Source organism: Sabulibacter ruber (genome assembly GCF_017355955.1).
GTDB lineage: Bacteria > Bacteroidota > Bacteroidia > Cytophagales > Hymenobacteraceae > Nibribacter > Nibribacter ruber_A.
Genome location: NZ_JAFFID010000001.1, coordinates 2303383 through 2361053, shown reverse-complemented (window position 1 = coordinate 2361053; position 57671 = coordinate 2303383). Strand labels below are relative to the sequence as shown.

44 protein-coding genes (2 of these 44 only partly in view) are annotated in these 57671 nt (G+C 51.0%); 19 read left to right on the top strand and 25 right to left on the bottom strand.

From position 1 onward, the window contains the following. Positions 1 to 896, top strand: partial view of a penicillin-binding protein 1A gene (locus JT719_RS09580; protein ID WP_207432763.1) — the final stretch only. The gene continues 1429 nt to the left of window position 1, outside the view; 896 of the gene's 2325 nt are visible here — the last part of the coding sequence; its start codon lies off the left edge, out of view; its stop codon occupies positions 894 to 896. Between the two features lie 1305 nt (positions 897 to 2201). Then, positions 2202 to 5885, top strand: coding sequence for a T9SS type A sorting domain-containing protein (locus JT719_RS09575; RefSeq protein WP_207432762.1), 3684 nt, complete (start codon positions 2202 to 2204; stop codon positions 5883 to 5885). Between the two features lie 177 nt (positions 5886 to 6062). On the opposite strand, the gene JT719_RS09570 is transcribed toward JT719_RS09575, so the two are convergent. The 3 genes from JT719_RS09570 to JT719_RS09560 all read right to left on the bottom strand — a co-directional run bounded on the left by JT719_RS09570 (position 6063) and on the right by JT719_RS09560 (position 8204). After that, a complete protein-coding gene (locus JT719_RS09570; protein ID WP_207432761.1) occupies positions 6063 to 6977 on the bottom strand; it encodes a TIGR01777 family oxidoreductase in 915 nt (304 codons plus the stop codon). A 161-nt stretch (positions 6978 to 7138) separates the two neighbouring features. Beyond that, positions 7139 to 7804 carry a GTP cyclohydrolase I FolE gene (gene folE / locus JT719_RS09565; RefSeq protein ID WP_207432759.1) on the bottom strand — a complete coding sequence of 222 codons (666 nt, stop codon included), beginning with the start codon at positions 7802 to 7804 and terminating at the stop codon, positions 7139 to 7141. Then, a complete protein-coding gene (locus JT719_RS09560) occupies positions 7797 to 8204 on the bottom strand; it encodes a 6-pyruvoyl trahydropterin synthase family protein (RefSeq protein WP_207432758.1) in 408 nt (135 codons plus the stop codon). Before JT719_RS09560 ends, folE begins: the two co-directional genes overlap by 8 nt. 144 nt (positions 8205 to 8348) lie before the next feature. Between JT719_RS09560 and JT719_RS09555 the strand changes: the two genes are divergently transcribed. Together JT719_RS09555 and JT719_RS09550 are read left to right on the top strand one after the other, a co-directional pair. After that, on the top strand, positions 8349 to 9107 hold the full coding sequence (locus JT719_RS09555) for a DNA repair ATPase (protein WP_207432756.1): 759 nt from the start codon (positions 8349 to 8351) through the stop codon (positions 9105 to 9107). 286 nt (positions 9108 to 9393) lie between these two features. Beyond that, positions 9394 to 10314: a bestrophin family protein gene (locus tag JT719_RS09550; protein ID WP_207432755.1), complete on the top strand. Its 921-nt coding sequence runs from the start codon at positions 9394 to 9396 to the stop codon at positions 10312 to 10314. Positions 10315 to 10425: 111 nt separating this feature from the next. On the opposite strand, the gene JT719_RS09545 is transcribed toward JT719_RS09550, so the two are convergent. From JT719_RS09545 to JT719_RS09515, 7 genes are all read right to left on the bottom strand, one after another. After that, positions 10426 to 11280: a pirin family protein gene (locus JT719_RS09545; protein ID WP_207432754.1), complete on the bottom strand. Its 855-nt coding sequence runs from the start codon at positions 11278 to 11280 to the stop codon at positions 10426 to 10428. An 88-nt stretch (positions 11281 to 11368) separates the two neighbouring features. Next, complete coding sequence (locus JT719_RS09540) at positions 11369 to 12193, bottom strand: Cof-type HAD-IIB family hydrolase (RefSeq protein ID WP_207432752.1); 825 nt, start codon at positions 12191 to 12193, stop codon at positions 11369 to 11371. A 357-nt stretch (positions 12194 to 12550) separates the two neighbouring features. Beyond that, on the bottom strand, positions 12551 to 13066 hold the full coding sequence (locus JT719_RS09535) for a YdeI/OmpD-associated family protein (protein WP_207432751.1): 516 nt from the start codon (positions 13064 to 13066) through the stop codon (positions 12551 to 12553). 93 nt (positions 13067 to 13159) lie between these two features. After that, entirely contained in the window at positions 13160 to 13942 is a 783-nt protein-coding gene (locus tag JT719_RS09530) for a hypothetical protein (RefSeq protein WP_207432750.1), read from the bottom strand. Between the two features lie 107 nt (positions 13943 to 14049). Continuing rightward, the gene (gene pgi, locus JT719_RS09525; protein WP_207432748.1) at positions 14050 to 15702 is read right to left on the bottom strand and encodes a glucose-6-phosphate isomerase; all 1653 of its coding nucleotides are present in this window, start codon (positions 15700 to 15702) and stop codon (positions 14050 to 14052) included. Positions 15703 to 15867: 165 nt separating this feature from the next. Then, positions 15868 to 16488 (bottom strand): inorganic diphosphatase, encoded by a 621-nt coding sequence (locus JT719_RS09520; RefSeq protein ID WP_242693118.1) that lies wholly within the window; start codon positions 16486 to 16488, stop codon positions 15868 to 15870. A gap of 135 nt (positions 16489 to 16623) precedes the next feature. Then, entirely contained in the window at positions 16624 to 19569 is a 2946-nt protein-coding gene (locus JT719_RS09515) for a M1 family metallopeptidase (RefSeq protein ID WP_207432746.1), read from the bottom strand. 390 nt (positions 19570 to 19959) lie between these two features. Here JT719_RS09515 and JT719_RS09510 point away from each other — a divergent pair, with 390 nt between their 5' ends. Both JT719_RS09510 and JT719_RS09505 read left to right on the top strand, forming a co-directional pair. Beyond that, positions 19960 to 21288 carry an amidohydrolase gene (locus JT719_RS09510; protein ID WP_207432745.1) on the top strand — a complete coding sequence of 443 codons (1329 nt, stop codon included), beginning with the start codon at positions 19960 to 19962 and terminating at the stop codon, positions 21286 to 21288. A 286-nt stretch (positions 21289 to 21574) separates the two neighbouring features. Next, the gene (locus tag JT719_RS09505; protein WP_207432743.1) at positions 21575 to 23365 is read left to right on the top strand and encodes a thiamine pyrophosphate-requiring protein; all 1791 of its coding nucleotides are present in this window, start codon (positions 21575 to 21577) and stop codon (positions 23363 to 23365) included. A gap of 72 nt (positions 23366 to 23437) precedes the next feature. On the opposite strand, the gene JT719_RS09500 is transcribed toward JT719_RS09505, so the two are convergent. Next, positions 23438 to 24385 (bottom strand): hypothetical protein, encoded by a 948-nt coding sequence (locus JT719_RS09500; RefSeq protein WP_207432742.1) that lies wholly within the window; start codon positions 24383 to 24385, stop codon positions 23438 to 23440. 402 nt (positions 24386 to 24787) lie between these two features. Between JT719_RS09500 and JT719_RS09495 the strand changes: the two genes are divergently transcribed. Together JT719_RS09495 and JT719_RS09490 are read left to right on the top strand one after the other, a co-directional pair. Further along, the gene (locus JT719_RS09495) at positions 24788 to 26146 is read left to right on the top strand and encodes an amidohydrolase (protein ID WP_207432739.1); all 1359 of its coding nucleotides are present in this window, start codon (positions 24788 to 24790) and stop codon (positions 26144 to 26146) included. A gap of 80 nt (positions 26147 to 26226) precedes the next feature. Further along, entirely contained in the window at positions 26227 to 27096 is an 870-nt protein-coding gene (locus JT719_RS09490) for an ATP-grasp domain-containing protein (protein ID WP_207432738.1), read from the top strand. A 102-nt stretch (positions 27097 to 27198) separates the two neighbouring features. Here JT719_RS09490 and JT719_RS09485 read toward each other — a convergent pair whose 3' ends face one another. From JT719_RS09485 to JT719_RS09460, 6 genes are all read right to left on the bottom strand, one after another. Continuing rightward, positions 27199 to 27972, bottom strand: coding sequence for an SDR family oxidoreductase (locus JT719_RS09485; protein WP_207432736.1), 774 nt, complete (start codon positions 27970 to 27972; stop codon positions 27199 to 27201). A 286-nt stretch (positions 27973 to 28258) separates the two neighbouring features. Beyond that, entirely contained in the window at positions 28259 to 28612 is a 354-nt protein-coding gene (gene rplS / locus JT719_RS09480; protein ID WP_207432735.1) for a 50S ribosomal protein L19, read from the bottom strand. 83 nt (positions 28613 to 28695) lie between these two features. Then, a complete protein-coding gene (gene trmD / locus JT719_RS09475; protein ID WP_207432733.1) occupies positions 28696 to 29385 on the bottom strand; it encodes a tRNA (guanosine(37)-N1)-methyltransferase TrmD in 690 nt (229 codons plus the stop codon). Beyond that, positions 29372 to 29965 carry a ribosome maturation factor RimM gene (rimM, locus tag JT719_RS09470; RefSeq protein WP_207432731.1) on the bottom strand — a complete coding sequence of 198 codons (594 nt, stop codon included), beginning with the start codon at positions 29963 to 29965 and terminating at the stop codon, positions 29372 to 29374. Before rimM ends, trmD begins: the two co-directional genes overlap by 14 nt. Before the next feature lie 11 nt (positions 29966 to 29976). Next, positions 29977 to 30525, bottom strand: a complete 549-nt coding sequence (locus tag JT719_RS09465) for a 30S ribosomal protein S16 (protein WP_207432729.1) — start codon at positions 30523 to 30525, stop codon at positions 29977 to 29979. A gap of 178 nt (positions 30526 to 30703) precedes the next feature. Then, the gene (locus tag JT719_RS09460; protein WP_207432728.1) at positions 30704 to 32059 is read right to left on the bottom strand and encodes a sulfatase-like hydrolase/transferase; all 1356 of its coding nucleotides are present in this window, start codon (positions 32057 to 32059) and stop codon (positions 30704 to 30706) included. A 345-nt stretch (positions 32060 to 32404) separates the two neighbouring features. On the opposite strand from JT719_RS09460, the gene JT719_RS09455 reads away from it, so the two are divergent. Further along, positions 32405 to 33550: a DUF418 domain-containing protein gene (locus JT719_RS09455; protein ID WP_207432726.1), complete on the top strand. Its 1146-nt coding sequence runs from the start codon at positions 32405 to 32407 to the stop codon at positions 33548 to 33550. Between the two features lie 120 nt (positions 33551 to 33670). Here the strand turns inward: JT719_RS09455 and JT719_RS09450 are convergent, their stop codons facing one another. From JT719_RS09450 to JT719_RS09435, 4 genes are all read right to left on the bottom strand, one after another. After that, positions 33671 to 34405, bottom strand: coding sequence for an acyl-CoA desaturase (locus tag JT719_RS09450; RefSeq protein WP_207432725.1), 735 nt, complete (start codon positions 34403 to 34405; stop codon positions 33671 to 33673). Between the two features lie 325 nt (positions 34406 to 34730). Beyond that, the gene (locus JT719_RS09445; protein ID WP_207432724.1) at positions 34731 to 35414 is read right to left on the bottom strand and encodes an RluA family pseudouridine synthase; all 684 of its coding nucleotides are present in this window, start codon (positions 35412 to 35414) and stop codon (positions 34731 to 34733) included. A gap of 130 nt (positions 35415 to 35544) precedes the next feature. Then, positions 35545 to 36363 carry a 3-methyl-2-oxobutanoate hydroxymethyltransferase gene (panB, locus tag JT719_RS09440; protein WP_207432723.1) on the bottom strand — a complete coding sequence of 273 codons (819 nt, stop codon included), beginning with the start codon at positions 36361 to 36363 and terminating at the stop codon, positions 35545 to 35547. Positions 36364 to 36572: 209 nt separating this feature from the next. After that, entirely contained in the window at positions 36573 to 39230 is a 2658-nt protein-coding gene (locus tag JT719_RS09435) for a putative LPS assembly protein LptD (protein WP_207432722.1), read from the bottom strand. A 115-nt stretch (positions 39231 to 39345) separates the two neighbouring features. Here JT719_RS09435 and JT719_RS09430 point away from each other — a divergent pair, with 115 nt between their 5' ends. From JT719_RS09430 to JT719_RS09405, 6 genes are all read left to right on the top strand, one after another. Beyond that, positions 39346 to 40122, top strand: a complete 777-nt coding sequence (locus tag JT719_RS09430; RefSeq protein ID WP_207432721.1) for an N-acetylmuramoyl-L-alanine amidase — start codon at positions 39346 to 39348, stop codon at positions 40120 to 40122. Positions 40123 to 40136: 14 nt separating this feature from the next. Then, a complete protein-coding gene (locus JT719_RS09425) occupies positions 40137 to 41144 on the top strand; it encodes an MlaD family protein (RefSeq protein ID WP_207432720.1) in 1008 nt (335 codons plus the stop codon). Positions 41145 to 41395: 251 nt separating this feature from the next. Beyond that, entirely contained in the window at positions 41396 to 43024 is a 1629-nt protein-coding gene (locus JT719_RS09420; RefSeq protein ID WP_207432718.1) for an acyl-CoA carboxylase subunit beta, read from the top strand. A 222-nt stretch (positions 43025 to 43246) separates the two neighbouring features. Continuing rightward, complete coding sequence (locus JT719_RS09415) at positions 43247 to 44179, top strand: transglutaminase-like domain-containing protein (RefSeq protein ID WP_207432717.1); 933 nt, start codon at positions 43247 to 43249, stop codon at positions 44177 to 44179. A gap of 194 nt (positions 44180 to 44373) precedes the next feature. Next, a complete protein-coding gene (locus tag JT719_RS09410) occupies positions 44374 to 45594 on the top strand; it encodes a pyridoxal phosphate-dependent aminotransferase (RefSeq protein ID WP_207432715.1) in 1221 nt (406 codons plus the stop codon). Positions 45595 to 45745: 151 nt separating this feature from the next. Next, on the top strand, positions 45746 to 48388 hold the full coding sequence (locus JT719_RS09405) for a S8 family serine peptidase (protein ID WP_207432714.1): 2643 nt from the start codon (positions 45746 to 45748) through the stop codon (positions 48386 to 48388). A gap of 177 nt (positions 48389 to 48565) precedes the next feature. On the opposite strand, the gene JT719_RS09400 is transcribed toward JT719_RS09405, so the two are convergent. The 3 genes from JT719_RS09400 to JT719_RS09390 all read right to left on the bottom strand — a co-directional run bounded on the left by JT719_RS09400 (position 48566) and on the right by JT719_RS09390 (position 52351). Next, positions 48566 to 49366: a M57 family metalloprotease gene (locus tag JT719_RS09400; RefSeq protein ID WP_207432713.1), complete on the bottom strand. Its 801-nt coding sequence runs from the start codon at positions 49364 to 49366 to the stop codon at positions 48566 to 48568. Between the two features lie 402 nt (positions 49367 to 49768). Next, positions 49769 to 50572 (bottom strand): M57 family metalloprotease, encoded by an 804-nt coding sequence (locus JT719_RS09395; RefSeq protein ID WP_207432712.1) that lies wholly within the window; start codon positions 50570 to 50572, stop codon positions 49769 to 49771. Between the two features lie 537 nt (positions 50573 to 51109). Further along, positions 51110 to 52351: a M16 family metallopeptidase gene (locus tag JT719_RS09390; protein ID WP_242693117.1), complete on the bottom strand. Its 1242-nt coding sequence runs from the start codon at positions 52349 to 52351 to the stop codon at positions 51110 to 51112. A gap of 317 nt (positions 52352 to 52668) precedes the next feature. Here JT719_RS09390 and JT719_RS09385 point away from each other — a divergent pair, with 317 nt between their 5' ends. Beyond that, on the top strand, positions 52669 to 53139 hold the full coding sequence (locus JT719_RS09385) for a GNAT family N-acetyltransferase (protein ID WP_207432711.1): 471 nt from the start codon (positions 52669 to 52671) through the stop codon (positions 53137 to 53139). Between the two features lie 28 nt (positions 53140 to 53167). On the opposite strand, the gene JT719_RS09380 is transcribed toward JT719_RS09385, so the two are convergent. After that, the gene (locus JT719_RS09380; RefSeq protein ID WP_207432710.1) at positions 53168 to 54295 is read right to left on the bottom strand and encodes a glycosyltransferase family 4 protein; all 1128 of its coding nucleotides are present in this window, start codon (positions 54293 to 54295) and stop codon (positions 53168 to 53170) included. Positions 54296 to 54584: 289 nt separating this feature from the next. On the opposite strand from JT719_RS09380, the gene JT719_RS09375 reads away from it, so the two are divergent. The 3 genes from JT719_RS09375 to JT719_RS09365 form a co-directional block, all read left to right on the top strand. After that, a complete protein-coding gene (locus tag JT719_RS09375) occupies positions 54585 to 56552 on the top strand; it encodes a TonB family protein (protein WP_207432709.1) in 1968 nt (655 codons plus the stop codon). Between the two features lie 286 nt (positions 56553 to 56838). Beyond that, positions 56839 to 57216, top strand: coding sequence for a BlaI/MecI/CopY family transcriptional regulator (locus JT719_RS09370; protein WP_207432708.1), 378 nt, complete (start codon positions 56839 to 56841; stop codon positions 57214 to 57216). Further along, a protein-coding gene (locus JT719_RS09365; protein ID WP_207432707.1) for a M56 family metallopeptidase crosses the window boundary here: on the top strand, positions 57209 to 57671 show its start. The gene runs 2252 nt beyond the window's last position; the window shows 463 of its 2715 coding nt (coding positions 1-463); its start codon is at positions 57209 to 57211; its stop codon lies off the right edge, out of view. Before JT719_RS09370 ends, JT719_RS09365 begins: the two co-directional genes overlap by 8 nt.

Genomic DNA, 57671 nt, shown 5'->3' with positions numbered 1-57671 from the left:
CTGCCATTGACGGCGGTTACTCACCCTGTGACAAGATCCAGGACCAGCGGGTAACCATCCGCTACGTAGAGAACGGAAAACCCATGGAGTGGTCGCCCCATAACGCAGATCATTCCATCTCTGGCCGGCAAATGACTTTGCGCCACGCCATGGGCCGCTCCATCAATACCGTAACCGCCCAGTTAACCGAGGCCATCGGTTGGGACACGGTGCGTAAGTTTGCCCGTAGGTTAGGAATCACCAGCCCCATTGAAGCGGTTCCTTCCATTGGTCTGGGGTCTTCTGATGTGAGTGTTTACGAGATGGTAAACGCCTACAGTACCTTCATTAACCACGGTTTCCTGAACAAACCCATGCTGGTGATGCGGATAGAAGACCGCAACGGCAATGTGGTAGACCAGTTCAATCCGCAGCAGAAAAGGGTGATCTCAGAAGAAACCGCTTTCCTGATGGTGCACATGCTCAAAGGAACCATGGAGGAACCAGGCGGTACCTCGCAGGCGCTTTGGGAATATGATCTCTGGAAGAAAGGAAACCAGATTGGCGGTAAAACCGGTACTACCTCTAACCATTCCGATGGCTGGTACATAGGCGTCACCAAAGACCTGGTAACCGGCGTTTGGGTGGGCGGCGAAGACCGCAGTATTCACTTCCGGACGTCCGGAACCGGTGAAGGCTCTAAAACGGCGCTTCCTATCTTTGGGCGGTTCATGGAGAAAGTGTACCGTGATCCTAATCTGGGCATCAAACTGGGGCCGTTCCCTAAGCCTACCGTGAAGATCAATAAACAGTATAACTGTATTACAGTAGTGCCGCGCAGAAGAAGAGAAGTTGACACCACTGCGGTGGATACGATGCTTGAGCAACTAAACGACAGCGTTTCGGCTCAATTCTAAGCGGTAATCTTACCCATTGCGAAAGCCCCGGGTAAACTCTTAATAATAGAGTTTACCCGGGGCTTTCGCTTTCTATCCTTTTCCAATCGGTTCTTTATCGTTCTTGGCCTGTTTTCCGGAAACCAGGCCAGAAACGGAGAGAACACCTTTCGCACCACCTATCATACAAAGACGCTTTCCCAAAAAAAGTTTAAAGAACTTCTGTAACGCAACTCCTTCAATCATGCAGGACTGTCAGGCGAGGGTAATGACACTGGGCAGGAAATTTATATAGCTGTAATTACAAGAATGTACCCTGCCTGGTAAGCGTGGCGGCTTGTGTCCGTCCTTCTTTCATGCTTCTGCTTTAAGCCACTGGGTGATTGACAAAGCAGGCCCAAGGTGAATTTGTTTCTGTTTCCCTGGTTTTTGGCTCTGATCAAAGGAAGTTAATGACAGGCAGCAGGTGCGCCTCTTTGCCAGCCTATCTAATAAGAGGAGCATGCTTATATATTGTCAATTCTATATTGATTGCCGAATATTTCAATTCATTATTGAAAAGAGTGTAGACTCTGAGGGTTAAAAGCTGCTGATTCTATAATTGTGCAATTTCCTAAGAAATGTCTATAAAGGTGGGTGATTAGAAATATTATATTTTTGAATATAGCTTTTTTATATATTATAAATTGCTTATCTGATTAAATGCCAAATAATTAATGATTAAAGTGGGATGATTAATTCCAAGGTTATTTCCCTTGAAATTTAAGTTTATAACGAAGGTGTATACGGATTAGCACAAAATTTCTTCAGATATAAATCTCTTTTTGTAGAAATAGTGCAAAACTGAGGGTTGCGGGTTTAGGTTTTGTACTGTAATTTTGAACCGTATTAATACACCGATCAATTGTACTCTTTGTATTTGTTCAAACCCTTAAACTTTCGGTTTATACGATAACTTCCTGATACAAATAACATTCAGACCCCGTCATAGTTTCAATTTAACAAGGTTATTGAAATTATAGCAGAAGTAAGGATGCTGGCTGTATTTCTCTAAATTGCATTATTTCTTTGCGGTATTAAGTCTGATGTGCAAAGTGCTTGAAAAAGAGCGCTTTGGTGGGATTATTTTGCCTGAAAAAAGTCAATTTGCGTTTTGCTGCCAATTTTCTTGCGACGCAGGTAATGCGAAGGCTCTCTCTTTACTTTAAATACCTGTTTAATTCTTTAAATAACTAGGAATTAGCGGTTTAAAGTCACTCCTCTGCCATTAAAAGCCTTAGGTCAACTCTTGATTTTAAGACTTAATTATCCATTTACTACGCGCCCATGAACCTACCCAAACCCATACTTTTAAGCTTATTTTTCTTATTTACCTTTTATACTCCATTTATATCATCTGCTCAGAACGCTTCTGAGGTAAACCTTAAAATCACGGCCATAAAGCCTGCCGTTAATACCGGACAGAACTATGCGCCCTGGCTGACCGATGATCTGAATGATTTAGTGCAGCCAAACTATCAGGCTACCAATAACCTATACTTTGATGTGGTGCTTCCTTTAGAGGGAAGAAGCAACGTAACCAGAGTTTCTTTATACGACCACGAGAAAACCTTCACAGACAAGCCCGCTTACATCTACGCCCTTAATGGCACGCAGAGAGTACTGTTGGGTAAGTTTACCGGAACATCGTACAAGAGCTGGGTTAATATTACCTTAAGTACACCGGTGACCGCAGACGCTATCATCGTTCATAAAATCTGGAATAATATTCCGCAGAAAGTAAGAGTATACGGCACTTCTGATGCTGACTTAAGCAATACCATTGCTCCGGCAATCACTCCGGCCGCCATCACCTTTGCCACTCTGCCTTCTAAAAAAGTGGGTGATCCTGCCTTCTTATTGCAGGCCACCAGCACCAACACCGTAACACCAATCAGCTTTTCATCTTCAAACACTGCGGTAGCCACCGTGGCAAAAACTACAGAAGGCTGGAAAGCCACCATTGTAGGAGCTGGTACTGCCAACATTACGGCTTCACAGCCCGCCGGCAATGGTTTTGCTGCCGCCACCAATGTAACCAGAGCGTTAACGGTTTCTGCTACCACTACTACTACTGCTCCTAAAGCGGTGATTACTTTCAACGGCTTGCCTAAAAAAGGTCTGGGAGATGCTCCGTTTCTTATCTCCGCCACCAGCACCAATACCGTAACGCCTATCACGTTCAAATCCTCTAACGCGGGGGTAGCATCTGTAACCAAGACCTCAGCGGGCTGGCAGGTCACCATCATAAAATCGGGGTCTGTGAACATCACGGCTTCTCAGGTGGCCGGCAATGGATTCACCGCCGCCACCAGCGTGACCAGAACCCTGGTGATTTCCACTACAGCTACCACAACCCCAACAACGCCTTCTACTCCGGCAGTGATCACGTTTGCGGCCCTGCCTTCCAAAACCGTAGGAGATGCCGCCTTCTTACTGCAGGCCACCAGTACCAACACCGTAACACCTATCACCTTCAGGTCTTCCAACACGGCCGTGGCTACTGTAGCCCAGACTACTTCTGGTTGGAAAGCTACCATTGTAGGTGCCGGAACCGCCAACATTACAGCCTCTCAGGCAGCTGGTAACGGGTATGCAGCAGCTACCAGCGTTACCAGAGCTCTGGTAGTGGCTTCTGGCAGCTCTAATAATACATTACCTGCTCCAACCCCGGCACCATCTACCGGTACGTTCGTGACAGGTCAGATCCCTTACAAACCGTACTGGGGCTATCACAAAGACAAAAGCAACCAGAACATTGCAGGTCTGTTTGACGGAATCATCCAGAAAACGGTGAACATGGGTACTTCTGAGATGATGCCAGAGTCAGACATTGTCCTGAACTTCCCGGACCAGATGGAAGTGGAGTTGCAGAAGATCAGTTTCTATGATGGCCAGGGATCCATCCCAGCCGGCTATGAAGTGAAAGTGATTTACGTAGAAAGAGGCACCGGCCGCGAGATCACTGGTCCGCAGTACAACGGCGACAAGTACCTCGCCTGGATTGACCATACCCTTACTACGCCTATCAAAGTAAGCGCCGTGATTCTGCGGAAAAGAAGAGGCGTTTCTCTGCCAGACGAGATCAAGTTCTACGGCAAGTACAAGCCTTATACCCCGCCAACCTTCACCAAGCCGGCTTATCCTCTCAAGAGAATGCTGGGGATTAACACGTACCCTTCAGACAACGCCAGCACAGATCCTGAGAGATTGAAATGGAAGATTGCCGCTATTGCCCCTTACCACGTGGTGAGAGACTATGTAGACTGGAATATTCTGGAGACCAACGGAGAAGGACTGTATGCCTTCCAGCCAACCATGAAAGGAAACTGGAAACTGGATGACATCTATGCCCGCCACAAAGCCAACGGTAAAGAAGTAGTGGTATGTCTTAAGAACCTTACTGGCTGGATGGTGAACACGTATCCATCGGCTATCCGGTCTTATGAGAACGCCCCAATGCCGTACAAGAGCTCTTATACTACTGTTACCGCCTCTGGTACCAACTACTTTAACGAGGAGTACAACAAGGCGAAGAAAACCCCGGCCACGTACGTTGCTATTGCCAGAATGGCCTTCCAGTTTGCTGCCAGATATGGCTCCAACACCGGCGTAAATCCGGCTTTGGTGAAAGCAGTTGGCACCCAGGCCAAGATTGGTTTGAACCTGGTTAAGAAAATTGAGGCGAATAACGAGCCAGACCGCCATTGGAAAGGCCGCGCAGGTAACCAGAACAGTGATGAGTATGCCGCGTACCTGAGCGCCTTCTATGACGGACACATGGGCACCATGGGCCCCGGCGTAGGTGTGAAGCAGGCAGACCCTAACATGATTGTGGTTTGCGGCGGTATTGCTACTACCAAAACAGCTTTCTACCAGGGCCTTGTAGATTGGTGTAAGAAAAACAGAGGCTACCTGCCCAACGGGAAAGTGAACCTTTGCTTTGATGAGATCAACTACCACGCCTACAACAACAACTTTGACGGTGAGCAGTATGCCGACGGCGGTAGAGTAGGAGTAGCCCCAGAGCTTTCTCTGGCGCCAAACAACATCAACAACTACCACCAGATCAACAAAGAGTTCATCAGCAACGGCGACATGCCGATCATCATCACCGAAACCGGCTATGACTGGAACAGCAAGACCCAGGGCACCAAAGTGATTGGCAGCAAAGACAAGTTCATGGTGCAGGGTGACTGGATCCTGAGAACCTCTCTTGATTACGCCATGGCTGGTTTATCTGGCCTGTACTTCTACCAATTGTATGATGACGCTACTGGTTCTATCTACAACACCACGCAATATGCCACCAGTGGTCACGTAGACAGAGAAACCCTCAAACGCAGACCGGCCGCCGATTACATGGCGCAGGTGTGGAAGTACTTCGGGGACTATATTCCGGTGGAACGCTTGAGCAAAGACCCAAGAATTGACAAGTACCGCGACAACTCTGGCAAAACCATGTACGCCTGCTGGGTTCCGGATGACAAAGACAGACGGGTAGACTATACCCTCAATGTTGGAACCGATTCAGCGTACGTGTATACCCTGCGGATTGGAACCGAGGAAATGGGAGTGGCCAAAATGAAGACCACTAATGGTAGAATTGCCCTCACTGTTACCGAGACTCCAACCTTTGTTGTGGCAGCAGGTCCCTTAGCCATCGCTACCATCTCTACCAGCAATGCGGTGGTAGCCCCAACTTTGGCAGAAACCAAGCTGAAGGTGTATCCTAACCCGTTCACCCAGAATGCCACCGTTGAATTCTCATTAGCAGAGGCCGGTGAAGCGGTAGTGGATATCTATGACACCCAAGGCAAACTGGTGAAGCATCTGTTTGTAGGAAAAGCGGATGGTGGAGTACCAACTACTGTGTCTTTGAACGCTACAGGCTTACCAAACGGAGTATACATTGCCCGCTTAACTACTGGCAAAAAAGTACTCACGCAGAAGATCATCCTAATGAACTAACCTTTCTGTGAAGCTTTGCATCGCCCTGGAGGAAAATCCCTTCAGGGTGATTTGCTTTTATAACAGGGTGTAAGCCATGATAAGCGGTGAGAGGATTATCCATGTGCCCAAAAGAAGAAGACCATCTTAGTAGTTACTGAGATGGTCTTCTTCTTTATGATTGAAATCAATTCTTCCCTAGCTGTTCTTGTCATACAAAGACTCCAGCGCTTCCTGCAGGTGGTTGTACTCAAAGGTAAAACCGGTTTGCAGAACTTTGGTGGCGCTTACCCGTGAGCCGCCTAATACTACTTCGCTCAGTTCACCCAGCACCAGCTTTAAACCAATGGCGGGCACATTGGGGAACACCATGGGTTTGTGCATTACTTTGGCCAGGGTGCGGGTGAGTTCCTCGTTGGTGGCGGGGTTAGGCGCCACGGCGTTGTACACGCCCTGCATCTGGCGGTCCTCAATGGCTTTGATAAACAGCCGGCACATATCATCAATATGAATCCAGGACATGAACTGCTTGCCTGAACCTAGGGGAGCACCGGCCAGCATTTTCACTGGTTTGGCAATCTGCGGAAGTGCCCCGCCTTTGTTGCTTAAAACAATGCCAATCCTGTAAATGACCGTTCTGATACCCAGGTTGTGGATTTGCCAGGAGGCTTGCTCCCACTGTTTACAGACCTCGGCCAGGAAGTCAGAGCCGTAGCTGCTTTCTTCCATCATAAGCCTGTCTCCGGAGTTGCCGTAAATGCCCACCGCCGAGGAGCCAATAAAGCCTTTCACGTGGTGGGGCACCTTTTCAAGGTACTCGCAGAGCAGGTTGGTAGACTGGATGCGGCTGTTCAGGATTTCCTTTTTGCGTTGGGAAGTCCATTTTTCACCAGCCACGCTGGTTCCGGCAAGGTTGATGATATAGTCAGCGTAGCGGATGGCGTTTTCGTCTATCGTGCCTTTCTGCACATCCCATTTGAACGTTTTATAGCGGGCGTATTTGTCGGGGGTACGGCTTAGGAGGGCTACTTCATATCCACTGTCAATCAGCATCTCTGACAAACGTGAACCCAATAAACCGGTGCCGCCGGCAATCAATATCTTGTCTGACATGTTGCGTTGTCTACTGTCTTACGCCCAAACCTGCTTATACGCGTTTGTATAGATTAGGGTAGGGCGGCTGCTTTTCATTAAACTAGCGAAAATGGAAACAATGCGTGCGCCTGAAAGATTCATCATTGCAGATAATCCTGTGATCACTACCCTTGTGGTATTTACTTACTGTGCCTGATGGCCTGCAGAAACTCCAGGCGGTAAGCCTCCTGCTCAAACAAGCCAGAATACTCAGACGTAATGGTGCTGCTGCTTACATCATTCACACCACGGCTCATCACGCACAGGTGATCGGCTTCAATGTAAACGGCTACGTTCTCGGTTTTGAGCACATCGCGCAGTTCCTGGGCAATCTGGCGGGTGAGGCGCTCCTGCACCTGCGGGCGACGGCCAAAATACTGCACAATGCGGTTGAGCTTAGACAAACCAATCACGTGCTCATTTGGAATGTAGGCTACGTGCGCTTTGCCAATGATAGGCACAAAGTGGTGCTCACAGCTGGAGTAAAGGGTGATGTCGCGCTCCACCAGCATCTGGCGGTAGCCGTACCGGTTCTCAAACAGACGGGCAGTGGGGCGATTCTCGGGGTTAAGTCCGTCAAAAATCTCTTTCACGTACATTTTGGCCACCCGGCGCGGCGTGCCTTTCAGGCTATCGTCTTCCAGGTCCAGCCCCAAGAGGTGCATGATTTCCCGGAAGTGGTGTTCAATGCCGTTTATTTTCTGCTCATCTGTGAGGTCAAACGCGTCTGCGCGGAGAGGAGTTTCTAAAGAACCAGATACGTGTTCTTCCTCGGGATCTTCCTCGTGCCAATCCCTTCTATCCATGGTATTCAACAAAGTTTCTTTCGGTTTCAAATAAAGTGACGGATAACGTGTAGTTTTCTGGGAGGTGGGGGCGTAAACGCTGCCAGATCACAACGGCGATATTCTCGGCGGTGGGGTTCAGGTGTTTGAACTCCTCCGTATCCAGATTCAGGTTTTTGTGGTCAAATTTATTTAAAATTTCTGCTTTTATCAGAAGACTCAACTTTTTCATGTCATAGACATAGCCGGTGTCCTCATCTATGGGGCCATTGAGTTTGACTATGAGGTTGTAATTATGGCCATGGTAGTTGGGGTTGTTGCATAACCCAAAGACTTGTTGGTTTTGCTCATCGGTCCAGTTTGGGTTATGGAGCCGATGCGCGGCATTGAAGTTTTCTTTACGGCAGACGGTGACCTTCATAAAGCATAAAACTGGTATAAAGGCAATTTAGTTTTCATTAGTGGTTTTTATACTAGGGCAGGGTAGTATAAATTTGCACTGCAGGAATTCCTGCGCTGATTCAAAGGCGATTTCAGCCCATTTTTTCTAAGAGAAGTAGTTTACATGAAAGGCACATTTACGCGGGTACGGGCAGTGGCATTGCTGCTGTTATTTTGGGGAGTAAGTATGACGGCTTGGGCCCAGCGCTCTACAGTGGAAGAGGCAGAGCTGGAGGTGAACGGCATTACCCGCAAAGGGCAGCGCATCATGATCCAGTTAGACAGCAAAGTAGTGGAGAAAGCCTGGGCAGCCTACCTGAAAGAAACGTCTGGCGGCGTAGTGAAAGCGCCTTCGCTTTTGCCGTTGCCCAAAGCGCAGGCCGGTAAAGGCATTTATACCGTTGAGAGCGGCAAGATTGACACCATCAGCCGCAACCCCATCCGGATTGTGTCTAAGGTAGAGCCTACCAGCAAAGGTTCTATGGTGTGGTGGTCCATTGACATGGGCAACGCTTACCTGAACCAGAAAGAAACGCCCAGGGAGTGGGCCAGCGGGGTGGCTCTTCTGCAGCAATTTGCCCGCAACCTATACAAAGAAGACATCCTGCAGCAGATCAACGAAGCCCAGAACGTGGTGGTGAACTCCCAGAACAAATCTGATCTGGTAGTGCGCCAGGCAAACGAAATCCAAGCCCGGATCTCCAAAAACCAGCAGCGGAAACTGGAACTGGAAGCCGCCCTGGTAGCCAACGCCCAGGAACTGGAACAGCTCAAAAAGGAGGTGGAAAACAACCTGAAACAGCAGGAAGCCGCCAAAGCCGAGATAGAGAACATGCGCCGCGCCGCGGAGATTGTCAAAGCCAAACTGGATAAGATAGAGTAATTCTATAAAAGAACACGTGCAGAAGAGCCCTGTGGAAAGCTACCGCAGGGCTCTTCTGTTTTAAGTCTGATTCCGCAGAAACAGGCTTAAAACGGTGAACAGCCGTAGGAGAAAGGATGCGCTGTTTTCTGTTCCTGCTGGCTAAGCTCCCTTTGAAAGCTGTTTTAGCCTTGGTTTACTTAAAACAGGGGAGAAACAGAACCAACACAAAAGCCTGCAAAGGGTACTTTTTGTAGGCGGTGTCTGTACCTTTGCGTGCCGAAAGTGAATTCCCCCGGAGTACCCTATGATCATAAGAAAGAAAGAGAACTGGTTTAGAATGCTCTTCGTCTGGAAGGGCTCCGTGCTCCCCATCATTCTGCCGCGCTTGCTGGTGCTGTTGCTGCTCTCGGTGGTAGTGGTCTATTTCCAGGGACGATTATTTGCCTACAAAGTGCCGCTGAACCCGGCCGCCTTTACCTTGCTGGGAATTGCCCTGGCTATTTTCCTGGGCTTCCGGAACAATGCCAGCTACGAGCGTTTCTGGGAAGGCCGCAAGCTCTGGGGCGCCCTCCTGATTGATACCCGTTCCCTCACCCGGCAGGCCTTGACCATGACCGGTCTGCCCGCTGATTCTCCGCAGGTACTTCAATTCGTGAAGATGCTCATTGCCTTTGCTTACGCCCTTAAACACCAACTCCGCAGAACCGATCCCTCCCAAGACTTCCAACGCCTTTTGCCTCCAGATCTGGTACAGGCATTGGGGAAAGCCCGGTTCAAACCTATTCTGCTGCTCCGGGAAATGGGCCAGTGGGTACAGTCCGGAAAAGAGGCCGGCCGGATTGACTCTATCACCCAAGCAGCCATTGACCACAACCTGAACCAGCTCTCCAACATTGTTGGCGGCTGCGAGCGCATCGCCAGCACGCCCATTCCTTACACTTACAGCGTGCTGCTACACCGTACCGTGTACCTGTACTGTTTCCTGCTGCCGTTTGGGTTGGTAGACAGCATCGGGTGGATGACGCCGCTCATTGTGGTGTTTGTGGGCTACACCTTTATGGCGCTGGACTCCATCGTGAACGAGATTGAGGAACCCTTCGGCACAGAGCCCAATGACTTAGCCCTGAATGCCATCTGCCAGACCATTGAGGCTTCTCTGCTGGAAATGGCCGGCCAGGAAGTGCCCCAGTCTCTAACTCCCAAAAACAAATTCATTCTGGATTAAGGATCTTATTACTGGCCCCAAGCTTAAAAATTGAACCACCTGTTTCAGAGCCGATTTTCTTAAATCAGTTCTGAAACAGGTGGTTCTGGTTAAATGGGAAACCCGGAGCGGTTAATGGTTCCAGGAACCGAATTTGCCTTGCTGGTAATCGGCGTAAGCCTGGTAGATTTCGGCTTCGGAGTTCATCACAAACGGTCCCTGCGCCACTACCGGCTCGTTGAACGGCACCGCGTGCCCGAACAGCAAAATGCTGTCCTCGGAGGCTTCCACCTGCAGCTCGGTTCCGTCGTTGTTGAACTCTACCAGGTTTCTGAACGGTACTTGCTGACCATTCACCGTGAGCGTGCCTTTGATGATGTAGAAGAAGATATTCCGCTCGGCTGGTACTTCCACGCTCAGTTTGCCGCCCGCCTGGAAGTAAACGGTGCTGAGCATGATGTCTGAAAGCGTTTCAAACGCGCCGGTGTGGCCGTCCCAGGTGCCGGAAACCAGGTTCACGGTCACGTTGCCTTCATCCAGGGTGAAGGTGGGGATGTTTTCTCTTTGCAGGCCTTCGTACCGGGGCTCGGTCATTTTGAGCCTGGCCGGCAGGTTCACCCACAGCTGCAGGATCTCCAGCGGTCCGCCGGTCTTCTTGAACTCTGAGGAAGAAACCTCCGCATGGATCAAGCCACGGCCCGCCGTCATCCACTGCACGCCGCCGCCGGTGATCACGCTCTCGTGCCCACCCGAGTCTTTGTGCATGATGTCGCCCTCCAGGATGAAGGTCACAGTTTCCATGCCCCGGTGCGGGTGCGGCCCGAACGGAAGTCCCCGGTTGTTGGGTTTGTACACCTGGTGCCCGTGGTGGTTCAGGAACAGAAACGGGTCTACCTGCTGCAGGCTTCTGGAAGGCAACGGCGAATAGGTGACCAGATCCGCGATGGGCGCGTACTCGGCTTTATGGATTTTCTTGATAGTTCTCATGGAAATGCGTTAATTGAGCTGCTATATACGAAAACCGCCTCAGACAAGGTCAAGCGCCAGGGTATCCGGCGGGAAAGTGCCGCAGCTGCTACAGGCAGTACTTTTCAATGGCGATAGCCACGCCGTCTTCAATGCTAGGCGCGGTGACTTCTTTGGCGGCGGCTTTGGCTTCTTCGCGGGCGTTCCCTACGGCAATGCCCAGACCCACGGCACCCAGCATCTCCACATCGTTGTAATTGTCCCCCAAAGCCATCACCGATTCCATCCCGAAATCATAGTGTTTTTCCAAAAGCAGCTTTAAAGCGGTGGCCTTGGAAATAGTCTTCGGGGCGATTTCCAAGTAGCGGTCGTTGGAGCGGTAAATGTGCAGCTGCTCCCCAAACCTAGGGTGCAAGGCCTCCCACAACGTCTGGATTTCTTCCGCCGCGCCCATGCACATCACTTTGTGGGCCCCGGTTTGGGCCGTTTGCCACGCCTGCAGAACTTCCTGCGTGGAGGAGATAGTGGGATTCACCTTGGTGTGCCGGATTTCCCGCTCGGTCCACTGGTCTACCTGCGGGGCGTGCCAGTGATCGTCCTGGTACAAACTCACGTTGATGCTGGTGCCCTGGGCCAGCCCGGCGATTTCCTGGCAAACAGAGGCCGGAATCTGCACCGTGTCCAGCACCTGCGGTTCCTGGGTGGAATCATCGTAGAGCAGCACGTACCCGCCGTTGAAGCAGATCATGGGGTGGTGCAGAATGCCTAACTGTTCCTGCAGGTGGCGCACGGCGCTGGGCATCCTGGCCGAGGCCATGATAAACGGCAGGTTTTTGTCCAGGCGTTGAATGGTGTCTATGGTTCTTTGGGAAAGCTCGCGGTCTTGGTTGAGCAGCGTTCCGTCAATATCAGAGCAAATGGCGCGGATGATCATGCAGAGGTAATTGAGAATATGTTTCGGTAAAGGTACGGCGGCGGAAGGTGGGAACGGTAATCCAAATCCGTTTTGGCCCCGATTTCCTAAAAACAGCCCCAAAACGCGCTACTAGAATGCCCTTCCTCTGTAGAGACAAGGCACTGCCTTGTCTCCAGAACGGTTCCTACCGGTGCCCAGGAAAACAAGCGATAACCGGTTCAGGATTACCAAAGGTAGCAGCCTAAGGTCATAACCTGTTCACCCGTTTCTAGGCTTATTTTGCAGAAAGGCCATCAAAATACCTGTCTCCAAATAACGAAAGAGACAAGGCAGTACCTTATCTCTACAGGATGGTGCCCTTTGGTAAAACGCGAATTAAATTTCTCTTTTCTCCAGCCCCAGAATCTCGCGGAAGGTTTCCTTGCCCGGTTTCAACTGTTTCAGATTCCCGATGAGTTTGATAGACCGGTCAATGCGGAGCTGGGAGCTCTTGACCGCCGCCACGTGCTGAATGATATAGCGCTGCATGCCGGGTTTCAGCTGATCAAAGCGGGCTTTGCCTTCATCGTCCTGGATGAAGAGCTCAGAGAGTTCCTCGGGAACGGGCGTGCCGTATTGGCTGGTGTCTTTCTCCAGCGTGACCGAAACCTCGCTGCCTTCCTTCACACCCAACTGTTTCAGGCGCTGTTTGGTGAGGGTGATGTAGCCCCGGCCCTGGCCCAACGCCACAATTCCGCCCTGGTACGTGACGGTATTGTTCACCGTACACAGTAGGCGCACGTTGAACTTGCCGCCTAAGGCCTGCACCACCTCCGCCGGAATCTCCACGTAATGCGTTCCCATGAGGTAGTCTAGTTTGCCGATGTGCGTCTTGAAGTGGAGAGGTGTCATGGCTAGGAGAAGTAGAGCTTGAAGGAATTGACTCAGGTGATACTATCATAAAGGTCGTGTTATGCCTTCAGCAAACACGGCCTTTATATTTCGTTATGCCTTATAATCACTTTTTAAGTGAATGAGTTTTTTTGCCATAGTTACACTGTCATAAGTTAGCCTTTTGCCAGAAAGGATATCATTAACTTCTGTCAACAATCTTTGCTCAAGAACTTCAAGTGCATATTGATAAGATGAATACCTATTGCTATTAATTAGTTTATTTTCATCCTCTGTGAAAAGGGCTAGGAAAATTCTAGCAAAGAAATCGTCATCCTGCCAAAAGGTTAAGCTTTTTTTATTTACTGATTCTTTAAATATAAACCTTGTCCTTCCAACAAAGCCTTGTAACATTTGGAAATTCAACCAAAGCGCTTCGCCCAAGAAGGGTCTTAATCTCTCACATTTTCCACAAAGCTCCCAGAAGATTTCCTCTGATTCCTTATTAGGTACTTGTTGAAGAAACAACTTAGGTAAATCTCCTTGGAGGTTAAAGAAATCATCTAATTCATTTTGTGATAGTATAGAATAAGCGAGATGTCCCGCACTTGGAATGCATTTCTTTATATCTAGGACATGGGCCCAGAATTCTTCAATTGCTTCAATTCGCTTAGTTTGAGAAATATTTGATGTAGAAGAGAATGAGCTTAGAAGTCTTTCATTTTGTGAGTTTTTAGAATCAAGCAATTTTATTTCTAGATCAAGACTGTGTTTCCATTTCGTGAATATGGCTCTACCTATAAAGCCAAAAAAAGCTATAATAATAGTTACAAGTATTCCTATTAACTTAATTAAGTCAGTGTTGTTCAAATTGTTGACAGCTTCTTGAATATTCATTCTTACAATGTAGCTTAGCTAGGATATAAACAAAAATTCATTCCAGTTATCCATTCATTGGAATAGATAACCGGAATGAATTAAGGAAGCGTTTCCAAGCCTTACAATTACTTTCTAAACGCCTTGAACTGGTTGATCAGGCCGTTGGTAGAGCTGTCATGGGAGGTTACTTGCTCAGCAGAAGTCAGCTCCGGCAGGATTTGCTTGGCCAATTGCTTGCCCAGTTCCACGCCCCACTGGTCAAAGCTGAAGACGTTCCAGATCACGCCTTGCACAAAGATCTTGTGCTCGTACATGGCAATGAGGCTGCCCAGGGTTCTGGGGTCCAGCTGTTTGAACAGGATGGAGTTGGTAGGCCGGTTTCCTTCAAAAATCTTGAACGCTTTCAGGGTTCTGATTTCCTCCTCAGAGCAGCTCATGCGGTGCATCTCCTGGATTACCTGCTCTTCGTCTTTGCCGTTCATCAGGGCCTCGGTCTGCGCGAAGAAGTTCGCCATCAGTTTAGGATGGTGATCGCCGATGGGGTTGTGGCTGATAGCGGGCGCCAGGAAATCGCAGGGGATAAGTTTGGTGCCCTGGTGGATTAATTGGTAAAATGCGTGCTGGCCGTTGGTGCCCGGTTCGCCCCAGATGATAGGTCCGGTCTGGTAACTTACCGGCTGACCGTTGCGGTCTACGTACTTGCCGTTGCTTTCCATATCGCCTTGCTGGAAATAAGCGGCAAAGCGGTGCATGTATTGGTCATACGGCAACAGCGCGTGGCTTTCGGCCCCAAAGAAGTTGTTGTACCAGATGCCCAGCAAAGCAAGGATTACAGGCAGGTTCTCTTCCAATGCCGCGGTGCGGAAGTGATTGTCCATGGCATGAGCCCCGGCCAGTAACTCCCTGAAGTTCTCGTACCCGATGGTGCAGGAAATGGACAACCCGATGGCCGACCACAGCGAGTAACGACCGCCTACCCAGTCCCAGAACTCAAACATGTTCTTGGTATCAATGCCAAACTCGGCCACAGCCACGGAATTGGTGGAAAGCGCCACGAAGTGCTTCTTGATATGCTCCTCGTCCTGCACCTGGTCCAGGAACCAGCTGCGGGCGCTGTGCGCGTTGGTCATGGTCTCCTGCGTGGTGAACGTCTTGGAGGCAATCATGAACAGCGTGGTCTCAGGGTTTATCATTTTCAGCGTCTCGGCGATGTGCGTGCCGTCCACGTTGGAAACAAAATAGGTGGTGATGTTCGGTTTCTGGTAGGCTTTCAGGGCCTCAGTCACCATAACGGGGCCCAAATCTGAGCCGCCAATCCCGATGTTCACAATGGTGTCAATGGGTTCGCCGGTGTAGCCTTTCCAGTCGCCGTTGATGATCTCGTTGGAGAATTTCTCCACCTGCGCCAGTACGCGGTTCACCTCGGGCATCACATCCTTGCCATCTTCCAGAATAGGCGCGTTAGACAGGTTGCGCAAGGCCACGTGCAACACGGCGCGGTTCTCGGTGAAGTTGATGCGCTCACCGGTGAACATGGCCTCAATGGCGTCTTGCAGGCCGCATTCCTGGGCCAGTTGCACCAGCAGTTGGCGGGTTTCCTCAGTGATGCGGTTTTTGGAGTAATCCAGCAGAATGTTCTCAAACGTGACGCTGAACTTCTCAAACCGCTGTGGGTCCTGCGCGAAGGCGTCTTTCAGATGAACGTTTTTGATTTGGCCGTAATGGTTCGTCAGTTTCTCCCAAGCCTGGGTAGTGGTAGGGTTTATGGTTGGAAACATGCGTTGTTTTTAGGTTCAGTCTTTCTAGTTAAGAGCGAAGTTAGGAATTGTGCCGACTTTAGGAAATCTCTTTTTGCAAACGGCTTGGCTTTAAGGGTTTAGTATTTGCCTGCCTTGGGGAGAATTATGAATCAGGCAAGGCCGATGAATTGGGAAAGGTGCAGCTTACCGCACCCACTGCTGAATCAGTTTATCAGCGAACATCTCGTCTTTCCAGCCCATGAGGTGGGTAGGTTTTCGGGGATCGGCGTTCAGGTACCATTGCTGCAGAATGCTTTTCACCGCCGGGTAACGCGCCGAAAAATCGCTGTAGGAGTTGGGCGAGATGGTCTGCTCACTGGGTCGGGCGGGCACGGCCACCACCACGTGCCGCAGCTCGCCATCGGTCTCCAGCACCAGCACGCCCACCGGCAGAATCTCCAGCACCGTGCCCGGTTCTTTCTGGTTGCACAAGACCAGCACCGGTAACGGAGCCGCCGGCCTGCTTTGCGTGGAGTCTACCAGCGTAGACGGAATAAAACCCTCGTTGCCGGGGTAGGGCAAAAACTCCAATTTGCGGGGCTGACCGGCCTCCAGCTGCGGCATAAATTCCTTTTCCTGCGCATCATACACCAGCGGCTGCGTAGAGCCCGAGGGCGTTTCTATCACGGCCTGCCAATGTTTAGTCTCGGTGATGGCGGGCAGGTTCTGGTAATCGGTGGTACAACCGAAGCAAAGCACAAAGAGGAAAAGCAGAGAAAGCTGCCAGATCTTAGGAGTGAAGTGGTGCATAGAAATGGAAAGCAAAATCGTTTTCAGCCTAATTTCTGAAAAATACGGTAAAAACGCCCAGTTTCCACTTCCTCTACCGATCCTAATCATCCCTTATCTGGCAATTTTCATCAATCCCTCATTCTCTCAATCACTCATTCACTCATTACCCTACTGCAGCTCATCCAGTAACCGGAAAGGGTTCAGGCGTTGCAGATTCAGGGAGTAGCGGATGTTGCGGGTGAAATCTTTGAACGTAGAAGGGAAGTCATCTGCATAATTGCTTCCGGCCACAGGGAAGTAGATTTGAACGGCATTGCGGAAGAAGGAAAGCTGCAAGCCGGTTCCGTAGAGCAGCCGGTCCAGTTCCTGCACGTGGCCCAGGTCCAGGTACACGGCGAAAGGCGTTACCGGCAAATTGGCGGTGAGATTGACGGTGGCCATCCATTCGCGGCTCATAACGGGCACGGCGTTCCGGAAACCACCATCCGCAAGATCGGTCTGCCGAATGGCCGCGGGGCCTTCCAGGGAAGTGAACATCTCCCGGCGGTTGAAGAATGGAGTCTGCTTCAGGTAATCGGGGCTGCCAGCCAGGCCTAAGCCAAAAGGACTCCGGAAATAGTCGTTATCGGCCATGAAGCCCACAAAGCCTCGCAACCTGATTTCCTTTTTAGGCCGGTATTTAAACCAGTTTTCCAAAGAAAGCCTCAATCTGACCGGGTTGAAATGTGCCTCTTCGTTGGCAAACAATGGGTCCACGTCTGATACAAAAGTTTGCGCCCGGTACCGGAACATAGTGACGTCGAAAGTTACCTGGGTACCCGCCACCGCATTTTGGGTAGTAAGCTGGTACGCGAGACGGGGCGCGTGGAAATCTGGCAGGAAATCATCCTGCACGTAATGCCAGGCCAGTGTGAGTTGCTGCCGGGCTGTGTTCGGGTTATTCAGGCGGTTATGGAAGGTGATGCTGGGGGTAAGCGTATGGAAATTGGCGAACCGCTGGCCCAGTACACCCACGTCAATCTTGCGCAGAAAACCTTGCGAGGGAACCCGGAAGCGGACATCGGCCAGACCGGTAAGGCGGGTGCTTCCGAACCCGAACATCGGCATGACCACATAGTTGAGCTTGTGTTCGGTGGGCAGGGAGTTATACAGCAAGGCGCCCAGTTGGAACCCATCATGGGTGTTATACCCCAAAGCCGGGGCCACAAACAACTGCTTTTTGTCTATGTGCTCAATGCCCAGCAGAGGCTGTAGGTGCAGCGGCTCGCTTTTGGGGAACGCCCGGCCCACGCGGTATTGGTTATCGCGGCGGTCCAGCTCCGGGAAATAGTAATTGGGGTCTACCACAATCCGGTCAATATTAGTGACGGTGAAGGTTACGGTTTGTTCGCGCTCGCCCGGTTTGGTCCAGTGGCTTTCCAGAATCTGCCCCTCGGTGTTAAGGGCGGCTACCTGTACCGGCAGCGCCAGTTTTCCGGTTTGCCGCACCACGGCCTGGGTGTTGCCGCCCGAGGTGGTTACGTTTTGCAAATGTGCGTCTGGGATGGCGGTGGAAGGCAGCAGCTCCTGGAAAAACCAGTGCAACGATTCTCCGGTAGATTTCTCCAGAACCGCCTGTAAATCCTCGGGGTATGGGTGCCGGAACTGCCACTGCCGATAGTAGGTGTGCATGGCGCTGTCAAAGCGGGCGGTGCCCAGGTACTTCTCCAGGTACTGAAACAAATGAGCTGTTTTCAGGTAAACGCCGGTGCCGTAGTTGAGGGTTCTGAACTGAATGGCCGGAGACGTAATAGGCTGCTCCAACCCCCGACTGGCCGCCGAGAGAAAGGCCACGGCATCAATCCCGGCAGGCGGCAGGTCATGCACGCCCAGGAACCGACCCATGGCATTCTGGTTGATCTCGCTGGACAGGATGCCGGCATAAGGCTTGCGTTGGGCTTTGGTCCTGAACTCGTAGTAGCTGTTGATGCCCTCGTCCAGCCAGGGATGCCGCCGCTCGTTGCTGCCCAGAATGCCGTAGAACCAGTTGTGGCCCACCTCGTGGATGATGGCCTCGGGCTCCGTCACCGTCACCATGGGATATTCCATGCCCGCACCCGCGCTCAGGGCACCATCCACGGCGGTAGCGTGCGCGTACGGGTAATCACCCAGCCAGAGCGAATAGTAGTAGACGGCATCGTTGATGTCCTGCTGGGTTCTGATCCATTCCTCGGCGTTTCGGTTGGTGAACAGCAGCCACGTAGTCACGGGGCGTTTAGAGGCCGGAAGCGTCACCTGGCTCTTGAGCACGTTGAACCGCTTATCCGCGAACCACGCGAAATCATGGATGCGGTTTTGTTTGTAGTGCAGAGTTTTGGTTTTGCCAGCCGAGGGCGGAAAGTCCACCTCCTGCTCGTTGAACTCCTTCTTGGCGGCAGTCACCTGTGCCAGGCTGTCCATACGGGCTTGTTCCTCGGGGTTCTGCAGTTCGCCGGTGGCACCTACGGTGTAGTTGGCGGGTAAGGTGATGCGCACGTCAAAAGAGCCGTATTCTGAGTAGAACTCGCCCTGGTCCAGGTACGGCATGGGGTGCCAGCCTTTGTGGTCAAACACCGCCGGTTTAGGGTACCACTGCGTGATCTGGTACGATTGCCCCACGTGCCCCAATCGGGAAAACGATTCCGGTAACTTCACCTGGAACGGCGTGCTGATGGTAATGCGGCCGCCCGGTGCCAGCGGTTGGTTCAAGGTGAGTTTGGCAATGTCGGGGTTCTTCGCGTCCAGTTCCCATTTTACGTTTTGGCCGTTTATTTTGAAATCCAGCCCCGAAATGGAACCGCGCGCCTCCTTCGAGGCAAAGTAGAATTTGTCCTCGTCGTTCACCAACTGCTGTCGGGCGAAGGCGGTGTTTCGGTCCTGATAGGCGTTGGGCCACAGGTGGAAGTACAGAAACGTAAGCGTCTCCGGCGAGTGGTTGATGTACTCCAGTTGCTCCGTGGCTTTGAGTGAATGATTCTGATCATCCAGCGTCACGTCTATTTTGTAGTGGACTTCCTGTTGCCAGTAGGTTTTCTGGGCAGAAACGGAAAAAGGGAACAGTAGAACGAAAGCAAGCAGAAACCGGAGATGCGTCATGTAGAGCGAGAATTTGCCTCCAAAGTACGCGATTTTGCAAATTCAAATAACGAGTAAATTCCTCTATGGCCCTGAAGTTACTTCCGTGCCTTTTGATCGAGGCGCCTCAGGAACCGTCTGCCCGTTTTCCGAAGGTTCGGATTGGTTGAGAAAGATGCTTCTACTATGGCGCGGAAGTTACTTCCGTGTCTAACGAGTAAAGGGAAGGCACGGAAGTAACTTCCGCGCCATAGTACATGAATTCTAATTTCGGTTCTAGAGGCTCGATTGTTTCCGTTCAGAACGTCTTGCCAGACTTCAGGCGTTTTTAGCCGGTTTCTCAGAAAATATGCTTAAAATAGAGATTGATTTCTGACCCAGCATCCACCTGTACCTTCACCAAACAAACAAATGAATACTTTCCAGAAATGGGCCTCGGCGCTTTCATTGGCTGCCCTGGCGCAAACCGCCTTCGCCCAGACGTCCAACCTGCACGCACAGATAGACCAGTTGGCCGACAAAATTGAGCCGAAAGTCATCCAGTGGCGCCGCGATTTCCACCAGTTCCCCGAGCTCAGCAACCGCGAAGTAAAAACCGCCGAGAAAGTGGCCAAGCACCTGAAAAGCCTCGGGTTTGAGGTGAAGACGGGCGTTGCCAAAACCGGCGTGGTGGCCATCCTGAAAGGCGGTCAGCCCGGACCCGTAGTTGCCCTGCGCGCCGATATGGATGCTCTGCCCGTGACCGAGCGCAACAGCCTGCCCTTCGCCTCCAAAGTACGTACTACGTTCAACAACCAACAGGTAGGCGTGATGCATGCCTGCGGCCACGACACGCACATGGCCATGCTCATGGGCGCCGCCGAGATCCTGGCCCAGCACAAGAAAGACCTGAAAGGCACCGTGAAATTTATCTTCCAGCCCGCCGAGGAAGGCGCTCCTGCCGGTGAGGAAGGCGGCGCTGATGTGATGGTGGCCGAAGGAGCGCTGGAGAAGCCCAAAGTGGACGCCATTTTCGGGCTGCACATCAACTCTGCTACCGAGGTGGGCACCCTCAAATACCGTCCGCAGGGCACCATGGCCAGCTCAGATAACTTCAAGATCAAGGTGAAAGGTCGCCAGGCACACGGCGCGTACCCGTGGGCCAGTGTGGACCCCATTGTGGTATCGGCGCAGATCATCAACGGCATCCAGACCATCGTGAGCCGACAGATGGAACTGACCAACGAGGCTGCGGTGATTACGGTGGGTGCCATCCACGGTGGGGTTAGAACCAACATCATCCCAGAGGAGGTGGAAATGATCGGCACCATCCGGGCGCTGGACCCCAAAATGCAGGACCAACTGCATGAGAAACTGCGGCGCACGGCCACGCTCATCGCCGAGAGCTCAGGGGCCACCGCCGAGGTGGAGATCGTGAAAAACACACCCATCACCTACAACCACGTAGCCCTCACCGCCCACATGCTGCCCTCCCTGGAACGCGCGGCGGGCAAGCAGAAGGTGGTTTTAACCAAAGCCGTGACCGGGGCCGAAGACTTCGCCTATTACCAGCAGAAAGTGCCGGGCGTGTTCGTTTTCGTGGGCGGGATGGCCAAAGGGCAGGACCCCACCAAAATTCCCGCGCACCACACCCCCGACTTTATGATTGACGAAAGCGGTCTCAAACTAGGCGTGCGTACCCTGGCCTACCTGGCCGTAGATTACCTGAACAATCCCTTGAACAGCACCCCAGGGCAATAAACCGAAAACACCGAGGTAAAACTTTCACAAACGTTAAGAATTGTAGAGACAAGGCACTGCCTTGTCTTTGCGTTTTTATGCGGTTCCGTTAAGGTGACTTGGATTTCTGTTCAAAGAGGAATGCTGTTGCTCATCGACTTCCCCGTTTTAGGTCCGCTTTCGGGAAAACGGCTGTAAAACAGACGCTGACCAGTTCCTTGCTGAACCATCTGCTCCTGAGGTCGTACCTGTTTAGAACTGATTTTCTAGGAAATCATTACAAAGAAAGTTTCTAATCCAGGAAGGTATGGCACAGCAAGTCAGCGATTTCATCATAGACAGACTAAGCAAATGGGGCGTGACCCGCATCTTCGGGTACCCCGGCGATGGCATCAACGGCGTCATGGGCGCTTTGGACCGTGCCGAGGGCAAGCTGGAGTTTGTGCAGGTGCGGCACGAGGAAGTCGCCTCGCTCATGGCCTGCGCCCACGCCAAGTACACCGGTGAGGTAGGCGTTTGCCTGGCCACCTCCGGACCGGGTGCCATTCATTTGCTCAACGGCTTGTATGATGCCAAGCTGGACCACCAACCGGTGGTGGCGCTCATTGGTCAGAAGCCCCGTAAAGCCCTGGGCGGACATGCGCAGCAGGAAGTGGACCTGATGACGCTGTTCAAAGACGTAGCCAGCGAGTTTGTGCAAATGGCCACCGATGCCAGCCAGGTACGCCACCTGATTGACCGCGCTTTCCGCATCGCCCGGGACCAGCGCACCGTCACCTGTGTCATCCTGCCCAACGATGTGCAGGAACTGGACTACGAGGAACCCAAACACGAGCACGGCACCATCCACTCGGGCATCGGGTACCTGATGCCAAGGGTGCTGCCCCGGGAGGAAGACCTGCAGAAAGCCGCCGAGGTACTGAACAGCGGTAAGAAAGTAGCCATTCTGGTGGGCGCCGGAGCCAAAGGCGCTGCCCAGGAGGTAATTCAGGTAGCAGAGGTGCTGGGTGCCGGCGTGGCGAAGGCGTACCTGGGCAAAGCGGTGCTACCCGATGAATTGCCATTTGTAACCGGTGGCATCGGGTTCTTCGGGACCACGGCCAGCCACCAGATGATGGAAAACTGCGATACGCTGCTCATGATAGGCTCCAGCTTTCCGTACGCCGAGTTCCTCCCCAAAGAAGGGCAGGCGCGCGGCGTGCAGATAGACCTGGATGGCCGCATGCTCAGCATCCGGTACCCCATGGAAGTACCGCTCATCGGCGACAGCACCGAGACCTTACGCGCTTTGCTGCCGCTGCTGTACCGTAAAGAAGACCGCAGTTGGCGCGAGCAGATCGAGCAGAACATCAAAGACTGGTGGCGGCAAACCGAGGAGCAAGCCACGCACCCGGCCAATCCGGTGAACCCTAAACTGGTTTTCCAGAAGTTCTCGCCCTTGCTGCCGGATAATTCTATTCTAGCCGCCGATTCGGGTTCCTCTTCCAGTTGGATGTCGCAGTACATCAGAATCCGGGAAGGCATGAAGTTCTCGGTATCGGGCACGTTGGCTACCATGGGCTGCGCCGTGCCTTACGCCATTGCCGCCAAGTTCGCTTTCCCAGACCGCTTGGCCGTGGCGTTTGCCGGTGACGGCGCCATGCAGATGAGTAGCAACGCCGAACTACTCACCATCCAGAAATACTGGCAACAGTGGACCGATCCGCGCCTGATTGTGCTGGTGCTCAACAACCGCGACCTCAACTTCGTGACCTGGGAGCAGCGCGCAAACGAAGGCAATCCCAAGTTTGATGCCTCCCAGGTACTGCCTGATTTCAACTTCGCCCAATACGCCGAAAGCCTCGGCCTGAAAGGCATCCGCATCGAACGCCCAGACCAGATTGACTCTGCTTTACAGGAAGCCTTACAAGCCGATCGGCCGGTGGTGATTGACGTACTCGCCGACCCAGAGATTGTGCCGTTCACCACGCAGGTAGCCGCCAAGTTCGGCGAAAACATCGCCTCGGCCATTCAGGAAGGAGACCAGGCCGCTGCCCGGCATTTGGAAGAGCCGTTAAAGGAAGCAGTGGAAGAAGCCCAGAAGAAAACAGAGGAATAAGCTGGTTTGGGGTTTATTTCGAAATAACAGACTTAGAATACAGGGGCTGGAGCGGGTGCGCTCCAGCTCTGTTTAGTCTATCAGTTCAATCATAACCTTGTCAATGCGTCTTGCCGTTTCTTTCTGAATATTCAGCAAGGTTTCTCTGCGGGTTTCAATTTTGACAGGTACTCCCGGGTTGTAGAAGTAGTCATACTTGTTGAGGTCCGTTATGCTAAACTTTGCAGTTTTCATGGCGGCTTTCACTTCTTTTTCCTTCAATCCCATTTTGTTGAGCACAAGGGTTACCACCTTTCTGGTGTCCTCAGGATTAAGATTCAATTCCTGCACCAGCATACAACGGCTCTCCTCAGGGTCAACGCTCTCAAAGAACAATTTCCCTTTAGCCTTTATGGGATTACCGCCAAACATATTGGGCAACTCATCATCATACTCAATAGTTGCTGAGGCGGAGAAATCTGCCCCCAGAGGGAAGTGTAAATATTGAAGTTCATTAAAGACCAACTGTTCCACCGCTTCCTTTGAATTGTAGGCCGCGATCATAGGTTCCAGCCGTTTTTGCAGATCTGCTTTGGAGATGGTACCGCCTTCTGCGGTTACTTCTATGATGTCTGCAAACATGCTCTTCATCATATCCGCTACTTGTTGCCAGTTTTCAATACCTACAAACTGCCCTGTTTCGGTTGTCTTGTAGATGATTTCGGTTAGGTCGTATTTAGCGAACTTTTCCAGTAAAGCCGGTGAGAGATTGTAGGTGCTGGCTAGGTTGTTTCTGTAAATCCATTTGATTCTGTAAGAATTTTCGGTAGAATCTATGACCTCAAAATTGACAATATATTGGGAAGAGTCATTTTTATCTAAGGTGCCGTTCTTCCATTGCTGTTTCAGTTTAGTCACCTTGAACTTGTAAACGTCTCCTTTTCCCCAGTAAGCCACAAAAGGCACCCTGGAAGAATCTGATTGAGCAAACGCGGAAAGTTGTACCAGAACAAAGATGGATAGGAGTAGAAGTTTTCTCATTAAAAAATAAAGTAAGGATTGATAAAATAGGTTAAATAGTTATTGATGCCTGAGTTGATGTTCTTGTTTAGGTGATAAACACTTATTTCGTTTAGAGATTAAACTACTTATCTGATTGGCTTGTAATTAGAGGTGCAAAGGTAATTTGAATGTTTCTAAAGTAAATCAATTCTGAATTTGTCTTAAATAAATTCTAGTAAGCTTAGTGGATGAATTCTGTTGAAGAGTTATTTGGATAAAATCAATTGAGTTCCTCCGTAAGCAACTTGGCTTTTCACCGGTATTTCTTCTCTGCCCAGAGGTAGTTAACTCTGCTGCTAAATTCCTTTTCCCAACCGCACGCCGTACTTTTGTGTTTTAGGGCTACTTTACCCAAAGCGGCTCAAAACCAACCGGAATCTCATGTTCAGAATACATACATTTAAAACCCTGCTCCTTCTGACCGGGTGCCTAAGTTTATCCCTCGGGGGTAAAGCTCAAACCTCGGGCGTACAAACCCAACTGGACCAGCTCGCCGATAAGGTGGAGCCGAAGGTCATCCAGTGGCGTAGAGACCTGCACCAAAACCCAGAACTGGGCAACTTTGAGGTGAAAACCGCTGAGAAAATCGCGAAGCATCTTAAGGCCCTAGGGCTGGAGGTGAAAACCGGCGTAGCCAGAACCGGTGTGGTAGGCATCCTGAAAGGCGGTCAGCCCGGACCCGTAGTGGCCCTGCGCGCCGACATGGATGCTTTGCCGGTGACGGAGAACAACACCCACAACCTGCCGTTCGCGTCTAAAGTGAAAACCACCTTTGAGGGGCAGCAAGTAGGCGTGATGCACGCCTGCGGCCACGATGCGCACGTAGCCATGCTCATGGGCGTAGCCGAGGTGCTGAGCAGCGTGAAGAAAGACCTGAAGGGCACGGTTAAATTCGTGTTTCAGCCCGCTGAGGAAGGTTCCGCTCCCGGACAGGTGGGCGGCGCGAGGCTGATGGTGCAGGAAGGCGTGCTGGAGAACCCTAAGGTTGATGCCATGTTCGGGCTGCACATCCGCTCAGACGTGGAAGTGGGTACCATTACCTATCGGCCGCAGGGCATGATGGCCAGCTCAGATAACTTCAAGATTATTGTAAAAGGCCAGCAGGCGCACGGCGGTACCCCCTGGATGGGCGTGGACCCGGTAGTCACCTCGGCGTACATTGTCACCGCTTTGCAGACCATTGTGAGCCGCCAGGTAGACCTGACCAATGCGGCGGCCATCGTGACGGTGGGCGCTATCAACGGCGGCGTTCGCGCCAACATTGTGCCTACGCAGGTGGAGATGATCGGGACCATCCGGGCGCTGGATGTGCCCATGCAGCAGCAAATACATGAGCGGCTGAAGCAGACGGCCACCAGCATCGCCACCGGCGCGGGTGCTACCGCCGAGGTTTCTATCCAGGAAATGACGCCCGTTACCTACAACCACGAGGCCCTCACCGCGCACATGCTGCCTTCTTTGCAGCGCGTGGCGGGCGTAAACCAGGTGAAACTCACCAAGCCTGTGACCATTGCCGAGGACTACGCCTACTTTCAGCAAAGAATACCGGGGCTGTACCTCTTCCTGGGCGGCATGCCCAAAGGTGCAGATCCCGCCAAAGCCCCCTCGCATCACACCCCGGATTTCTACATAGAGGAAAGCGGCCTGAAACTGGGCGTGCGGGCGCTGGCTAACCTGGCGGTGGATTACCTCAACAATCCTTTGAAGAAAGCTGATTCAAGCCCCAATTCAGGAAAATAGCCTTAAAACAGATTTACAGAAGCCAGGTACCTCTAATTTGGCTGGCGTAGACAAAAAGACAACACATTACTTTATCACCTTTGAAACTAGCATTAGTTACCTATGACGCCATTACCAGTTATGGCTCATTAAGCGGCTCGGAAGACGGGCTGCTCACCGATTTTCTGACTTCTAAAGGCCTGGACATCACCCCTGAGGTGTGGGATAACCCTGCCGTAAACTGGCAGCAATACGATCTGGCCATCTTCAAATCGCCTTGGGACTACTTTGATAAATTTCCCCAGTTCAGCGCCTGGCTGGACCGCATGGAAACTCTGGGCGTACGCACCTTGAATCCGCTCGCCACCGTGCGCTGGAACGCCGATAAACACTACCTCTTAGACGTAGCCAAAGCGGGTCTGCCCACCGTGCCTACTGCCCTGCTGAAAAGAGGCGTGGAAGTACAGTTAGAGCAATACTTTGACCTTTTCCAGACAAGTAAACTGATCATCAAGCCCAGCGTGAGCGGTGGCGCGAAGAACACGTTCATTGTGCCTCAGGAAGAAGTGGAGCAAGTGGTGCCCAAACTGCAGGAGCTCCTGGCCGATGAAGATTTTCTGGCCCAACCTTTCATGCCGCAGATTCAGGAAGAGGGCGAGTGGTCGTTCCTGTTCTTCAACGGGAAATACAGCCACTGTCTGCTCAAATCGGCTAAGTCCGGCGATTTCAGGGTGCAGCATTTCTTTGGGGGCACCATCCATCCGCAGGAAGCCCCGGCGCACCTGTTGCCGCAGGCCCAGAAACTGGTGGATACCTTCGCGCAAGGCTGTCTTTACGCCCGCGTAGACGGCGTGGCGGTAGGAGAGGAGCTGCAGTTGATGGAACTGGAGTTAATTGAGCCGTTCCTGTTCCTGCACACCCATCCGGATGCGTTGGAGAACTATTATCAAGCGTTAAAGCAGTTGCTGTAGCAGAAGATTTTGACCTGAACCTGGCAAAATAGCCCTAAAACAGAAAGTCCTCCTTAGAAGATACCAAGGAGGACTTTCTGTTTATAGGAAGTTTTGAATAGATTATCCGAATAGGTTGATGCTCATGCCCCCGTCCACGGCAATGCACTGCCCCGTTATATAAGCGGCAGCCGGCATGCAGAGGAAGGCTACGGCCGCGGCACAATCCTCGGGGTTGCCAATGGTGCGGGTGGGAGTGCGGCTGAGCACGCTTTCCAGGTACTCTTGGTTCTGCAGCACCTGCTCGGCCAGCGGCGTTCTGATGTACCAAGGCGCCACGCAGTTCACCCTGATCCCGTCAGGAGCCCATTCGCCGGCCAGGTTTTTGGTGAGCTGGACCAGAGCGGCTTTGGTCATGCCGTAGATAGCCCCGGTGCGCACGTGCCCCAGACCCGCCACCGAGGACACATTCACCACGTTGCCCTGCGGAGACTCCCGCAGAAAAGGATGGGACAGGCGACACAACTCAAAGGCCGAGGTGAGGTTGGTGTTCAGCAGGTAGCTGTATTCTTCAGGGGTGTACTCGCCAATTTTCTTGCGGATATTGGTGCCCACGTTGTTCACCAGAATATCAAGGGCGCCCCAGGTGTTCTCCACCAGTTGGATCAGGTTGAGGCGGTCGGCGGCCTGGCTCACGTCGGCCACCATACCCGAGGCGTTCAGTCCACGGCTGCGCCAATCGGTCACGGCCTGGTTCACTTCCAGTTCTTTGCGGGCTACAATCAAGACTTCGGCACCCAGGTTCAGTAACTCTTCGGCAATGGCGGCGCCTATGCCTTTGGTGCCTCCGGTTACCAGGGCCCGGCGACCGTCTAGTCTCCAACGGTTGTTCTGCATTTGCTTTTTACTTGAAAAGATGGTTTAAGAACCTAATTGTACGCAGAAATACGCAGAAGGAAAAGGAGTGGGGCCCTATGTTCTGTTTTAGGTGCTTTTCTCCGAAATTAGGCTCAAAATAAACCTTCAGCGTTGCTTTGATTCTCTTCGTTCTAGCGTTTCAACATCTTAGTTTTTATCAATCAGAAGGAGAGAAAACCTAAAAAGGTTGGGCAATAAAGAAAGCCGGTCTTTGGGACCGGCTTTCTTTGAAACTAAAACTATGGAAAAACTAAAACGGTATGGCTTAGCTTCTTTTTTCTTTGATACGAGATGCTTTACCAGAAAGACCTCTTAAGTAGAACAGACGAGCTCTTCTCACTTTACCTCTGCGGATTACCTCAATTTTCTCAATGTTTGGAGAAAGGATTGGGAAAATACGCTCGGTACCAATTTGGTTAGACACTTTTCTTACAGTGAAAGTCTCGCTAGCACCAGAGTTTCTGCGTTGCAACACCACGCCTTGGAATTGCTGGATACGCTCTTTGTTACCCTCACGGATTTTAACGTGAATATTCACGGTGTCGCCAGCAGAGAAAGCAGGGATAGACGCACGCTTCTCAGCGAGTTCCTGCTCTACTAATTTAATTAAATCGCTCATGACTATAGTATAGTGTCTATTTTATCTGCAAAAATCGGAGTGCAAATATAGACGTTATTTTTCTAATTGTAAATCAACAAGTACTAAATTTTTTCATCGCGCAGTAAATCAGGCCTCAGTTGCCTGGTGCGCTGTACCGCTTGCTCAAACCGCCACTCTTCCACTTTAGGAGTATTCCCAGACAGTAGAATCTCAGGAACGGTATGTCCTTCAAAATCAGCGGGTCTGGAGTACACGGGCGGAGCCAACAGGTTGTCCTGGAACGAGTCTGAGAGCGCACTGCTCTCATCGTTCAGCACGCCCGGGATGAGCCGGATGAGCGAGTCTGCCAGCACTGCGGCGGCCAGTTCCCCGCCAGAGAGAACGTAATCCCCAATGCTGATCTCGTGGGTCACAAACAGATCACGCACGCGTTGGTCCACGCCTTTGTAGTGTCCGCACAGAATGATGATGTTCTGCAGCAGAGACAACCGGTTGGCCATGGGCTGGTTAAGTGTCTGTCCGTCTGGGGTCATGTAAATGACCGCGTCATAGGTGCGCTGGGCCTGCAGTTCCCTGATGCACTTGGCAATGGGCTCAATCATGAGCACCATGCCGGCACCGCCGCCAAAAGCGTAGTCATCAATCTGACCGTGCTTGTTGATGGCGTATTTGCGCAGATCGTGCAGGTGTACTTCCACCAGACCTTTGTCCTGGGCTCTTTTTAAAATAGAGTGGTCAAAAGGGCCGGTGAGCAGGTGGGGCTGGCAGGTAATGATATCAAACCGCGTCATCGTCTTCGTCGTCCTCTCCTTCCAGCGGTGGTTCCTCTTCTATGCGGTTAGAGGGCTTGGTGTAGATGTCCAGCAGGCCTTCGGGCAGGTTCACGTAGAGTTTGCGCTCGGTCCGGTCGGTTCGTTCAATGATCTCGTCCTGCACCGGAATCAAGATTTCATGGCCCTGGTATTCCATGGCCAGCAGATCCTGGTTAGGCAAGTCATAAAACGTTTGGACCGTGCCCAGTTGACCTAGTTCCTTGTCTACCACTGTGTAGCCTATCACCTCATGGAAGTAGAATTGGTCTTCTTCCAGCTCTGGGAGTTGGTTCAGGGGCAGGTACAGGGCTACGCCTTTGAGCTTCTCCGCATCTTGCACCGTGTTCACATCTTCAAACTTGATGATGCTGCGGCCTTTGTCCTGGGGAATCAGGTCATCAATGAAAAAAGGAACCAGTTTCCCGTTGATCAACAGGAAGACTGATTCCAATTCATCGTACTCTTCCGGAAAGTCAACGTCAAAGAACGTGACTACCTGGCCTTTGGTGCCATGCGTCTTCACAATATACCCCAACTGGAAGCATGCGTCTAACGTCATGGCTAGTAAAATTAAGCTTGTTCTTCAGTAGCGTCAGCGGCAGGAGCATCAGCACCTTCGGTAGCGTCGCCTTCTGCAGCAGGAGCGTTGGCCGCTTCAGCCTCAGCAGTTCTTGCACGCAGGGCCTCAGCACGGGCAGCGTTTACTTTTGCCTCAGCTTCCAGAGCAGCTTGTTGTCTGGCAGATTTCTCAGTGCTCAGACGCTCTCTCTTACCTGTGATTTTAGCTTCTTTGGCAGCTTTCCACTCAGCAAAACGAGTATCGGCTTGCTCTTGGGTGATAGCACCTTTCAATACACCAATTTGCAGGTGTTTTCTGAACATAACACCAGTGTAAGAAAGCATAGCCTTCACGGTGTCAGTTGGTTGTGCGCCTTTCAATACCCAAGCCAACGCTTTGTCTTCGTTGAAGTTGATAGAGGCAGGGTTTGTTAATGGGTTGTAAGTACCCAATTTCTCGATGAAGCGACCATCACGTGGTGCACGAGCGTCAGCTACTACGATATCATACATAGCAGCTTTTTTGCGGCCTCTGCGGGCCAGTCTGATTTTAACAGCCATAGTTAACTTTTGTTAAAGCGCCGGAACCCGTCCGGCATTGGGCCGCAAAGATACGGCAATAATTCTTATTGTGCTAATGAATTGTGGATGAGAATAGTTCAGAAAGGAGAATGTACCTGTTGTTTTCTCCTTGTTTAAAGCAAAATTGGCCTAAAACGGCTTTCACCTGGTAAGTGGTTTAGAATGCGTACTCAAAGGGAATAAGGCTATGCGCTCCCCGGCCAAATAAATCTCCCGCCAGGAAAGTTCTTTTAGAGATAGGCGCCAGGTCTTTGTCTAAAAGGGTAGGGCCATAGTGCTTTCTGACCCAGACAGGTGAATAGCCCTGGAGCAGAAGCAACGTAGGGAAAATGTGGGCATGGCTGTAGCCCTTCCTGTATGCAGTGGCAGGTGATTTTCCGGTGAGTTGGTTTGGATCCCAGATCCACAAAGGTACGGCAGCTTCTTGTGGAGAAGTCTCATGAACCGAGGCATGGGCAATACTGATGCCGGCCTGTGTCAGGTTCTGCCCGTGGTCTGAAGTGTAGAGAATAACCGTGCTGTCTGTTTTGGTGATGTTTCCCATCAAACGGCGCCAAAACTGATCCACGGTCCACCTGACAGCATTATGGTAGGTGTTAAGAGTACGCTCCTTGTCCTTGTAAATGCTCCGGGGGGAAAGCACCGGGGCGAAGAAGGTAGAATCTTGTGGATAGGTGCGGGCGTAGGGCCAGTGGGCACCGGCTTTCACCACATAGGCAAATATCTTTTTGGGTGATTTAGCCAGTTCCGCTAACCGCTTTGCCACTAACATATCCCGTTGGTGATAGGGCGTGTCTGGATGAACTGCCCCTGGGCGCTCTACATGGTCAATATACTTCAGATCCTCCGGACTCATAAAGTTCTGCAAACCGTTTCCGCCTTGCTGAGCATCTATGTAGTAAGTTGTGTATCCGGCTTTTTGAGCGAACTGGAAAAGATTAGTACGGGAAAAGGTTTTGTAAGCCGTATCAGGCATGTCTTCGGGGCGAGTCCCACTCATTAATGCAATATTAGAGCCGGCGCTCTGGTTAGTGAAAGAACTGGCAATGCCAAAATCCAGGAGCTGATCTCTTATAGAATAAAGGAAAGGAGTGGTTGGAAGCTGAGGTTGGTGCAACGTGAGTTCCGTAGCAGTAATACTTTCATCTACCACTAAGAAAAGATGGGGTACTCCTGAAGTTGCAGGTGAGACAGACACCGGAGTACGGACTGGCTGAGGTAGTTGATCAGAAGCAACGGCAAGAACAGTCAGAGGTACCCGGTATAGGGCCGGAAAATCATCCACAATGCCCGTGGTACGCTTGATAAGCAGAAAAACCGCAAGGCCAGTAAAAGGCACGAGCAATGCAGACCAGATTGGGGCTCGCCATGTGGTGCGTCTTCTGGCCCATTGGATCAAAATCATTACGATCAAAGAGCAGATAAGTGCGGCCACTATCTGCCAGGAAAAGTTCTGGATGGCTGTGTCTGCCAAGGCTAGGTTATTCCAGGCTAGTACCGCATCGGGATACATGAAGTTATAGCCACTTATAAACCTGTAGGTCAGGCTTACCGCCAAGCACGGTACATACAGGGCTAAACCAGTTAAGCACAGAGTTCGGCTTTTGTTGAAAAACAGGAAGAGCAGTCCTAGTAAGGAGGCTGCAACCACCAACAGGTATATGAGCAACCTGGCTAGGCTATCTTGAAAAAGAAGGTAAGTGACAATGAAATACAGCCGTCCGGGGCGCATTTCCACTGTAGCTATGTAGAGCCCGAATAAGAGAAAAATCCCAAAGCAGAGAAGCAGGGCATGCTGCGAAAGGCGTTGCCTCATTGATTTTCCTGTATCTTGTGGCTTGAACTGTGAACGAAGGTAATGGAACTGTCCCAATCTGCCAATTTACCGGTGACTTCTCCCCAAGAAAGACTATCAAGCATTGATCTGATCCGTGGTTTTGCATTATTGGGCATTGGCATCGAGAACCTGTTTGCCGTTCATACGCACAATGCAACGTTTAGCCATTACGCAGCTCAGTATTCCCAAGGGATGAACCTCTGGCTTCTCATTGGGCTGATGGTGCTCATCCGTAGTAAATTCTACCCAATCTTCTCTTTTGTGTTTGGGGTGGCGGCGGCCTTAAGCCTGCCAAAGCAGGGGAGATTTTATTTCTTTCGTAGATCACTCATCTTGATGACCTTGGGAATACTCCAGGTACTATTTATCTGGAATGGCGATGTTCTGACCCAGTATGCCCTCATGAGTTTGTTGCTGCTACTGGTAAAACCACTCCCCAACCTGATCTTGTATGTTTTAGCAGCAGGGTTGTTGTTATTCAGTTTCTTAGGAAATGGATTGGTTTCTGTTGAGGACATGACAGCGAATGAATTCACACAAAGGATAACAGGTGTATATTCTTCTGGAGCCTTTTGGCAAGTGACCCACGTTAGATGGAGGGAATTTACTCATGGCTTCTTTAGTTGGCCAGCCCTGCTATTCATGTGCCGGATCTTCTCTTTTTTGCTGTTGGGTTTTGCATTTGCCAGAGGAGGTGGGGTAAAGAAGTTGCAGGAAAATTTATGGGTGCAGAAAAGTTGTTTAGGACTGGTAGTTACTGCGGGTACCATAGCAATCTGGTTTCATCTTGCTGGTTGGCGTGGTGAATCCTTAGTATCTACAGATCTGGAAACCGCTAAACAGCTTCTTTTTACGTTATATTTTTTTGCACTAGTGGGTTTTTATTTGCTGCTCCCTCTATTGCTTTCCCAATGGAGCTTTCTACAAAGAGCATTGGTGAGTTTAGGTCAGTATACCCTTACCCACTACCTGGCCCAGAATATGATTTTCAGCCTTTTGTTCTACCATTATGGGTTAGGATTTTACGGCAAGTTAGCCCCGTGGCAAGCCGTAGTAATTTACCTGGTGCTTGTTACCGCTCAGGTATGGCTTTCCATAAGATGGAAGAATGCAGGAAGAAGGGGTCCTGTGGAGGCTTTGTTAAGAAAGGTAGCAGGTAATGGATAAGTCGCGTTAATTTGCTTAAAGGTTACTTCCCGGGAGGCGATGAGTTTTGTAGGAAGTGCCTACAAGTAAAAGGCCGCCCTTCTGCAGAAGGGCGGCCTTTTACTTGTATGGGCGCAGGCTCTATGCTCTCGCTTTCTTCAACTTAATGATTCCCACCTTATCCAAGGTCCAAATGATTGGGTAAGTTGGATCTACTTCCCACCATTTCACCCCGAAATTCACGCGGTTAGGCAGTTTGTGGTGGTTGTTCTGGAACAACTCGCCCCCGGTTAGAAAGTCGAAGAACAGGGAGTTCTTGGATTTATCGTTGTTGTCAAAATTCTGATAGCCGTATTTATGGCCGCTCCAGTTCACAATGGCTCCGTGGATTGGACCCATCAGGAAGTGCAGAGGCAACAACAGGTACATCCACCACTGCGTGGCGAAAATGATGTAAAACACCACATAGAAAGTACCCCAGGCAATACGGGACATCCAATGATCACCAATGTTTTCTACCAGTCTCCAAACCGGGTAATTGCCGTCAAAACGCATTTCCGGTTCCACGCGGTTCTTCAGAACATCGTTGTAGATGTTTTTGGTCTTCCACATCATAGTGAAAGCGTTGCTGGAGAAATGCGGAGAGTGCGGATCACGCGCCGTGTCTGAGAACGCGTGGTGCATGCGGTGCAGAATGGCATAGGCTCTTGGAGACAAGAAAGACGAACCCTGACTGATGTACGTGAACAGGAAGAAGAACTTCTCCCAAAAAGCGTTCATGGTAAACATTTTATGCGCGGCATAGCGGTGCAGGTAAAAGGTCTGCACGAACAGCGACAGGTACCAGTGGGCTACGAAAAAGACTAGAATGATCATGCTGGGTGATTGCAATAATAAGTTTAAGCCACACAGGAGCAGCAGTATAACAACAGAACTCCTGTAAATAAGTTCACAAAGCTACAACGCAACCCGTAAACCCTGCAAAGCCGGACCAGTAAATTCTGAGAAAGTGACGAAAATCATTTTCAGATTTTGCAGGTACGGTGACACGGGGCTAAAGCAAACCGGAAGAAAACATAGGTATAAACTGTTTTCGGCTTCTTTCTCCAGAAACAAACCAAAAACGCTGCCTCTTTTCTTAGTGTTAAAACTTGGATGAAAGATAGGGGTATTGCCTTGGTGGAGCAAAGTTCTACCAGACTTAGCTTTGGAACGGCTGCCAGGCCGAGAGGCGGGGAGGAGGCGCCTGAACGGTCATCCAGGTTTTCAGGACGGGATGCTCAAAGCCCAGTTCCCGGGCGTGCAGGCAAATGCTTTTGTTGGGCATCGGCTCTGGGGCACCGTAGCGCAGATCACCCATGATGGGGCATTTGAGGGAGGCCAGTTGTACCCGTATCTGGTGAGGTCTTCCGGTCACGGGCCTGACTTCTATCAGGTATTTTCCGCCGGTGCCTTTCAATAAAGAGTAGCTGAGTTCCGCGCGTTGGCTGCCCGGTTTCTCGGTGGTCAAGGCTTTGGTGGTATTGCGTTCGGCGTCTTTCACCAGCCAGTGAACTAAGGTGCCGCTTTCTGGCTGGGGAGCCCGTTGGGTAATGGCCCAGTACACTTTTTTGGTCTTATGCAGCCGGAACTGCTCATTTAGGCGGGCCAGGGCTTTGGAGGTCTTCGCCAGTAACACCACGCCACTCACCGGCCGGTCCAGGCGGTGCACCACGCCCATGAACACGTTGCCGGGTTTCTGGTATTTCTGTTTGATGTACTCCTTGGCCAGTTCAGACAGCGGAATATCGCCGGTTTCATCGCCCTGCACCAGCACGCCGCTCGGTTTGTTGACCACCAGAATATGGTTGTCTTCAAAAAGCACATCAAGCGGAGGAGAGGGCATACGGTTTTTAAGCTGATTTGATGAAACTAGGCGGAAAACGAGAAAACAGATTGCTGATTGTTCCTGGTTGATTGTTTAGGATTTCCCGTAAAAGAACAACAATCAACAAAGAACAATCAGCAATCAACAATTAATACGCTTCTTTCTCGCTGGGGAAGTCTTTGGATTTAACATCGCGTACGTAGCTGCTCACCGCATCGGTGATGGTTTGGTGCAGCTCGGCGTACCGGCGAAGGAATCTTGGTTTGAACTCTTTGGTGATGCCCAAGAGATCATGCACCACCAACACCTGGCCGTCTACGTGCGGACCAGCCCCGATGCCGATGATAGGGATTTGCAGTTCATCGGCTACGCGTTTGGCCAGGGCGGCCGGAATTTTCTCCAGCACAATGGAAAAACAGCCCAGTTCCTGCAGAAGGCGGGCATCGGAAAGGAGTTTCTCCGCCTCGGCCTCTTCTTTCGCACGCACTGAGTAAGTCCCGAATTTATAGATAGACTGCGGGGTCAAGCCCAGATGGCCCATCACGGGTACTCCGGCACTCAAAATGCGCACCACTGAATCTTTGATCTCTTCTCCGCCTTCCAGTTTCACGCCGTGGGCCCCTGACTCTTTCATGATCCGGATGGCCGAACGGAGCGCCTCAGACGAATTGCCCTGGTAAGAACCAAACGGAAGGTCTACCACCACAAATGCCCGGTTGGTGCCACGCACCACCGAAGAAGCGTGATAGATCATCTGGTCCAGGGTGATGGGCAAGGTAGTCTCATGCCCCGCCATCACGTTGGAGGCCGAGTCACCCACCAGCAATACATCTACCCCGGCGCCATCCAGCAGAGTGGCCATGGAGAAGTCATAGGCCGTGAGCATGGAGATTTTCTCGCCGCGCTCTTTCATGGCCTGCAATTGATGAGTGGTGACAACCTTCACCTCGTTTTTCGCAACTGACATGCTATTGAGATTTTGTACTTGGGCAAAGGTAAGGGGTGCGTACTTAAGAATCCGGAATTAGGGAGTAGAAATTACAGCAAACCCGCAAAACTGTAACCCATCTGGCTCAAACGGAATACCTTACAACCTCACCTGTTTTCATGTTTCTTTCTGCAAAACGGCCCAAAAACAGAGCGGCCATCTCTGGAGGAGATGGCCGCTCTGTTTTATCAACCAAACGGGCGCCCGGTGGCGCTGTTGCTTCTTCTGATGCGCAGGTCCCGCAGGAGCGAAGACTTGGCGTTGATGTTGATGGAGTAACGCTGCAGTACCCCAAAAGGTACCCAGTCAATGGACATCTGCCAGCAGTGCAGGTCACGGGTGATGCCGATGTTGGTGTAGCTCAGCATCTTGTTCTTGAAGTCATAGCTGGTGGTGTAGTTCACGGCCCACTTATCAGTTAACGTCACAGAACCGTTGATTCCCGCAGAGGTGGCGTTGTTCATCAGTTTATCCCTCAGTACATCGCGGGTGAAGTTGGAGGTCAAATCCACGGAGAGCGTCCACGGAATGTTGAAGTCCACGTAATCGGCGGCGGTTTGGGCGCGCTGCAAAGAAGGCAGGTTGGTGGGGGCCGCAGCTCCGGACTCGGCTTGCTGCTTCCGGGCCTGCTGGTTAAACTCAAACCCGGTGTTGAACGTCAGGTTCATGAGTTTGGCCAGTTTAAAGCCGCCCTGCTCAAAGAGGTAAATATCTCTTCTTACCCCGTTGATGTACTGGTACGGGTCAAAGGTACCGGTAAGGGTAACGCCTACGTTGTTGAACAGCTTGGTGGCAAGGTTCACGTTGATGTTGGATAACCGGAATGAGTCGGCGGCCATGTTGTAGGAACCCGAGAAGTTAAAGGCATCAATCAAGCTTACTTTCTTGAACACGCCCGCACTGTCGGTTTTCACTTTCATCTCCACGTTGTTGCTCACCGAGAACGAGATGGCACTGGTTAATCCCGGCCCCGGTACGTTCCCTTCCAAGCCCTGGAATCTGGAGAGCAACTGGGTATTCCCTAAGCTGTCTCGCTGTACCCGCTGGTAGAAACCGTACTCTGGCCTCCCGAAGTCAGGACGGAAGCTGTAAGAAATGTTAGGCGTAAGCGTGTGGCGGATGGCTTCAATCTTTTTGCCCTTTATCTGCGCTATCCCATACAAGTTAGTGGTAAGGGAGATACCGCCCTGGTACTGATAAGCGCGGTGCAAACCAGTGGTGGTATCTACAGCCAGCATGTTGGAACCCGGGATGCTGCGGTAGGTGTACTTTTTGGTAAACCAGCTCTCGCTGTAGCTTACACCCGGAGTCAGCTTGAAGAATTTGAACAAACTGATGGTTCCCAGGGTAATCGGCACGTCATGGTTGATGCTCAGGCGCGCGTTCCGGAAAATCTGCGACAGGTTAGAACCATTGATGGCTACCACGGTATCGCGGCCTCTGGCATTGGAGAACGGATACCCCAGGCTTGAACCACCCGAGATGTTGTTAGACACATACTGCCGGGCGTTCAGGTTGTACCCAATCCGGATGCCTTCAATCCAGCGGCCGGTGAGGGTAGTGCCAAACCATTCCAAAGGGCTCTGGCTGGCAACGCCAAAGCTGAAGTCTGGCAAAGTAAAGCTCATCTGCTGGACTGGTACCAGTTCGCCCTCGGCGTTGTACTGGTTACGGGTGGTCTGGCTCTGAGAGATGGTCACCGCGTAGTTGATAGGCGAATTAGGGCTGCTCTTGCGGTAAGAAACCGTTGAGTTGAACGCCGGAGACAAGGCATTCTGCGCGCTGGTAGAGTTCCGTTGGTTGTAGAACTGGCTACCGGCGTTCACGCTGGCCGAGAACTGCCCTTTGCCGGGGCGGGTGATAGGCTGGTGGCTCCAGCTGATCCAGATATCGCGGGAGTCTGAGCTGTAGTTATACACCGGGCTGGTGGTACGGCCCAGGTCAATGTCATCATTTGCTTTGATGAAGGTATGGCTTATTGAAAAGTTGCCGTTGAATTTGTACCGTTTGGTGTAGGTAGACTGTAACCTAAGCCCGTAACCGCCCAGAGAGAAAATATCACCGGTGATGCGCATGTCCATGTAGTCGTTCATGGCCCAGTAGAAACCGCCTTCCCGCAGATAGAAGCCCTGCTGTGCCGACTCCCCGAAGGTTGGAATGATGAACCCGGAACCCCGTTTTCGCGGCGAAGGGAAGAACCCGAACGGCAACCCGATTGGGGTAGGCACATCGGCAAACACCAGGTGGAAAGGTCCGGCTACCACGCGGTCACCGGGAATCACTTTCATTTTGGTGGCTTTGATATAGAAGTGGGGGTGCTCCAGGTCACAGGTGGTGTAGCGGGCGTGCCGGCCGTAAATGCTCCCCAGAGAATCACGTTTAATGGTCTCGGCGTGAATGTAGCCTTCGCCTTGCGTAGTCACGGCGCCAATTACCCTTCCTTTCTTGGTTTTGTAATTGTAGGTCATGCGCTCGGCCTGGTAGGTTTCTGCGCCGTTCTTGAACAAAGGTTTGTCCTGCAGCACGCCGGCGGTGTCTAACTGGCCCTCGGCCGTGAGGATGTTGGTTTTCCAGTCTATCTGGATATAGGCCGCATCCAGGGCAATCTCGCCGTAGTCAATGTGTGCATCGCCATACAGGTGCATGACCTGGTTGATGGCATCATACCGCATGGAATCTTTGGCCTTATAATTGATTGTGGTCTCAATATCACCGCGGCGCTTAGCGTTAGCGGTATCAGGAGGGGTAGTAGTGACCACAATGGAATCTTGGCGGGAAAGACGGGCATCTTTACGGACGTTCCGTACCTGGGCGCTTCCCTCCGTGCCTGATAAAAAGGCGATCACAGAAAAAAGGGCGATTGCCAAAAACTGGAGGGATCTCTTCGGATTCAAGTAAACTTTTAGTTATTTTGTTAACTAGGACAAAGTTATTAACAATAGCTTTTAACTAACGCATCTCGTGAAAAATATTGTCTCGCTTACCGTTTTTGCTTTTCTGGTTTTTAGTTCTTTCACCACGTTTGAACGGAAGGATGTAGAAATTCGGACTGTGGTTATTGATGCAGGCCACGGTGGGAAAGACACGGGTTGTCTTGGAGCCTCTGCCCGCGAAAAAGACGTGGCCCTGAAGGTGGCCCTTGAATTGGGGCAGCAGATCCAGGAGAACCTGCCCGATGTAAAGGTGATCTACACCCGCAAAACCGACACGTTTGTGGAGTTGATTGACCGGGCTGGCATCGCCAACAAAAACCACGCAGACCTTTTTATCTCCATCCACTGCAACTCGGGGCCAAGCGCCGCATTCGGGACTGAGTCCTACACCATGGGCTTGCATAAAACCAGCGGCAACCTGGCCGTAGCTACCCGTGAGAACTCGGTGATCTTGCAGGAAGAGAACTACGAGAAAAAGTATAACGGCTTCAATCCTAGCTCACCGCAAAGCCATATCCTTTTCAGCTTATACCAAAGCGCGCACATAGAAAACAGCCTTAGATTTGCCCAAAAAGTAGAGCAGCAGTTCAAGTCACGGGTGGGCCGCTCCAGCCGTGGAGTAAAACAAGCTGGCTTCCTGGTGCTCTGGAAATCTGCCATGCCAAGTACGTTGATTGAAATCGGGTTTCTGACCAACCCGCGGGAAGAGAAGTTCCTCAACGATAAAGCCAACCAAACGTATATGGCATCAGGTATATACCGAGCTTTCAAAGAGTATAAAACCGAACTGGAAGCTATGAACTAATTAACCTTACCCCTGTGAAATTTTCTAAAGAACTCAAAGTAGCGCTACTAGGCGTTGTAGCCTTAGCAGCACTCTACGTGGGCTTTCTATTCTTAAAAGGAAGTAATATATTATCTTCTACCCGTACCTATTATGTGGTGTATGACACGGTAGAGGGGCTTGCCGTCTCAAACCCGGTGCTCATCAACGGGTTCAGAGTAGGACTGGTTAAAGAGATGGTGCTGGATCAGAAAAAAGGCAACAAGATTCTGGTGGCACTGGACATAGAGAAAGACATTGACGTAGGGGACTCCACGGTAGCCATGCTGGTAAGCTCAGATCTGTTGGGCAGCAAAGCGGTAGAGCTGTACATGGGCCGCAACAAGGTGCGCTACAAAGGCGGCGAATACCTTATTCCCTTTGTGAAGAGAAGCATCACCGATATGCTATCGCAACGTGCCATGCCGGTGTTGGGAACGGTAGATTCTACCTTGCAGCGGCTGAATACCTTCCTGGACAAGGAAGCCAAGGGGAGCATTCATGCCATTTTGATGAATGCCCAGGCCACCTCAGAGGCCCTGCGCACCGTTGCCTTGTCTAACCAAGGCAACATCAACGAGATTACCCGCAACCTGGCTCAACTGACCGCCGCCCTCAGAGGTACCGAAGCCAAATTCAGCCGTTTAGCCAGCAACCTGAACACCATCACCGATACCTTAGACGTGCAGTCTGTGAACCGGGCCATTAGAGGGCTAGACAGCACCATTGCGCAGGCGCAGATGACCATGCAGCGCATCAATGAGAACAACGGCAGCCTGGGCAAGCTCATGAACGATGACTCCTTGTACAGCAACCTGAACGCCTCCAGCGCCAGCCTGAACGAACTCCTGATTGACCTGCGTGAGAACCCTAAGCGTTACGTGCACTTCTCGCTCATTGGCGGCGGAACCAAGGTAAAGGAGGCTAAAAACGTGAAGGAGGCTACCCGGGTGAAAAACGCCGACACGGTGCAAAGCGCCGGAACCGTAGAAAGCAAAAAGTAAAAAGCTGTTTATAGCCTATAAAAGCGTTTTGGGGCCGTTTTCTGGAAAGCGGACCCAAAACGCTTTTTTGTTGAATCCGTTTGAGGAGATATTCCTAACAAGTGTTAGGTGAAGTTTGGGTAATTTCTATATTTGTAAGGTTGCCCCGGCAAAGCATGCTGCAAGGTAGAAGCGGATCACTGCTTCTGCGCAGCAGAATACTTTACGCATCCACTAATTCAGTCCTTCACGCAATCACTCATTGAAAATTCATGGATATTGAATTCAACAAGAACGAAGACGCCCTCAAACAACTCAGTTTTCAGCTTAAATCCAGACTTAAGAAAGTAGCCCTGGGAGGCGGCGAGAAAGCCATTGCTAAGCAGCACGAAAAAGGAAAACTCACCGCCCGCGAACGCATTGAGTACCTTCTTGATGAAGGCTCAGAGTTCCTGGAGATTGGCGCCTTTGCCGGTGAAGGCATGTACCAGGAATACGGCGGGTGCCCCAGCGGCGGAGTGGTAACGGGGATTGGATACGTGCAAGGCCGCCAGTGCATGATTGTGGCCAATGACGCCACTGTAAAAGCCGGGGCCTGGTTTCCCATCACGGCCAAGAAAAACCTGCGGGCCCAGGAAATTGCCATGGAGAACCGCCTGCCCATTATTTACCTGGTAGACAGTGCTGGGGTGTTCCTGCCCATGCAAGACGAGATTTTCCCGGACAAAGAGCATTTCGGGCGCATTTTCAGGAACAACGCCATCATGAGCAGCGAAGGCATTGTACAGATCTCGGCCATTATGGGTTCCTGCGTGGCCGGCGGCGCCTATTTGCCCATCATGAGCGACGAAGCCATGATTGTGGAAGGCACCGGCTCCATCTTCTTGGCGGGCTCTTACCTGGTGAAAGCGGCCATTGGTGAAACCATAGACAACGAAACCTTGGGCGGAGCAACAACCCACTCAGAGATCTCCGGCGTCACCGATTATAAGTTCCAGACCGATCAGGAGTGCCTGGACCACATCCGGAACATTTTCGATAAAATGGGCGAGAATCCCAAAGCCGGTTTCAACCGCACCACATCGGCGGAGCCCAAGCTGGACCCGAAGGAGATTTACGGCATCCTGCCGCAGGACCGCGTGAAGCCTTATGACATGATGGACATCATTCTGCGGCTGGTGGATAACTCTGAGTTTGAGCCTTACAAAGACCTCTACGGCCAAAGCCTCATCTGCGGACTGGCCCGCATTGACGGCTGGGCCGTGGGCATTGTGGCCAACCAGCGCAAGATTGTGAAAAGCAAGAAAGGCGAGATGCAGATGGGCGGCGTGATCTACTCAGACAGCGCAGATAAAGCGGCCCGTTTCATCATGAACTGCAACCAGAAGAAGATTCCGTTGGTGTTTCTGCAGGATGTGAGTGGGTTCATGGTGGGCAGCAAGGCCGAGCACGGCGGCATCATTAAAGACGGCGCCAAGCTGGTGAATGCCATGAGCAACAGCGTGGTACCTAAATTCACTATCATTGTGGGCAACAGCTACGGGGCCGGCAATTACGCCATGTGCGGCAAAGCCTATGATCCACGTTTGATCTACGCCTGGCCTACGGCGCAACTAGCGGTGATGAGCGGTGCCTCGGCCGCCAAGACCCTGTTGCAGATTCAGGTGGCCTCGCTCAAAGCCAAAGGCGAGGAAATCACGCCAGAGGCTGAAAAAGAACTGCTGGACAAAATCACCGCCCGTTACAATGAACAGCTTTCTCCGTACTACGCGGCGGCCAGACTTTGGGTAGACGGCATTATTGACCCGCTGGAAACCCGCAAGGTCATTTCCATGGGCATTGAGGCGGCCAACCACGCGCCCATCACCAAACCGTTCAACGTGGGCGTGATTCAAACCTAGTTAAGAATTAGGAATTAGGAATTAAGAATTAAGAATTGTGGGAGAGCGGTTTCTTGGGTCATCCGGTTTATAACTCAAAATGAAAAATCAGCCCGGAAACGCTTTGGCCTTGATTCACGTTCTTCATAGAAGGCGTTCTGCTGAACCACTGCAGGGTTTTCCCACTTGGGGCAGCAGATTCAATTCTTAATTCCTAATTTTGAATTCTTAATTAAAAAGCCCTTGACCAATAAAGAAATAAAAGCGCTGATCTCGCTGTTGGATGACAAAGATCCGGAAGTGGTAGCGCACGTACACCAGAAAATTGTGGAGCTAGGTGATACCATCACGCCGTTTCTGGAGGAAGCCTGGGAAGAAAGCCTGGACCCCGACCATCAGAAAAAGCTGGAAGACCTGATCCACGACCTTCAGTTTAGTTCGTTGCTGCAGCGCCTGAAAGCCTGGAAAGAAGAAGGCGCTACTGACCTGCTCAAAGGCATGTGGCTGGTGAGCACGTACCAGTACCCCGATGTAACCTTGCAGCAGATAAAGCAAACCCTGGCCGAGATCTATTACGAGGCCTGGGTAAACGTGCGCCCAGAGATGCACCCGTATGACCAGGTAAAAGCCCTGAACCACGTGCTCTTTAAGCTGCACCACTTTGCGGCCAACACCAAGAACTTCCATGCGCCGGCCAACTCCATGATCAACCAGGTGCTGGAAACCAAGCGCGGCAATCCGCTTACTTTGTGCGTGATTTACCTGACCCTGGCGCAGAAGCTGGGCTTGCCGGTGTATGGCGTAAACCTGCCAAACTTGTTTGTGCTCACCTTCAAGAGCGAGTTTCTTCCGCAGTTCTACATCAACGTGTACAACCGTGGTCTCATCCTCACCAAAAATGACATTGACAACTACCTGCTGCAGCTGAACCTGAATCCGGTAGATATCTTCTATGAGCCTTGCGAGCCCATTGACATCGTGCGCCGGGCCCTCCGGAACCTGTCCTTGTCTTACGAGAAGCTGAACGACCCCGAGAAAGCCACCGAGATTGAGAAGCTGATTGATGTCCTGGCCGATGAACCCGCCAACCAGGCCTCCGAGGCCGGAGAAGGCGATGCAGAAGACGATGAGGACTACGAAGAAGGCTTTGACGAGGACGATGAAGAAGACCTGTAGCGTTTCGCTCCCGTTTTCCGGAAACTGAGCCCAAAACAGCTTTAAGCCTAGAAAGCCACTCCTTTAGGGGTGGCTTTTTCATTTCAAGGGCCAGGAGGGAGGGCCATTTTCCGGCTGTTTTCCGCAGAACAGACCTAAAACAAATTTTCTGGGCTGCCGGATATCCTTATCTTTAATGTTTCATGCATACGCTTATGATACAGAAGAGTACCCGTTTAGACAATGTTTTCTACGAGATAAGAGGGCCCATTTTTGAGAAAGCAGTAGACCTGGAGAGGGAAGGTTACCGCATTACCCGCCTGAACATTGGCAATCCGGCCCCCTTCGGGTTTGAGGCACCTGATGAGATTGTGCATGACGTCATGGTGAATCTGCGCAACGGCCAGGGCTACACAGATTCCAAAGGCCTGTTTGCCGCCCGCAAGGCCATTATGCACTACAGCCAGAGCAAAGGGCTGCCCAACGTGCATGAAGACGACATCATCATTGGCAACGGCGTAAGCGAACTCATCATGATGAGCATGCAGGCCCTGCTCAACAACGATGACGAAATCCTGATTCCCGCGCCAGATTACCCGCTCTGGACCGCTGCCGTGAACCTCTCCGGGGGCAAAGCCGTGCATTACCTCTGCGACGAAGCCTCAGACTGGTTTCCGGACCTGGCCGATATGGAAAGCAAGATCACCTCGCGCACCAAAGGCCTGGTCATCATCAACCCCAACAACCCCACGGGCGCCGTTTACCCTGCGGAGATCCTGCAAAAAGTAGTGCAACTGGCCGAGAGGCATAACCTGATTGTGTTCTCAGACGAGATCTATGATAAAATTCTGTACGATGGAGTAGAGCATCATTCCACCGCCTCTTTCACCGAGGACGTGCTCTGCCTCACCTTCAGCGGATTGTCCAAAAACTACCTGGCGGCTGGTTTCCGGGCCGGGTGGTTGGTGGCCTCGGGTAATAAAGCCATTGCCGCCTCCTATTTAGAAGGACTGAACGCACTGGCCAGTATGCGCCTGTGCAGCAACGTGCCCTCGCAATACGCCATCCAAACGGCGTTAGGCGGCTACCAGAACATCACAGATCTGGTGTTGCCCACCGGGCGTCTGCACAAGCAGCGAGAAGTGTGCTACGAGAAACTCACTTCTATCCCCGGTATTACCTGCGTAAAGCCTACCGGCGCTTTTTACATGTTCCCTAAAATTGACACCAAGAAGTTTAACATCCAGTCAGACGAGAAACTGGTGCTGGATTTCCTGATTGACCAGCATGTGTTGCTGGTGCAGGGCACCGGCTTCAACTGGGGCCAGCCAGATCATTTCAGGGTGGTTTACCTGCCTATGGTGGAGGAACTGGAAATCACCTTAAACAAGCTGGGCGATTTCCTGAAAGACTATAATGGCAGTAATACCTATTGATTAGCCCTGCTTCCTGACGGAGTGCCTGGGTACCAAGCCAGATATTTAAAAGCTATCAGGTGTGCCTGCTCAGGAAAATGGGAAGAAGATAGTTGGTGAACTCAGGAAAATTTGGTAAATTTTCTTTCTGTGTAGGTTAGAAAGCGAACGGATGGGGCAGACGTTTACAGGTAAAGTATTAGGAAGACTGCTTTGTGGGGTATGGCTCTTATTGGTAGCCGGGCCTGGGCTGGCGCAGGATATCTCTTCTACAAAGCCGGCCCACAAACTTGCTCCGGGACTAAGTAAAGTCCTGCCTCAAAAGAACGCCCAAACCTCTGTTCGGGTGCAGGTAAAGAATGTCCCTAAATTTCAGGAATGGCTGAAGGCTAACTTACCCCAACCTGCATCGATCTCCACAAAGCTGCCCAACACCTTTCTTTTTCAAAAACTTTCTTCATCACAACTCTCCCTGCTTGCCGAGTGCCCTTGGGTAACGTTTGTTGATGTAGCCGAGCGGAAACCTCAGGAGGAGGCTTACCTGCAGAATTCTGATCTGAGGGTAAACAGAGTAGAGGCGCTGCACCTGGCGTACCCAGAGGTGCATGGGCAAGGCTTGGTTGCCTCCGTGAAAGAACAACCCTTTGATACCGCAGACATCGACTTTAAAGGCCGTATACTGTTCTCAGAAGCCTTTAAGCAAGCCTCCACGCCCCACGCCACCAGTATGGCCACGCTCGTAGCCGGCGGTGGAAACTCTTCGCCGGGTGGCAAAGGGGTGGCCTGGAAAAGCCGTTTAACCGCCGCAGATTTCTCTAACCTGCTCCCCGATGATCTGAATCAGCTGAAAAGCCAGGGCGTTACCGTGCAGAACCATTCTTACGGCGTGGGGGTGGAAAACTATTACGGTTTGGAAAGCCAGGCCTATGACCAGCAGAGCCTACAGGCGCCAGAGTTGCTGCATGTTTTCTCTTCAGGCAATGCCGGTACTGCGGCTCCCGCAGATGGGCCTTACGCAAACCTGAAGGGCTTTGCCAACCTAACCGGTCAGTTTAAAATCTCCAAAAGCTCCCTGAGCGTAGGAGCTGTTGATACATCTGGTCAGGTCAGCCTGCTCAGTTCCAGAGGTCCTGCCTATGACGGGCGCATTAAACCAGAGCTGGTGGCATTTGGGGAGGCCGGAACCTCTGAGGCGGCCTCGGTGGTGTCAGGCATTGCCTTGTTGGTGCAAGACGCGTACAAAAAGCAAAAGGACGGTGCCTTGCCGTCCTCGGCCCTGGTAAGAGCGGCCCTCATTAACTCAGCCGATGACAAGGGTGCCCCTGAGGTGGATTATGCAGCTGGTTTCGGGAATGCTGATGCCTTGGGAGCGGTGCAATCCATCCTGCAAAACAGATTTTATAGCGGAACTGTAAGGCAGGGCAGTATTGATGCCAAAAGGATTACTGTACCACCAGGAACGGCAAAAGTGAAAGTGACTCTGGTGTGGCAAGATGCAGAAGGGCTGCCTAACGCGCCCAAAGCGCTCATCAATGATCTTGACTTGGTATTGAAAGAAGTAGCATCGGGGCAACAATGGCTGCCCTGGGGCTTGAGCACTTACGCCCACAAAGATTCTTTAGAAGCGCCCGCCCGCCGCCAGCCCGATCATGTCAACAATGTGGAACAGATAACCCTGGCAGCACCTGCCACTGGAGAGTTTGAAATACAAGTCAGAGGATTCCACGGCGCAGGAGAACTCCCGTTTAGTGTAGTGTATGAATTTGAGAAGGCATTTTCATGGGCTTACCCCACTGCCGGAAGTCACCTGGAAGGTGGGCAGAAAAACCGACTGCGTTGGCTAGCACCGGTCAAAAACGGAGCCACAGGCATATTGGAACTTAGATGGGAACCAGGCGGGACATGGCAAACTATCCGGCAAAACGTACCGCTAAGTACTGAGGCTGTAGATGTCACCCTGCCAGATACCGCCGCATTAGCCAGTTTGCGCATGGTGCTGGGCAGTGCTTCGTATGAAACCGGACCTGTAGTGGTAAGCCCCTCCCCAATTCTGCAGGTTGGCTACCAGTGTGGCGAAGAAGTCATGCTGTACTGGCCAAAAGCGCCGGGAGCATCTGCCTATCAGGTTTATGGGTTAGGAGCACAGTATCTGGAGCCTTTGGTGCAAACAGAAGACACCGTAGTAGTCTTAAAGAAAAGCCAAAACCCAGGCGTGTTTTACGCGGTAGCTCCCATTGTGCAAGGCAAAGAAGGGCAGAGGAGTCTCACGCTTAACTACACCCAGCAAGGAGTGGGGTGCTACATCAAAAATTTTCTTGCCAGGCAGTACGTAACCGATACGGTACAGCTCACCTTGGAAATCAGTACAAGTCTTGGATTACAAGCCATGTTTCTGGAGAGAAGGGTAAACGGTGTGTTTCAGACTGTACAGCCCATTAAAGTAGGCCAACAAACCGAGTACTTGTTAGAAGATGCCTTGCCGCAGATTGGCTTCAATGAATACCGGATCAAGGTGGTTACCCAAAAAGGGGAGGTGTTTTACAGCCAGCCAGAAAGAATTGTGTTCACCACGGAGCGTTCCATTCAAGTGTACCCCAACCCCAGCGCCGTGGGAGAGGGAGTGAATATCATTACCCAGGATGAAGATACCAACCGCATTCTGATCTATGACCAGGTAGGGCGCTTGGTGAGGGAAGTCTCTGAAGATGGAGCGGTGAAGGTGATTGACACGAAAGGCCTTGCACCGGGCGTATATTTTCTGAAGGTTTTTTCTTCTACCGGAACCCTCATCCAATCCAGATTCATCCTGCTTTAGAGAGTAAGGGGTATTAAGCCACTTGATTTTGGCTTCTTTTCCGGAAAACAGGCCTAAATCAGTCCCAAACGAGAACTCTATGCTCTTTTAAAACCGAACGTTCCCAGAGATGACGCACCCGTAAAGCAGAAAAGCCCCCGGATTTCCCGGGGGCTTTTCTGTGTATAGGTCTACTGGTTAGTAAAGGTAACCTAATGCGCTTTTATCATTTGCATTAAACGGACGGTTTTGGCCGCTGCCAATACAAGCCAGCATCCAGGAGGTAGCATCAGCCGTGGTGGGCGTGCCAGGGATGTGGATTGCTCCCACTGAACTAGCTCCTTCGTTGGTGTAAGCCCCGCCGCAGCTAAAGCTTCGGTCCATGTAATCGGTATGGCGGAACCCGATGCAGTGGCCAATCTCATGCGCTAAGATGGTAGCCAGGTAGTTCGTGTTAGGGCTCTTGCCGATGGCGTTAGAGTTCACCTTCACCGAACCGTACGGGTTACCGCCAGACGGGAAACCAGCTGAGGCCAGATAAGAACCATTGCCCCGGGCAATGACAATATCTCCGCCTGAGGACACCCGCTGGAATTTGAGAGTGATGTTTTCTGCGTTGTATCTCCGGATAGCCTCATCTAGGCCCGCCAGGTAGGTGGAAGGGAGTTGGGAAGACATGCTGATAGTGATGGTGCGGCTGGTGCCAGTGACAGTTACTAGGTTTGTGGTACGGTATTGCTCAGTTTCGCCTACCCGTAAAAACTTTGGATCATGGGGAGCGTTTAATTCCTCATCGGTTAAAAAGATATCTCCTTCTACCAGGTAGCCGCCTTCCATGGCTTGTACATCAGTAGTTCCAAAACCCATGTCATAGATTTTGGCAAGAGTTTCTTTTGAGATAGATGCTTTTTCTACAATTGCTTCTTCATCAGTGGAGCAAGAAGCGGTTCCAAGAACCAGTGCAAAAGCAGCCAATTTGAGCGTGTGTTTTACTTTCATGAAGAGGTTGTTTTAAGGTTATAAAATTAGTTTAAGATTCTTTGATTAAAGCTTGTATTAATAGTGGGTTTAGAAGGGTTGGCTGGGTTTTATACCGCCAATTTTACTAACCATTGTGGTGGTAATAAAATGGAGGAGGTGGTTGTTTTAGGGTGTACTCTTGAGACTCAAATCAACAAATTTGAGTGATGTGGCGGAATAGGGATTTGAAAAAGGAAAATCTATTTTTAATCAAGATGTTCCTTGGTGAATGGCAGGGATTGGATTGTTTTATCTTGTCAATAAAAGAGGGTAATCAGAGTCAATAGTATTGATTATTGTTCTGGATTAAGCTTGATGTATTTCTTCTAATATATACTTCTTCAGGCGAGTAATTTGCCTCGCCTGAAGAAGTATATGAGATTAATAAAGGTATTTAAGAGCGATTTTGTCGTTTGAATTAAACGGACGGTTTTGGCCGGTTGCTACGCAGGCCAGCATCCAGGAGGTGGCATCGGCCGTGGTGGGCGTGCCGGGGATGTGAACCGCACCTACGGTGCTTGCTCCCTCATTGGTGTAAGCGCCGCCGCAGCTATAGCTCCGATCCATGTAATCGGTATGGCGGAACCCGATGCAGTGGCCAATCTCATGCGCTAAAATAGTGGCTAAGTAGTTGGTCCCTGGGTTAGAGCCTAAGTACGTGGAGTTTACCAGTACCTGGTTGTACGGATTCCCGCCAGACGGGAAACCTGCCGATGCCAGGTAAGTGGCGTTGGTAGGAGATTTGGTCAATAAGATATTATAGCTGGAAGAAACCCGCTGAAACTTAATTAAGAGACCTTCGGCATTGTAGCGGCGGATAGCTTCATCAAGTGCCGTTACATAAGAAGTAGGCAGACTGGTAGAAACTGCTACTCTAATAGTACGGCCAGAACCCACATTTACAAGGTTATTGGTGCGGTACTGTTCTGTCTCGCCAACCCGTAGGAATTTCTGGTCATGTTGAGCATTTAATTGCTCATCGGTAAGGAAAATATCTCCTTCTACCAAGTAACCGCCTTCTACTACCTGGACATTATTTGTGCCAAAGCCCATGTTGTAAATCTGCTGCAATTTCTCCTTGGAAATAGCGGCCTTTTCTACTACTTCTTCTTCATTAACGGAACAAGCACTACTGCCTACTAAGAGTGCTAATAAGAGGAGCTTAATTTTGTAAAAGTTTTTCATGAATTTGATTGGGGGTTTGATTTAACGATACTTCTATTTTAAGAATATTAGATAATGAATGCAAGTTGTATTGTGTGAAATTTTAAAATAAATTTTTTTATAAAGTTAAAAATTACTATCTGTAAAAAGGTTTTGTGTTAATTTGATATAATGTATAATATGATTAACAACTTTATAATAGAACCTTGTTTTAGATGAAGATGATTAAGGGTTTTTAGTAGATTCCTAATAGTATATATAGAAAATAGGGTTTATACGTAATTTTGAAATGACGACTCAGGATACTAATAGCATGGTGCGAGTGTCAGGAAAGACGAAGGGTAAGCAGAAGTATTCTTTAGGTAGACAGGAGCCTGGCAAAGGCACTATGATAATGCTTTTAAAAGGTGTTGCTCTGGTTGATGTAATCAAAGAAGGAATTTGGTCTATCAGGAACGCCTAAAACAGAGAAGGGCCGCAATCTGCGGCCCTTCTCTGTTTTGATCATCGGTAGAAGTTATGATACTGTCTCTCTACGCTTAAAGAGACTTTGGGAGTTTACTGTGGTACATACTGCAGGAAGCTCAGGTTTTCCTCGCGCAGGGTTTCATTAGCGATTTCCATGAGGTCACCGGCCTGTACCTGGCGGATCTGCCCGAAGATGTCGTTCAGGCTTTCTACCATGTTCAGGTCCAGGATGCTTTTGCCCATCATCATCATAAAGCCCATGTTGCTTTCTTCGGCCATGGCTAACTGGCCCATGAGCTGTTCCTTGGCGGTGTGCAACTGCACTGAACCCAGGGGTTTTTCACGAAGGAGCTTCAGTTCTTTCAGCACCAGACCCGTGGTGCGTTTCAGTTGCTTTTTCTCCGTTCCAAAGTAAATCCCGAACAGCCCGGTATCTATGTAAGTAGAGTAGTTGGCGTCAATGGTGTACACTAGGCCATGTTTTTCGCGCACGGCCAGGTTCAGCCTAGAGTTCATGCCCGGCCCCCCCAGAATGTTCACCAGCATGAAGAACGTAAGCCGTCTGGGGTCTGAAAGCGCGTATGCCGGGCAGCCAATCACGCAGTGCGCCTGCTGAATGGCTTTTTCAATGACCAGGGTCTGAGGCTGGTAATCCTGGAACAGCAACCGTTCCCGGGGCTGGATCTTGCTCTGAAGGTGGCCCAGGTACTTTTCGGCTAGTTTTACCACGCGCTCCATGGGCCAGTTGCTCACCGAGCAGAACACCAGCTTATCGGTGCTCAGGTTCCGGTCAATGAACGCCTGGAAGTTCTCGCGGGTAAAGCTGCTCACGCTCTCGCGGGTGCCCAGGATGTTGCTCCCCAACGGATGGTTCCGGAACACCACGCCGTCAAACTCGTCAATGATGGCGTCTTCCGGGGTATCCTGGTACATAGACATCTCTTCCAGAATCACGCCACGCTCTTTTTCAATTTCCTTGGCCGGAAACGTGGAGTTGAAGGTGATGTCGGTGAGCAGGTCAAAGGCCTTCTCAAAGTGGTTTTCCAGCACCGAGGCGTAAAAGCTGATCTTCTCTTTGGTGGTGTAGGCGTTCAGTTCGCCGCCCACGCTTTCCAGCCGGTTCAGGATGTGGAAGGATTTCCGTTTCTGGGTGCCCTTGAAAGCCATGTGTTCCCAGAAGTGGGCCAGTCCTTGTTCATGCGGCAACTCATCTCTGGAGCCAATGTCCATCATGAAACCGCAGTGGGCAATCTTAGTGTGCGGCACCTGTTTGTGCAGCACTCTTATGCCGTTAGATAAGGTATGGATATTATAATCAGGTTGTTTCGTCAATTTCTGTGTTGCGTTTACAAGTAAAACACTGCTGCGCCAAAATTCATCCCAAGAAGGAAAAGCGCAGCCTGCAAAGGTACGGAGGTTTGGCGTGAAATGGTGAAGTTTTCGCGTTATTCGTTTTACTCCAGAATCGGGCGAAACAGGCGTGAAACGGGAGGCATTTCTACGGTGCTTTCCAGCCCTAGAGTTCCTGTTGCCTGGTTTCGTTTGTGTCTCTATATAACTCTCAGCGAAGTTGTTGGAGAATATTTTGCTTTGGGCATAGGTTAGAACCGGGTTTCAGGTGTCTTTATCTGAAAACACCCCCAAAACAAATGTTCCAGACAGAAACCCCGGCCATTAGCCTGGTAAGTGTGTCCCCCGCAGAGTACAAGGAAGTAGTAGAGGTTTGGGAAGCATCCGTAAGAGCTACGCACCACTTTGTAACCGAAGACGAGATTCAGTTTTTCCGGCCGCTGATCTTAGATGAATTCCTGTGGCTCATGCAACTGACCTGTGCAAAGGACCTAGAAGGAAAAATCCTGGGTTTCTCCGGCGTGGCAGAAGACAAACTGGAAATGCTGTTCCTGCACCCGGCGGCCCGAGGCAAAGGAATAGGAAAACGTCTGCTGGAGCATGCCATCCAGCACGGGAAAATCACCAAGGTTGATGTGAATGAGGAGAACGAGCAGGCGGTTGGCTTTTACCTGCACCAGGGCTTTGAAGTAGTGAGCCGCTCAGAGGTAGACAGTTTGGGCATGCCTCACCCTATCCTGCATTTACAGTTGGCAAAAATAAAGGCCTAAGTATGCCTAAGAAGCTTTACGGCAATGCTTATTGTTCCAGAACCCGCTCATAGACCTGGTGCAATTGCGGAATGGTGACCTCGGGCCGGAATGTCTGGACGTGCTCCAGGCCCAGTTTCACCATTTGCTTTTGCAGCTCAGAGCTGGAAAGGATTTCCTGGATGGCCTGGGCCAGGGCTTCTGCATCGGTGGGGGATACGTAGCGGGCCGCTGAGCCGCCCGCCTCTGAAAAGCAGGAACCGGTAGACGTAATCACCGGAACCCCGCTGTTGAGCGCTTCCACAATGGGAATACCGAATCCTTCAAAAATGGACGGGTACACAAACAAGGTAGCCAGCTGGTAAATAGCCGGCAGTTCCTCAAAAGGAATGTAGGGCAGAAACAGGACCTTCTGCTCCAGGTCATGCTGCTGAATGAATGCCAGCATTTCTTTGTGGTACTCGGTTTTCCGACCGATGAACACCAGCGGAACAGGCGTGCCCGCCGCCAGCCAGCCTTTGAGCAGATGCAACTGGTTTTTGCGGCGTTCCAGCGTACCCACGCACAGGATAAACTGCGCGGGCAACTGGTACTTCTCCTGAATAGCGTTTAAAGCCTCTTTTTCCAGAAACTGCTGAAAAACGGGATCGCAGTCCTGGTACACCACTTGCACCTTTTCCCGCGTCACGCCAAAGAATTCCTCTAAATCCTGGGCCGTCTGCTCACTGATGGCAATGATCTGGTGCGCAGCATCGCAGGCGTCTTTGAACTTCTTGCGGTAGATATAGCGGTCAATGGTGGGGTACAGCTCCGGGAACCGCAGGAAAATCAGGTCATGGATGGTTACCACCAGTTTGGTTTTCTGCCGGTCCAGTCCGTACGGCAGCTCGTTGCTGAGCCCGTGGTACACCTGCACGCCATGTTTGGGAAGGGCGGCGCGCAACCCAAACGTGCGCCAGATAGAAGAAAACCGCTTCCCCAGTCCGTTAGGCAGTACTACCTGTGTTTTGGCCACCGGCGGAAAGAAGTTCTTGAACAGATCATTCTTGCGCGGCGTGAACAGGGAGTATTCATCTTTGGAAAAGTGCACCATCATGCCAGAAATGACAAAGCGGCTGTAGTTGCCCAGGCCAGAGGTATTGGTAAAAGCGCGTTTCGCGTCGTATCCTATTTTCATATCAACACCGCAATATTAGCATTCTTCCGGAACATGTAGGCTGAGGCGGCACTCCAAGGTAGGAAAAGTATGGGTAAGGAAGGTCAAACTGTTTGGCCTCTTAGTAGCACCAGGGTTGGTAAAACCTGAAAAACCAAGTCCTGGATGAGGCAATGGCAGTTTAATTCTTTTTTAAAAATTTAATATTATATAAATGCTTTATCCTATATTCAAGAGCAAGAACTCTTCAGATGCCTCTGTCTCTGCCTGAGTTTTCGGCCTCTTCTTCAAAACTACTACCATGTTCTGCATGACGATAAAACGAATACTTGGGCAGCTCTGGCCTTTTCTGCCGGCTAAGGCATTCTGTTTCCTGGTTCTGTTCCTGGCAGGTATTTGTACAAGCCCAATTGTGGTAGCCCAGGAGCAGGCAAAAGAAGAGAAAGTGTACGTGGCGGCAGAGCAGATGCCGGAGTTCCCGGGCGGGCAGAGTGCCATGCTCAAGTACCTGACAGACAATTTCCAGATCAAACCAGATTTTACGGTAGATTCTCTCAGCGGTACCATGGTGGCATCGTTCGTGATTTCTAAAGAAGGCAAGGTGACGCAGGTAGAAGTGGTCAAGAAGTTGGTGCCGTCTTTGGACGCAGAGCTGGTGCGCGTAATTTCTTCCATGCCCCTCTGGAAACCAGGTAAGCAAAACGGAGAACCCGTAGCCGTCAGGTCATCGGTGCCCTTCAGAGTGGTTTGGAAAGGAATTCCTCCCAAAGCAGCCGTGGCCTCTGTTCTGGCCAACGGAAATGAGAAAGAATCCTTGGTAATCAACCAGGCCTTGGAGTTCCCGGGCGGTGAAAAGGCGTTTTGGCAGTACATGAGAGAAAGCAACGCCTTTTTGCCCGATGCCCGCAAAACGGGTGTCCAGGGTTTCTTTGTGGTGCAGTTTGGGATCTCTGAAACCGGCAAGGTGACGGAGGTGCGGGTGATAAGACCCTTGCACTCCAGTTTTGACAAGGCGGTGGTGAAAGCTTTGAAAAGCATGCCGCTCTGGCAGGTGAAGGAGCAAAATGGGAAGCCTCGCCCTCTTTCGCTCACCTTTTCTCTGGGGGTGAACCCAGACGCTACAGATGCCCAGGATAAAGAGCAGGAAAAGCTGTTTCTGACCGAAGTGGTTTATCTCAACGCCGATATTGAGCCCAGTTTCCCGGGTGGCAAGGCTGCGCTGGAGAAGTTCTTCTCGGCCACTATCGTGTATCCTGAGGGTGCCCGCAAAGCCAAAGCCGAGGGAGTCTTTTCCTTATTCTTTGTCCTGGATTCGCAAGGAAAAGCAGGTCGTCTGGAGATTCTGGAAAAGGTGCATCCTGAAGTGGACCTGGCTATCATGGAAGCGGTGAAGAAAATGCCGGCCTGGAGACCTGGTAAAGTAGAGGGTAAATTGGTGAGCGTACGGAGGCGACTTTCCTTCCAGGTGGCAAACAATACGGTCACGTTGAAGGATATGCATGAGCCACCAAAACAAAGGTACTATCAGCCCACTTGGGAAGGGTTCGCAGACCAGCATCAGATAAACGCCAGATTAGCTGCCAGGCAGGAGAAAAATCCTCCTGCCGTAGAAACCATGCCGGAGTTCCCGGGAGGAGAAACAGCTTTATGGGAGTTTATGAAGGCACACAAGGCCTCCCTGGAAGATGCCAAACAGATGAAAGTGGCAGGAACCTTTGAAGCCGAGTTTCAGATCTCCGAGACCGGCCAGGTAAAAGACATCAGGATAACTAAAACCCTGCACCCAGATTTTAACAAGGTGGTGGTGAAAGCGCTGGAGCAAATGCCCCTCTGGAAGCCGGCCCAACATGGCGGAAAACCAGTGCCGGTTCTCCATTCCTTCGCCTATGAGGTTACGGAGGGCGAAAGGCGTGCCCAGGTGGAAGAGGTGTATGAAGAGAAAGTATACCTTGGGGTTGAACAGCGCCCTGAATTTCCGGGCGGAAGGGAAGGATTTCAGAGGTATATTGTAAAGAACCTTGTTTTTCCGGCAGAGGCCAGACAGGAGAAAGTAGAAGGAACCATTGTCCTGAGTTTCATCATCAATTCCAAAGGAGAGGTGCAGGCCTTGCAATTGGAGCAAAAGGTGCACCCCGGCGTGGACGAGGCGCTCCTGAAAGTGTTCCGGCAGATGCCCGCCTGGAAACCCGGGATGCTGGACCGCAGCAGGGTATCTGTAAAACTGAAGATTCCTTTTATGGTGGCAAATGGCACCATTACGCCCGTAGGCAATTGGTAGAAGCCCTCTCATTTAATATCTCACCGCTCTCTATTCCTAGCAAGATGATCTTCCTTTCTCCTCCAATGAATAGGTTGGAGCAGACTGCTATGGGCGTTTTAGGCCTGTTCTGGCGAAATTAAGCCCAGAACAGCTATCGCTTTCTTCTTAAATGTTTACTCTTTTTGATTCTACGCTGCGGAGCTTTCGGGCAGGAGGAGAAGAAAATATTTTTAATAACTAAAACTTTAGTTTGTAAACTAAGTATTTAGTTATATCTTCAATCCATCACCTTCCTGACATCATCATGAAAGAGCTAACCAAAGCAGAAGAACAGGTTATGCAGATTCTCTGGAACCTGGGGCAGGGCTTCGTCAAAGACATCCTGGACCAACTGCCCGAGCCCAAACCTGCCTACAATACGGTTTCCACCATCGTGCGCATTCTGGAGAAGAAAGGCTTTGTAGGGTACAAGGCCTATGGCAAGACCCATGAGTATTATCCGCTCATCAACCGCGACGATTACCGGCACTTCTACCTCAAGAACTTTGTGAGCGGCTATTTTGGAGGGTCGTTCAAGCGGTTGGTATCCTTTTTTGCCAAAGAAGAGAACATGGACCTGCAGGATCTGGAAGAAATGCTGAAGCATGTCAAAGACGACCTAAACAAAGAAGAAAATGAATGAGGCCCTGCTGCAGTACCTGCTGGAGTCAGGCGCTGGCCTGATTTTGTTTTTCCTCTTCTATGCGCTGGTGTTGAAACGGGAGACCAGTTTCCAGTTTAACCGCTTCTACCTACTGGCTGCGCTCTTTCTGTCTTTTCTGGTGCCGCTCTCCAATTTGCCGGGCATTTCTTTGTGGCCGCAGGAACCCGAAGAACCCGTGGTGATACTGGACGCTCCCGTTGCCTATGTGCCTATGGCAGCTGACCAGGTTGTGGTAGCTCCGGAAGAACCCTTCCCTTTCTGGAGCCTCCTGTATGCAGTCTATGGCCTGGGGGTGTTGTTTTTCGGGATCAGGTTTCTGGTGCAGGTAATCCGCCTCAGGCGCTACGTCAAAGAAGAAGGCGTTTCCTTTTTCCTGCCCAACGGGGCACCTGTCTTCTTAACCCACGGGCAGATGCCTACCTTTTCTTTCTGGC

Bases quoted from the DNA above. Each gene is read 5' to 3' on its own strand.
- JT719_RS09455 (WP_207432726.1), top strand. From the start codon at position 32,405: ATGGAACTGTCCCAATCTGCCAATTTACCGGTGACTTCTCCCCAAGAA.
- JT719_RS09575 (WP_207432762.1), top strand. From the start codon at position 2,202: ATGAACCTACCCAAACCCATACTTTTAAGCTTATTTTTCTTATTTACC.
- JT719_RS09555 (WP_207432756.1), top strand. From the start codon at position 8,349: ATGAAAGGCACATTTACGCGGGTACGGGCAGTGGCATTGCTGCTGTTA.
- JT719_RS09515 (WP_207432746.1), bottom strand. From the start codon at position 19,569: ATGACGCATCTCCGGTTTCTGCTTGCTTTCGTTCTACTGTTCCCTTTT.
- JT719_RS09485 (WP_207432736.1), bottom strand. From the start codon at position 27,972: ATGCAGAACAACCGTTGGAGACTAGACGGTCGCCGGGCCCTGGTAACC.
- JT719_RS09370 (WP_207432708.1), top strand. From the start codon at position 56,839: ATGAAAGAGCTAACCAAAGCAGAAGAACAGGTTATGCAGATTCTCTGG.
- JT719_RS09405 (WP_207432714.1), top strand. From the start codon at position 45,746: ATGGGGCAGACGTTTACAGGTAAAGTATTAGGAAGACTGCTTTGTGGG.
- rimM (WP_207432731.1), bottom strand. From the start codon at position 29,965: ATGACGTTAGACGCATGCTTCCAGTTGGGGTATATTGTGAAGACGCAT.
- JT719_RS09420 (WP_207432718.1), top strand. From the start codon at position 41,396: ATGGATATTGAATTCAACAAGAACGAAGACGCCCTCAAACAACTCAGT.
- trmD (WP_207432733.1), bottom strand. From the start codon at position 29,385: ATGACGCGGTTTGATATCATTACCTGCCAGCCCCACCTGCTCACCGGC.
- JT719_RS09465 (WP_207432729.1), bottom strand. From the start codon at position 30,525: ATGGCTGTTAAAATCAGACTGGCCCGCAGAGGCCGCAAAAAAGCTGCT.
- JT719_RS09510 (WP_207432745.1), top strand. From the start codon at position 19,960: ATGAATACTTTCCAGAAATGGGCCTCGGCGCTTTCATTGGCTGCCCTG.
- JT719_RS09450 (WP_207432725.1), bottom strand. From the start codon at position 34,405: ATGATCATTCTAGTCTTTTTCGTAGCCCACTGGTACCTGTCGCTGTTC.
- JT719_RS09495 (WP_207432739.1), top strand. From the start codon at position 24,788: ATGTTCAGAATACATACATTTAAAACCCTGCTCCTTCTGACCGGGTGC.
- JT719_RS09445 (WP_207432724.1), bottom strand. From the start codon at position 35,414: ATGCCCTCTCCTCCGCTTGATGTGCTTTTTGAAGACAACCATATTCTG.
- JT719_RS09505 (WP_207432743.1), top strand. From the start codon at position 21,575: ATGGCACAGCAAGTCAGCGATTTCATCATAGACAGACTAAGCAAATGG.
- JT719_RS09545 (WP_207432754.1), bottom strand. From the start codon at position 11,280: ATGAGAACTATCAAGAAAATCCATAAAGCCGAGTACGCGCCCATCGCG.
- JT719_RS09530 (WP_207432750.1), bottom strand. From the start codon at position 13,942: ATGAATATTCAAGAAGCTGTCAACAATTTGAACAACACTGACTTAATT.
- JT719_RS09400 (WP_207432713.1), bottom strand. From the start codon at position 49,366: ATGAAAGTAAAACACACGCTCAAATTGGCTGCTTTTGCACTGGTTCTT.
- folE (WP_207432759.1), bottom strand. From the start codon at position 7,804: ATGGATAGAAGGGATTGGCACGAGGAAGATCCCGAGGAAGAACACGTA.
- JT719_RS09540 (WP_207432752.1), bottom strand. From the start codon at position 12,193: ATGATCATCCGCGCCATTTGCTCTGATATTGACGGAACGCTGCTCAAC.
- JT719_RS09410 (WP_207432715.1), top strand. From the start codon at position 44,374: ATGATACAGAAGAGTACCCGTTTAGACAATGTTTTCTACGAGATAAGA.
- JT719_RS09550 (WP_207432755.1), top strand. From the start codon at position 9,394: ATGATCATAAGAAAGAAAGAGAACTGGTTTAGAATGCTCTTCGTCTGG.
- pgi (WP_207432748.1), bottom strand. From the start codon at position 15,702: ATGTTTCCAACCATAAACCCTACCACTACCCAGGCTTGGGAGAAACTG.
- JT719_RS09535 (WP_207432751.1), bottom strand. From the start codon at position 13,066: ATGACACCTCTCCACTTCAAGACGCACATCGGCAAACTAGACTACCTC.
- JT719_RS09395 (WP_207432712.1), bottom strand. From the start codon at position 50,572: ATGAAAAACTTTTACAAAATTAAGCTCCTCTTATTAGCACTCTTAGTA.
- JT719_RS09385 (WP_207432711.1), top strand. From the start codon at position 52,669: ATGTTCCAGACAGAAACCCCGGCCATTAGCCTGGTAAGTGTGTCCCCC.
- JT719_RS09375 (WP_207432709.1), top strand. From the start codon at position 54,585: ATGACGATAAAACGAATACTTGGGCAGCTCTGGCCTTTTCTGCCGGCT.
- JT719_RS09460 (WP_207432728.1), bottom strand. From the start codon at position 32,059: ATGTATCCCGATGCGGTACTAGCCTGGAATAACCTAGCCTTGGCAGAC.
- JT719_RS09570 (WP_207432761.1), bottom strand. From the start codon at position 6,977: ATGTCAGACAAGATATTGATTGCCGGCGGCACCGGTTTATTGGGTTCA.
- panB (WP_207432723.1), bottom strand. From the start codon at position 36,363: ATGTCAGTTGCGAAAAACGAGGTGAAGGTTGTCACCACTCATCAATTG.
- JT719_RS09560 (WP_207432758.1), bottom strand. From the start codon at position 8,204: ATGAAGGTCACCGTCTGCCGTAAAGAAAACTTCAATGCCGCGCATCGG.
- JT719_RS09380 (WP_207432710.1), bottom strand. From the start codon at position 54,295: ATGAAAATAGGATACGACGCGAAACGCGCTTTTACCAATACCTCTGGC.
- rplS (WP_207432735.1), bottom strand. From the start codon at position 28,612: ATGAGCGATTTAATTAAATTAGTAGAGCAGGAACTCGCTGAGAAGCGT.
- JT719_RS09500 (WP_207432742.1), bottom strand. From the start codon at position 24,385: ATGAGAAAACTTCTACTCCTATCCATCTTTGTTCTGGTACAACTTTCC.